The 56,055-nt window shown below is 67.6% G+C and carries 54 protein-coding genes and 6 pseudogenes (1 of these 60 only partly in view); 35 read left to right on the top strand and 25 right to left on the bottom strand.

The genetic code is table 11. The features are described from left to right. Both ACWCP6_RS32590 and ACWCP6_RS32585 read left to right on the top strand, forming a co-directional pair. A protein-coding gene (locus tag ACWCP6_RS32590) for an AraC-like ligand-binding domain-containing protein (RefSeq protein WP_450936218.1) crosses the window boundary here: on the top strand, positions 1–884 show its 3' portion. The gene continues 91 nt to the left of window position 1, outside the view; 884 of the gene's 975 nt are visible here — the last part of the coding sequence; the start codon falls outside the window, past its left edge; it ends in the stop codon at positions 882–884. 284 nt (positions 885–1,168) lie between these two features. Next, a complete protein-coding gene (locus ACWCP6_RS32585; RefSeq protein ID WP_450936214.1) occupies positions 1,169–2,080 on the top strand; it encodes an ISL3 family transposase in 912 nt (303 codons plus the stop codon). Between the two features lie 521 nt (positions 2,081–2,601). On the opposite strand, the gene ACWCP6_RS32580 is transcribed toward ACWCP6_RS32585, so the two are convergent. Together ACWCP6_RS32580 and ACWCP6_RS32575 are read right to left on the bottom strand one after the other, a co-directional pair. Beyond that, positions 2,602–3,015, bottom strand: a complete 414-nt coding sequence (locus tag ACWCP6_RS32580) for a DUF6086 family protein (RefSeq protein WP_450936213.1) — start codon at positions 3,013–3,015, stop codon at positions 2,602–2,604. A gap of 183 nt (positions 3,016–3,198) precedes the next feature. Further along, positions 3,199–4,074, bottom strand: coding sequence for an alpha/beta fold hydrolase (locus tag ACWCP6_RS32575; RefSeq protein ID WP_450936212.1), 876 nt, complete (start codon positions 4,072–4,074; stop codon positions 3,199–3,201). A 59-nt stretch (positions 4,075–4,133) separates the two neighbouring features. Here ACWCP6_RS32575 and ACWCP6_RS32570 point away from each other — a divergent pair. Both ACWCP6_RS32570 and ACWCP6_RS32565 read left to right on the top strand, forming a co-directional pair. Further along, a pseudogene (locus tag ACWCP6_RS32570) lies at positions 4,134–4,762 on the top strand (5-oxoprolinase subunit C family protein); the annotation flags it as partial. Positions 4,763–5,307: 545 nt separating this feature from the next. Continuing rightward, entirely contained in the window at positions 5,308–6,606 is a 1,299-nt protein-coding gene (locus ACWCP6_RS32565) for a vanadium-dependent haloperoxidase (protein WP_450936211.1), read from the top strand. A 499-nt stretch (positions 6,607–7,105) separates the two neighbouring features. Here ACWCP6_RS32565 and ACWCP6_RS32560 read toward each other — a convergent pair. The 3 genes and pseudogenes from ACWCP6_RS32560 to ACWCP6_RS32550 form a co-directional block, all read right to left on the bottom strand. Then, positions 7,106–7,225, bottom strand: a pseudogene (locus ACWCP6_RS32560) (nuclear transport factor 2 family protein); the annotation flags it as partial. Positions 7,226–7,339: 114 nt separating this feature from the next. Next, positions 7,340–7,810, bottom strand: a complete 471-nt coding sequence (locus tag ACWCP6_RS32555) for an NUDIX hydrolase (RefSeq protein ID WP_450936210.1) — start codon at positions 7,808–7,810, stop codon at positions 7,340–7,342. Positions 7,811–7,917: 107 nt separating this feature from the next. Further along, the gene (locus ACWCP6_RS32550) at positions 7,918–8,415 is read right to left on the bottom strand and encodes a DUF1877 family protein (RefSeq protein ID WP_450936209.1); all 498 of its coding nucleotides are present in this window, start codon (positions 8,413–8,415) and stop codon (positions 7,918–7,920) included. A gap of 312 nt (positions 8,416–8,727) precedes the next feature. On the opposite strand from ACWCP6_RS32550, the gene ACWCP6_RS32545 reads away from it, so the two are divergent. Further along, positions 8,728–9,243, top strand: coding sequence for a hypothetical protein (locus ACWCP6_RS32545; RefSeq protein WP_450936208.1), 516 nt, complete (start codon positions 8,728–8,730; stop codon positions 9,241–9,243). 139 nt (positions 9,244–9,382) lie between these two features. Continuing rightward, positions 9,383–9,586: pseudogene (locus tag ACWCP6_RS32540) on the top strand (transposase); the annotation flags it as partial. Between the two features lie 192 nt (positions 9,587–9,778). On the opposite strand, the gene ACWCP6_RS32535 reads toward ACWCP6_RS32540, so the two are convergent. Further along, positions 9,779–10,669 carry an NAD(P)H-binding protein gene (locus ACWCP6_RS32535; RefSeq protein WP_450936207.1) on the bottom strand — a complete coding sequence of 297 codons (891 nt, stop codon included), beginning with the start codon at positions 10,667–10,669 and terminating at the stop codon, positions 9,779–9,781. Positions 10,670–10,798: 129 nt separating this feature from the next. Here ACWCP6_RS32535 and ACWCP6_RS32530 point away from each other — a divergent pair, with 129 nt between their 5' ends. From ACWCP6_RS32530 to ACWCP6_RS32495, 8 genes are all read left to right on the top strand, one after another. After that, positions 10,799–11,635: a LysR family transcriptional regulator gene (locus ACWCP6_RS32530; RefSeq protein WP_450936206.1), complete on the top strand. Its 837-nt coding sequence runs from the start codon at positions 10,799–10,801 to the stop codon at positions 11,633–11,635. A gap of 586 nt (positions 11,636–12,221) precedes the next feature. Further along, positions 12,222–12,749, top strand: a complete 528-nt coding sequence (locus ACWCP6_RS32525) for a DinB family protein (RefSeq protein WP_450936205.1) — start codon at positions 12,222–12,224, stop codon at positions 12,747–12,749. A gap of 267 nt (positions 12,750–13,016) precedes the next feature. Beyond that, positions 13,017–13,400 (top strand): ISL3 family transposase, encoded by a 384-nt coding sequence (locus tag ACWCP6_RS32520; RefSeq protein WP_450936204.1) that lies wholly within the window; start codon positions 13,017–13,019, stop codon positions 13,398–13,400. 78 nt (positions 13,401–13,478) lie between these two features. Beyond that, on the top strand, positions 13,479–13,895 hold the full coding sequence (locus ACWCP6_RS32515; RefSeq protein ID WP_450936203.1) for a transposase: 417 nt from the start codon (positions 13,479–13,481) through the stop codon (positions 13,893–13,895). Between the two features lie 93 nt (positions 13,896–13,988). Beyond that, complete coding sequence (locus ACWCP6_RS32510; RefSeq protein ID WP_450936202.1) at positions 13,989–14,780, top strand: class I SAM-dependent methyltransferase; 792 nt, start codon at positions 13,989–13,991, stop codon at positions 14,778–14,780. A gap of 562 nt (positions 14,781–15,342) precedes the next feature. Beyond that, complete coding sequence (locus ACWCP6_RS32505; RefSeq protein ID WP_450936201.1) at positions 15,343–16,176, top strand: PIG-L family deacetylase; 834 nt, start codon at positions 15,343–15,345, stop codon at positions 16,174–16,176. A 196-nt stretch (positions 16,177–16,372) separates the two neighbouring features. Further along, positions 16,373–16,663 (top strand): hypothetical protein, encoded by a 291-nt coding sequence (locus ACWCP6_RS32500; protein ID WP_450936200.1) that lies wholly within the window; start codon positions 16,373–16,375, stop codon positions 16,661–16,663. Between the two features lie 269 nt (positions 16,664–16,932). Next, a complete protein-coding gene (locus ACWCP6_RS32495; protein ID WP_450936199.1) occupies positions 16,933–17,871 on the top strand; it encodes a hypothetical protein in 939 nt (312 codons plus the stop codon). 93 nt (positions 17,872–17,964) lie between these two features. On the opposite strand, the gene ACWCP6_RS32490 is transcribed toward ACWCP6_RS32495, so the two are convergent. Further along, the gene (locus ACWCP6_RS32490) at positions 17,965–18,252 is read right to left on the bottom strand and encodes a transposase (RefSeq protein WP_450936198.1); all 288 of its coding nucleotides are present in this window, start codon (positions 18,250–18,252) and stop codon (positions 17,965–17,967) included. 199 nt (positions 18,253–18,451) lie between these two features. Here ACWCP6_RS32490 and ACWCP6_RS32485 point away from each other — a divergent pair, with 199 nt between their 5' ends. Further along, positions 18,452–19,585, top strand: a complete 1,134-nt coding sequence (locus ACWCP6_RS32485; RefSeq protein WP_450936197.1) for a serine hydrolase domain-containing protein — start codon at positions 18,452–18,454, stop codon at positions 19,583–19,585. 406 nt (positions 19,586–19,991) lie between these two features. On the opposite strand, the gene ACWCP6_RS32480 is transcribed toward ACWCP6_RS32485, so the two are convergent. Continuing rightward, complete coding sequence (locus ACWCP6_RS32480; protein WP_450936196.1) at positions 19,992–21,380, bottom strand: serine hydrolase domain-containing protein; 1,389 nt, start codon at positions 21,378–21,380, stop codon at positions 19,992–19,994. A 101-nt stretch (positions 21,381–21,481) separates the two neighbouring features. Here ACWCP6_RS32480 and ACWCP6_RS32475 point away from each other — a divergent pair, with 101 nt between their 5' ends. Continuing rightward, positions 21,482–22,177, top strand: coding sequence for a TetR/AcrR family transcriptional regulator (locus tag ACWCP6_RS32475; protein WP_450936195.1), 696 nt, complete (start codon positions 21,482–21,484; stop codon positions 22,175–22,177). Positions 22,178–22,782: 605 nt separating this feature from the next. Here the strand turns inward: ACWCP6_RS32475 and ACWCP6_RS32470 are convergent. From ACWCP6_RS32470 to ACWCP6_RS32445, 6 genes and pseudogenes are all read right to left on the bottom strand, one after another. Continuing rightward, positions 22,783–23,379, bottom strand: coding sequence for a hypothetical protein (locus ACWCP6_RS32470; RefSeq protein ID WP_450936194.1), 597 nt, complete (start codon positions 23,377–23,379; stop codon positions 22,783–22,785). A 505-nt stretch (positions 23,380–23,884) separates the two neighbouring features. Beyond that, on the bottom strand, positions 23,885–24,094 hold the full coding sequence (locus ACWCP6_RS32465) for a hypothetical protein (protein WP_450936193.1): 210 nt from the start codon (positions 24,092–24,094) through the stop codon (positions 23,885–23,887). 130 nt (positions 24,095–24,224) lie between these two features. After that, positions 24,225–24,890, bottom strand: coding sequence for a LuxR C-terminal-related transcriptional regulator (locus ACWCP6_RS32460; protein ID WP_450936192.1), 666 nt, complete (start codon positions 24,888–24,890; stop codon positions 24,225–24,227). After that, the gene (locus ACWCP6_RS32455; RefSeq protein WP_450936191.1) at positions 24,887–26,695 is read right to left on the bottom strand and encodes an ATP-binding protein; all 1,809 of its coding nucleotides are present in this window, start codon (positions 26,693–26,695) and stop codon (positions 24,887–24,889) included. Before ACWCP6_RS32455 ends, ACWCP6_RS32460 begins: the two co-directional genes overlap by 4 nt. An 87-nt stretch (positions 26,696–26,782) precedes the next feature. Further along, a complete protein-coding gene (locus tag ACWCP6_RS32450; RefSeq protein WP_450936190.1) occupies positions 26,783–27,625 on the bottom strand; it encodes a Tn3 family transposase in 843 nt (280 codons plus the stop codon). 37 nt (positions 27,626–27,662) lie between these two features. Beyond that, positions 27,663–27,842: pseudogene (locus tag ACWCP6_RS32445) on the bottom strand (DUF4158 domain-containing protein); the annotation flags it as partial. A gap of 431 nt (positions 27,843–28,273) precedes the next feature. Between ACWCP6_RS32445 and ACWCP6_RS32440 the strand changes: the two are divergent. The 8 genes from ACWCP6_RS32440 to ACWCP6_RS32405 all read left to right on the top strand — a co-directional run bounded on the left by ACWCP6_RS32440 (position 28,274) and on the right by ACWCP6_RS32405 (position 36,835). Beyond that, positions 28,274–29,623 carry a S28 family serine protease gene (locus ACWCP6_RS32440; protein ID WP_450936189.1) on the top strand — a complete coding sequence of 450 codons (1,350 nt, stop codon included), beginning with the start codon at positions 28,274–28,276 and terminating at the stop codon, positions 29,621–29,623. Between the two features lie 141 nt (positions 29,624–29,764). Beyond that, a complete protein-coding gene (locus tag ACWCP6_RS32435) occupies positions 29,765–29,896 on the top strand; it encodes a hypothetical protein (protein ID WP_450936188.1) in 132 nt (43 codons plus the stop codon). Positions 29,897–30,390: 494 nt separating this feature from the next. Beyond that, a complete protein-coding gene (locus tag ACWCP6_RS32430) occupies positions 30,391–30,978 on the top strand; it encodes a hypothetical protein (RefSeq protein WP_450936187.1) in 588 nt (195 codons plus the stop codon). 129 nt (positions 30,979–31,107) lie between these two features. Next, positions 31,108–31,389: a hypothetical protein gene (locus ACWCP6_RS32425; protein WP_450936186.1), complete on the top strand. Its 282-nt coding sequence runs from the start codon at positions 31,108–31,110 to the stop codon at positions 31,387–31,389. Between the two features lie 410 nt (positions 31,390–31,799). Beyond that, positions 31,800–33,620: a glycoside hydrolase family 15 protein gene (locus ACWCP6_RS32420; protein WP_450936185.1), complete on the top strand. Its 1,821-nt coding sequence runs from the start codon at positions 31,800–31,802 to the stop codon at positions 33,618–33,620. Positions 33,621–33,623: 3 nt separating this feature from the next. Then, positions 33,624–34,568 (top strand): cyclase family protein, encoded by a 945-nt coding sequence (locus ACWCP6_RS32415; RefSeq protein ID WP_450936184.1) that lies wholly within the window; start codon positions 33,624–33,626, stop codon positions 34,566–34,568. Between the two features lie 26 nt (positions 34,569–34,594). Then, positions 34,595–35,080, top strand: coding sequence for a gluconokinase (locus ACWCP6_RS32410; protein WP_450936217.1), 486 nt, complete (start codon positions 34,595–34,597; stop codon positions 35,078–35,080). A 174-nt stretch (positions 35,081–35,254) separates the two neighbouring features. Beyond that, complete coding sequence (locus ACWCP6_RS32405) at positions 35,255–36,835, top strand: GMC oxidoreductase (RefSeq protein ID WP_450936183.1); 1,581 nt, start codon at positions 35,255–35,257, stop codon at positions 36,833–36,835. A 36-nt stretch (positions 36,836–36,871) separates the two neighbouring features. Here ACWCP6_RS32405 and ACWCP6_RS32400 read toward each other — a convergent pair whose 3' ends face one another. The 4 genes from ACWCP6_RS32400 to ACWCP6_RS32385 form a co-directional block, all read right to left on the bottom strand. Beyond that, a complete protein-coding gene (locus ACWCP6_RS32400) occupies positions 36,872–37,912 on the bottom strand; it encodes a cytochrome d ubiquinol oxidase subunit II (protein WP_450936182.1) in 1,041 nt (346 codons plus the stop codon). Further along, on the bottom strand, positions 37,912–39,399 hold the full coding sequence (locus ACWCP6_RS32395; RefSeq protein WP_450936181.1) for a cytochrome ubiquinol oxidase subunit I: 1,488 nt from the start codon (positions 39,397–39,399) through the stop codon (positions 37,912–37,914). The genes ACWCP6_RS32400 and ACWCP6_RS32395 overlap by 1 nt, the downstream gene beginning before the upstream one ends. A 90-nt stretch (positions 39,400–39,489) precedes the next feature. Next, complete coding sequence (locus ACWCP6_RS32390) at positions 39,490–40,830, bottom strand: NAD(P)/FAD-dependent oxidoreductase (RefSeq protein WP_450936180.1); 1,341 nt, start codon at positions 40,828–40,830, stop codon at positions 39,490–39,492. Positions 40,831–40,836: 6 nt separating this feature from the next. Continuing rightward, positions 40,837–41,643, bottom strand: coding sequence for an SDR family oxidoreductase (locus ACWCP6_RS32385; protein WP_450936216.1), 807 nt, complete (start codon positions 41,641–41,643; stop codon positions 40,837–40,839). Between the two features lie 568 nt (positions 41,644–42,211). On the opposite strand from ACWCP6_RS32385, the pseudogene ACWCP6_RS32380 reads away from it, so the two are divergent. Together ACWCP6_RS32380 and ACWCP6_RS32375 are read left to right on the top strand one after the other, a co-directional pair. After that, positions 42,212–42,772: pseudogene (locus ACWCP6_RS32380) on the top strand (IS701 family transposase); the annotation flags it as partial. Between the two features lie 5 nt (positions 42,773–42,777). Continuing rightward, a complete protein-coding gene (locus tag ACWCP6_RS32375; protein WP_450936179.1) occupies positions 42,778–43,257 on the top strand; it encodes a hypothetical protein in 480 nt (159 codons plus the stop codon). Between the two features lie 64 nt (positions 43,258–43,321). On the opposite strand, the gene ACWCP6_RS32370 is transcribed toward ACWCP6_RS32375, so the two are convergent. The 3 genes from ACWCP6_RS32370 to ACWCP6_RS32360 all read right to left on the bottom strand — a co-directional run bounded on the left by ACWCP6_RS32370 (position 43,322) and on the right by ACWCP6_RS32360 (position 44,705). Next, a complete protein-coding gene (locus ACWCP6_RS32370) occupies positions 43,322–43,582 on the bottom strand; it encodes a hypothetical protein (protein WP_450936178.1) in 261 nt (86 codons plus the stop codon). After that, entirely contained in the window at positions 43,579–43,842 is a 264-nt protein-coding gene (locus ACWCP6_RS32365; protein ID WP_450936177.1) for a hypothetical protein, read from the bottom strand. Before ACWCP6_RS32365 ends, ACWCP6_RS32370 begins: the two co-directional genes overlap by 4 nt. A gap of 311 nt (positions 43,843–44,153) precedes the next feature. Then, complete coding sequence (locus ACWCP6_RS32360; protein ID WP_450936176.1) at positions 44,154–44,705, bottom strand: hypothetical protein; 552 nt, start codon at positions 44,703–44,705, stop codon at positions 44,154–44,156. 78 nt (positions 44,706–44,783) lie between these two features. On the opposite strand from ACWCP6_RS32360, the pseudogene ACWCP6_RS32355 reads away from it, so the two are divergent. The 4 genes and pseudogenes from ACWCP6_RS32355 to ACWCP6_RS32340 all read left to right on the top strand — a co-directional run. After that, a pseudogene (locus tag ACWCP6_RS32355) lies at positions 44,784–45,188 on the top strand (transposase); the annotation flags it as partial. A 186-nt stretch (positions 45,189–45,374) separates the two neighbouring features. Continuing rightward, a complete protein-coding gene (locus ACWCP6_RS32350) occupies positions 45,375–45,962 on the top strand; it encodes a hypothetical protein (protein ID WP_450936175.1) in 588 nt (195 codons plus the stop codon). 65 nt (positions 45,963–46,027) lie between these two features. Then, on the top strand, positions 46,028–46,639 hold the full coding sequence (locus ACWCP6_RS32345; protein ID WP_450936174.1) for a hypothetical protein: 612 nt from the start codon (positions 46,028–46,030) through the stop codon (positions 46,637–46,639). Positions 46,640–47,138: 499 nt separating this feature from the next. After that, positions 47,139–47,354: a hypothetical protein gene (locus ACWCP6_RS32340; protein ID WP_450936173.1), complete on the top strand. Its 216-nt coding sequence runs from the start codon at positions 47,139–47,141 to the stop codon at positions 47,352–47,354. Positions 47,355–47,603: 249 nt separating this feature from the next. Here the strand turns inward: ACWCP6_RS32340 and ACWCP6_RS32335 are convergent, their stop codons facing one another. Next, positions 47,604–47,921, bottom strand: coding sequence for a transposase domain-containing protein (locus tag ACWCP6_RS32335; protein ID WP_450936172.1), 318 nt, complete (start codon positions 47,919–47,921; stop codon positions 47,604–47,606). 504 nt (positions 47,922–48,425) lie between these two features. On the opposite strand from ACWCP6_RS32335, the gene ACWCP6_RS32330 reads away from it, so the two are divergent. Then, positions 48,426–49,295 carry a hypothetical protein gene (locus ACWCP6_RS32330; protein ID WP_450936171.1) on the top strand — a complete coding sequence of 290 codons (870 nt, stop codon included), beginning with the start codon at positions 48,426–48,428 and terminating at the stop codon, positions 49,293–49,295. Next, complete coding sequence (locus ACWCP6_RS32325) at positions 49,288–50,775, top strand: serine/threonine protein kinase (protein WP_450936170.1); 1,488 nt, start codon at positions 49,288–49,290, stop codon at positions 50,773–50,775. The genes ACWCP6_RS32330 and ACWCP6_RS32325 overlap by 8 nt, the downstream gene beginning before the upstream one ends. On the opposite strand, the gene ACWCP6_RS32320 is transcribed toward ACWCP6_RS32325, so the two are convergent. Further along, positions 50,751–52,370, bottom strand: coding sequence for a PucR family transcriptional regulator (locus tag ACWCP6_RS32320; RefSeq protein ID WP_450936169.1), 1,620 nt, complete (start codon positions 52,368–52,370; stop codon positions 50,751–50,753). The two genes, ACWCP6_RS32325 and ACWCP6_RS32320, sit on opposite strands and share 25 nt — an antisense overlap. 539 nt (positions 52,371–52,909) lie before the next feature. Beyond that, entirely contained in the window at positions 52,910–53,386 is a 477-nt protein-coding gene (locus ACWCP6_RS32315) for a hypothetical protein (protein WP_450936168.1), read from the bottom strand. A 442-nt stretch (positions 53,387–53,828) separates the two neighbouring features. On the opposite strand from ACWCP6_RS32315, the gene ACWCP6_RS32310 reads away from it, so the two are divergent. From ACWCP6_RS32310 to ACWCP6_RS32300, 3 genes are all read left to right on the top strand, one after another. Further along, positions 53,829–54,407 carry an rRNA adenine N-6-methyltransferase family protein gene (locus ACWCP6_RS32310; protein ID WP_450936167.1) on the top strand — a complete coding sequence of 193 codons (579 nt, stop codon included), beginning with the start codon at positions 53,829–53,831 and terminating at the stop codon, positions 54,405–54,407. Between the two features lie 244 nt (positions 54,408–54,651). Continuing rightward, entirely contained in the window at positions 54,652–54,999 is a 348-nt protein-coding gene (locus ACWCP6_RS32305; RefSeq protein ID WP_450936166.1) for a hypothetical protein, read from the top strand. 275 nt (positions 55,000–55,274) lie between these two features. Further along, positions 55,275–55,499 carry a hypothetical protein gene (locus ACWCP6_RS32300; protein WP_450936165.1) on the top strand — a complete coding sequence of 75 codons (225 nt, stop codon included), beginning with the start codon at positions 55,275–55,277 and terminating at the stop codon, positions 55,497–55,499. A gap of 42 nt (positions 55,500–55,541) precedes the next feature. Here the strand turns inward: ACWCP6_RS32300 and ACWCP6_RS32295 are convergent, their stop codons facing one another. Next, on the bottom strand, positions 55,542–55,919 hold the full coding sequence (locus tag ACWCP6_RS32295) for an HIT domain-containing protein (protein WP_450936164.1): 378 nt from the start codon (positions 55,917–55,919) through the stop codon (positions 55,542–55,544). Between the last annotated feature and the right edge of the window lie 136 nt (positions 55,920–56,055).

The following is a 56,055-nucleotide window of genomic DNA, read 5'->3' as shown; positions in this document are numbered from 1 at the left end:
CCATGGAGCTGCTCAGCGACCACGCCGACGATTTCCGGGCCTCCCAGCGCGTGCTGGACCTCGGTGCCGTCACCGTGTGGTCTGTCACGTTCCAGCCACTGGTGTTCCGGCGTACGCCGAAGCTGATCCGGCAGTCCGACCCCGAGGCATACCACCTGTCACTCGTTGTCAGCAGGACTGGGGCGGGCGTGTGGCGGGACCGGGAGACCGCGTACAAGCCGCACGACCTGTTCATCAACTCCTCCTCGCTGCCGAACGACGTCTACAGCACCGGGGACCCGGTTCAGACGGTGGCGCTGGAGGTGCCCAAGGCCCTGCTACCGCTGCCTCGCGACATGGCCGGCCGGATTGTCGGGGCGCCGGTGTCGGCCCGGGACGGCATGGGCGCCCTGCTGGCGCAGTTCCTCACCCAGTTGGTCGCGGACCCGGCCGCGTACCAGCCCGCCGACCGGCCACGGCTGGCCTCCATCGCGACCCCTCTGGTCGCCGCGCTCTTCGCCCATTTACTCGACGCCGGGGACTGCCTGCCCCCGGAGACCCACCAGCGAGCCCTCACCTTGCGCATCCAGGCGTTCATCCGAGAGCACCTGCACGACCGGCACCTGACCCCGAGCACCATCGCCGCCGCGCACCACATCTCCACCAGCTACCTGCACCGCCTCTTCCAGCACGAAGACGCCACAGTCGCCGAATGGATACGCCGCCTGCGCCTGGAGGCGGCCCGCCGCGACCTCGCCGACCCGGCGCTCCGACGCATCCCCATCCACGCCATCGCCGCCCGCTGGGGATTCCCCCGCGCAGCCGACTTCAGCCGCGCCCACCGCGCCGCCTACGGCACCACGCCCAAGGACCACCGGCACCAAGCTCTCCACCACCGCGAGTGAAGTCCCGACCCACCCTGGGTCTGTTCATGAGAATGGGTTCTGGCTCACTTTCCGTGAGGCGTGCACGGTGAGTGATTGCTGACGCTCGGATGACCCGCTGGGACGTTGCCCGAAAATAATCACTGGTGACCTTGGTGTGGCTGACAGTTCGGCATCATGGAGCAAACGACGCTCCGGCTGAAGGAACTGCTGTTCCCGTCGATCACGGACGTGGCAGTGCTGTCGGTAGACGTGAACAACGAGGCGATACGCATCGAGGTCCGCGTGCCGACGATCGGCTCGGAATGTCCGGACTGCGGGAGCTGGTCGAGCAGGTGCACAGCTCCTACCTGCGGTTCCCAGCCGATGTTCCTACTGCGGGGCGGCGGGTGGTCGTCTGTCTGCACGTCCGCCGGTTCTTCTGCCCGAATGCTTCGTGCGGACGGCTGACGTTCGTCGAGCAGGTGCTGGGGCTGACCCGACGACACAGTCGGCGGAGCGAGCGCCTGCGCCAGGTGCTGGCCGCGGTCGGCCTCGCGCTCGCAGGCCGGGCCGGTGCACGGATGGCTCGGGTCTTCGGAGTGCCCGTCAGCCGCAGCACCGTGCTGCGGCTGGTCGCCACATTGCCCGAGCCGCAACCTCCGGCCCCGCGGGTGGTTGGCGTCGACGAGAACGCCACGCGAAAGGGCCGCGTCTATGGCACGGTTCTGGTCGACGTCGAGACCCGACGATCCGTGGGCCTTCTGCCTGATCGTGAAGCATCCAGCCTGGCCAGGTGGCTCGCCGAGCGGCCCGGCATCGAGGTCGTCTGCCGAGATCGAGCTCCCTTCTTCGCGGAGGGCGCCACGGCCGGGGCGCCCCAAGCGGTCCAGGTCGCCGACAGGTGGCATCTGTGGAACAACCTCGGTGAGGCCGCCGAGCGAGCCGTCGCCCGCCACCGCCAGTGCCTACGCGTCCTGGTCCCCGAGCCTGTCGGTCAGAGGACCGAGGAGTCCCCCGAGGAGACACCGGACTCGCCGTGGCAGAGCCAGCGGTTCGCACCGCATCCGGGCCGGGCACGCCACCGTCCACGCGATGCTGGAAGCCGGCCACCGCCGCCGCGCGATCGGCCGCCAGCTCCACATGACCCACCGCCCCGTCAAGAGCCTTGCCGACGCCGCGAGACCCGAAGACCTTTTCCGCGGCCAGTGGCAGTACAACCGGACCTCCGCCCTTGACGAGTACAAGCCCTACCTCGACGAGCGTTGGGACGAAGGCTGCACCAACGGCTGGAAGCTCTGGGAGGAGATAGTCCCACTCGGCTACCAGGGCAGCTATGGCATCGTCGTCAGCGCCTACATCAGGAAGAAGCGCACCTCACCCCGTCCGGTCACCGCACGGCCGCCAGCACCCCGGGTGGTGACCCGATGGATTCTCAGCCGTCCGGAAACCCTCACCGAGCTCGAACAGGTCCGGCTCAAGGCCGTGTTGGCCGAGTGTCCCGAGCTCGACGCCGTCCGCCAGGACGACCTGCCCAGTCTCCGCAGCCTCGCCGCAGGCATCGACCGAGACAGCGACGCCGTCATCGCTGGCCTCACCCCTCCTGGAGTTCCGGTGTTGTTGAAGGACACGTCAACCGAATCAAGATGCTCAAGCGCTAGATGTTCGGCCGAGCCGGCTTCGGTCTCCTCCGCAAGCGTGTCCTGCTCTACGCGTAGGGCCACGTTCCCGAGTCGCCAGAGGTGCTGGCAGATGAGGCTCAGGGCGCCATGTGTCGGACGAGCTCCCGTGACTTCTGCTGCAGTGCGGCTGTCCACTCCTTTGCATGGGGATCCGAAGCCGTCTTGAGATAGTGGCTCTCGTCGCGCTTGGCCGCCTGCCAGCTCACCTCGATGTTCGCTATCTCAGCCAAGGCCAGCGCCGTGGCAACGAACCCTTCGGACAGGGTGGCCATGACGGCGTGCCTGGTTTCGCTATGCCAGGCGAGCAAGGCGTCGACGAACGCTGCGAATGCGATGGGGTCGATCTGACACTCATCAGCTTCCATGGGGCCGATGCCGGATGGCAGCCCCACTTCGGCTTGATAGACGGTGACCTGGCTCATGAAGAGCCGCGACGCCCCGTTGGACGGGTTCCACAGGGTTCGGTCGCCCAAGTCGTAGTACTGGCTCACGTCAGCCTCTCACTGCTGGTCATAGGAGGTCGACATTACGGTCAGTCAGTCCTCCACGGAAAGTGAGCCAGAACCTGAGAATGAGCAGCAGATGCACACACTTTGGGAGGCGCCGGCGCGGAGCACCATTCAATTCCCCCTCCAGCCAGCCGGTCGCAGAGGGACTGCTCGCTTCCATCATCGTCACCGGACGTGGCCCAGCAAGGTGCGTAGGACGGCCCCGGCGTGCGTCCAGAGCAAGGACCCCGCGGCGGTGGGAAGCAGGTGCCGGGTCGCCGTCGGGATCATCCGGGTGAGCGATTCACCCAGATCCGGAGAGTGGGCCAGGCTGGTGTCCTGCTCTCCGTACCAGAGGTCGACAGGGACGGCGATGTTGGCAGGGTCGAATGGCCAGCGGCCCATCGCCAGGACGGTGTCGCGGGCATAGCCTGCCGGGCCCTGGCTGAATCCCTCGTCCATCGCGCGTCGGAAGGCGTGCTGGAAGAACGGGGCGGTATAGACCGCGCGATCGGCCTCGGGGCTCGTCGTGATGATCAGATCCCACAGTGTGTCGGCGCTGCCGAAGCCAGCAAAGGAGACCGCAGCGCCATCGGGATCGGCCGCGACGGCGTCCACCATGTCCCTCACCTGCGGGGCCAGCGAGTGGGCAAAGCGAGGATGGGCGAGTTCGTCGCTGCCGGAGACCACAGCCACCGCCTTCACCAGACCGTTTGCCGCCAGTACGAGGGCGAACGGTGCCCCCTGCGAAAACCCCACCGCCGACGGCGCGTGTAGAGCCCGCTCGTGGACGAGCTGTCGGATGTCGGTGGCCCAGCTGGTCAGGGTCCGGCCGGGGGCCGGGTCAGAGGCGCCGAGGCCGGGCCGGTCCACGCTGATGAGCCGAATCCCAGCCGAGTCGACGACGCCGCCGCCGAAACCAAGCCACCTGCTGGTGGCCGCCCCCGGGCACACCAGCACCGGGGTGCCGTCTGCCGGCCCCCATTCCGCCCAGCCCAGGAGCCGACCGTCCGGCATCTGAGTCTGCCCGAGCCGCGCTGGTTCCCTCACGCCGTAGTCCATGATCCCTATTCTCCCATCCCGGCTGCCGTCCCCCGCTGGCCGCGGCAGAGAGGCACGCGCCGGTGCGCGTCAACGGCCGTCCCTCGGCTTGGGCAAGCGTTGTGTATGTGCCGGACGGCGCCGTACTCGACGTAGGCGCCGTCACCGGCGGCCTCCGCAGCTATGTCGCCATCGGCGGAGGCGTGGCGGTCGATCCCGTCCTCGGTAGCCGCTCCACCGACCTCCTTTCCGGCCTCGGACCCGCCCCGCTCAAGGACGGAGACACCCTGCCTCTCGGCGAGGCAAGCGGCCAGCCGATCTACACCGACATCGTGCGGTGGGAAGGACTGTCACGGGAATTGGTGCTGCCCGTGCTGCTCGGCCCACGTGCCGATTGGTTCACCGGATCTGCACTGCGGACTCTTGCAACAAGCCGCTTCTCCGTCTCCCCAAGAGCAACCGCATCGCCATGCGGACGGACGGGCCCACCCTGCAACGGGTTAGGGAGGGGGAACTGCCCAGCGAGGGGATGGTGGTGGGGGCAATCCAGGTCCCGCCCGACGGAAGACCGGTGGTCTTCCTTGCCGACTCCCCCACCACGGGTGGGTACCCCGTGATCGGTGTCGTCCCGGACAGTCATCTGTCCGCGGTCGCCCAAGCGGCGCCGGGGCTTCCGGTGCGCTTCGTGCCCAGGCACCGGTACCCTTGACATTCCAGTTCAAATTCGTCGTTCCCGCTGGTCAGAGGCATAGTTTTGAGCCCAGCGGGCTGATGGCAGGTCAGGAGCGGGTGCGGCGAGGTTCCTTCGTGCGGGAGTGAAATCAGGCACGGTCGAAGCATGATGGCGGACATCGTCACGGGACGCTGGACGGCCGAGCCGGAGCCCGGATCCACCACCGTCGATCTGCCAGGCGATCCACGTCACGGGCTGCCATTGCCGCACCGTGCCGAGCCCTCGGCGGTGCCCCGCATTCCCCGGTCTCGTCCGCATGGCCGTTGCCGCAGCTGGTCTCCTCGGCATGGACGAGATTGGTCTGCCACGCGGCCTGGTCCGTTGGACCTTTAGGTCGCACAGTCACTCCGATGTCGCCATCAGCTTGCATCCCTTCATAACAGCGGTTGGTCTTGAGTCCATCGTGACCGGTGTAGTTCCGGTCTGTTCGAGCCGACAGCAAGGGATACGTGGTGGGGCTGAGACGCTCATACATTTGTTCACTCCGTGGCTCGCGCGTCCGGGCTGCGGCTGGGGCCGTTGTGACGATCGCCCTCGTTGGCTTCACGACGACGGCCGGGCCGGCCGCTGCGGCTCGCCCTGCGTCCGCATTGGATCAGGCAGCTGTGGTCCGCGACTGGAACGCCATCGCCACCGAAACGATCAGTGCCGGTCTGGGCCCTCGGCCTTCTTCGCAGGTCACGATCTGGCATGCGTTCGTCTCCCTCGCTGTCTACAACGCAGTCGTCGGGATCACGGGGGGCTACGACCCGTACATGTGGGGGGAACGTGGGCCCTCCACCGCATCCCCCGAAGCAGCTGCCGCAACGGCGGCGCATGACGTCCTCCTCGCCTACTTCCCCGCATCGAAGCCCCGGCTCGACAGCGCCTACGCCAACTCCCTGGCCGCGATTCCCGCTGGCCCGCCGAAAGACCAGGGCGTGACCTTCGGCAAGCATGCCGCGGTGCGCATCGTCGAACTCCGCGAAGGGGACGGCAGGTTCGCCGACGTACCGTTCACAAAGCCACCGGCTCCCGGTGTCTGGCGCCCCACCCCACCGACATTCCAGCCCTTCATCGACACATGGTTGGCCAAACTTCGCCCGCTGACGCTCAACTCCCCTAGCCAGTTCCGTCCAGGCAAACCGCCCACTCTCACCTCAGCTCGGTACGCCCAGGACGTCAACGAGGTGAAGAGCATGGGAGCCAAGACTGCCCCCAGCAGGACTCCGGAACAGACCCAGACCGCCCTCTTCTTCAGCGGCAATCTGGCGGCGCAGCTCCAGTTCGCCTTCCGGGACTACGCCGCACGTCACGAACTTGGCATCGCACAGACAGCGCGACTGTTCGCTGCAGTGAACGCATCGGCCTCCGATGCTGCCGTCACCGCGTGGAACACGAAGCTGCACTACGCCAGCTGGCGGCCGATCAGCGCTATCCGCCTGGCCGATACCGACGGCAACCCCGCCACAACAGCAGATCCTGCCTGGGAGCCACTGCTCCTCACGCCACCGCACCCCGACTATGTAGCCGGCCACACGACCGTCGCCGCGGCCGCGATGAGCGCGGCCGTAAACACCCTCGGCACCACGCGCATCGAACTCCGCGTGCCCTCTGAGATCACGGGCACCACGAAGTTCTACGAGTCCGCCGGCCAACTCAACAAGGACGTCATCAACGCCCGCGTATGGGGTGGCGTCCACACCCGCACGGCCGACGTCACCGGCTGCCGGGTCGGCGACCGGATCGGAACCTGGGCACTGGCCCATTTCTTCCGTCCGACACGGGCCGTCACCTCGCGCACCCTGCAGTCGCCCCCTCCATCCAGCCCATGTGACTGAGGGCTAGTGTCAGCCAACCCACCGAAGCAGCCCACCTTGGTGAACCCCACCGAGATCGCCACCGGAGACGCCCCGAAGTGATCTTTGAGAGCGAGAGCAAGGGAAGGCCACCAGGTCGGCGGGCACTGCTGGGCAGTTGGAGGAGATGCCCTGCTGGTGTGGAGTACGCAACGGCGAGGCCCGCCGCAAACCGACAAGCCAGGCCGCCCACCAGCGCAGCTCTCACCATCTGGTTCCGCGGTCGTGGCGGACACTTCTCTGCGCTCCTCGAAGTCCTGATCGCTCAGGCTCCGGCCCGATCAGGCGCGGGGCCCTGGAGGAGTGGACCGGTTTGCCTACGTCCCCGCCGGCACCGCCTCCAACGTCACCGCCGCCCGGGCGTCTTCGCAGGCTCGGGGCCGCAAGGTGCGATGAGGCGGCGACCTCCCGCGGTGCAGCGGCCTGACGCCCTGCAGGGGATGTTGGGCAGGGCCGTATCGGTCCTGTTCTGGGCGAAGACTCATGCCTCAGGGAGCCGGGCGAGGAAGCCGAGGACCGAGGTGATCCGGCCGTCCTCGGCCAAAGCGGCCACGTCCGAGCTGGCGACCGGCGCCGAGCCGTCGGCAGTGGACACCAGCTCCGTAGGATCGGGCAGCCTGTTGGGACATCACTTCGCTGCCCTCCGGGCTGATCGCTGGAGGTCGTGATCGTCAGTCTCTGTGTGCCGTTGTCGGCGTCAACGCGATTCACGAGGTCAGCCGAGATAGGGACGATCACGGTGCTCCAGGAAGTGACGGATCCGGAGCCTCTGCGTGTGGTGCATCGGCAGTTGATCGATCTCCTCCGGCATGACGAACCGCAGCTCCGTGGACTTCTCCGGGATCGCGACTCGGCCGCCGACCACGCGGGCGGTGAAACAGACGTTGAACTGTCGACGCACCTCACCGTCCGTATGGGCGATGACGTGGCGCGGGTCGGTGTATGTCCCGACGAGTCCGGTGATCTCCACGTCCAGGCCCGTCTCCTCCTTCACTTCGCGGACGGCGCTTGCGGGTAGCGAGTCGGTCATCTCCATGCCGCCGCCGGGCAGTGCCCAGAGATCGTTGTCTCGTCGGCGCTGGAGAAGAATGCGTCCTTCCTCGTCGGTGACCACCGCGGACGCCGCGACAACCAGGCTGTTGGGCTTGGGAGCGTCTGGATCGTCGTAGTACTCGGTCCGTGCCATGATCACCCTTCTCGGGCGGGCGTCGCGGTCGCCCACACTGCAGCAAAGCTGTCAGCGTATGTGTCGCCGCCATCAACGAATGGCTGTGCCCAGAGCGCGACCAGGTCTCAAGCCCACACCGCCCTGACCACGGCGTGGCCTGCTGTAGCCGCTCGCTCGTAGAACCCCTGGAGGCGCCTGTGATAGTTGAAGAACTCTTGCCTGACCTCCGCCTCGTCCCAGCCGGACCAGACGAGCTTGGCACTGGCGACGTTCCACAGCTTGTCGAAAGAAACACTCGCGCAGAAGTCTGCGGCCTGTGACACCTCAGGCGGTTCCAGAATCCCCAGGGGCGGGTTGGAGGGGTCGGCATCGGCGCTGTGTGCCACGGGACGCCCGCCGTAAATCGGCAGCTCCCAGAGCTTGCCGGCATCCGCATCGAGGACTTCGGCCGCGGCGTAGAGGTCATTGACGGCATCCCAGACCTTGTCGATCGAGACGGCGATGCCTGCTGCGTACTCGGCGGGTAGGTTCTCCCAGGCCTCCCACATGAACGCTGCAAGCCAGGTGTGGTCGTCCCGGATCTCGGATTCCGCGACGGCGCGTATGTGCATGTGGATGCTCACAGCGACGAGTCCTCGAGTTCGGCGGCCCGCCGGTCGGGCCGAACGGACAGAACTTACTCGACGGCACTGACGGCGAGATGCCCGTCTCTTGACGCCGGGATGCCCGGCGCTGCCAGGACGCCTTCCGACACCCGAGCGCCGGTGTCGTCGAGATCGACCACCCCGGACAGGTACACATCCGTACGGAACTTTCGCAACAGGCCCTAACACCCGAGGACGGTAGTAGGCCGTGTTTCAAAAGCCCTTCGGCCCTGATCGCGGCGTGCTGGGCTCGGTATGGTTCCGGGTGTTCATCGGGCGATCGGGAGTGGCATGCACAGCTTTTTCATGTTCGAGGGTGCGTTCTGGCAAGGCGGTGGTGGCTGGGAGCACATCGAGGTGTGCCGCAGCGTGTCCGAGCTGGATGCCGCTGTCGCCTACTACGTTCGCACTGGATCGTGGGCGGCTGGTGCATCGGATTGGTGCGTCGCCAGGGTCTACCGTCACGGGGAGCTCATTGTTGAAAGAGATCTGTATCCCTTCCTGACGGTGAAGGTACCGGGGCTGACGGCGATTCGTTTCACCGCAGACGTCCAAGACGTCGGTGGCCTGCCGGAGACTGGGGGGCGGTACGACGGCATGGATGAGGGCGCCATTTGGGAAGACCTGGCCGCGGATGTGTACGAGACCGCGCTGGAGGCACCCCAGGCCGTTAAAGCGTGGGTTGACTGGGCAGGTGTGGCTCTGCCAGAGCTGGTCCCTCCGGTGCTGCCGGAAGGATGCGGTGTCGTGGTCGACAAGCGTGAATTGCACTACGGCCGCAACTCCAGCCTCGACGGGTGCCGATGAAACAACACCCGTCTTGTGCAGCCATGTTGCGGCGTGTCGTTGATCCATAAACAGTGAGGTCTCCGGTAAACGGTTCTTCGACCAAGAACCGATATCCCGGAGACCTCGTGGCCACCATGCGGTGACGGGGCGGTTCGACATGAGTGACGCGCAGTGGGCGGTGCTGGAGCCGTTGCTGCCGTTGGGCAAAAGGCCAGGTCGTCCGCCCAAGGGGAGCAAACGCCAGCTCATTGACGGGATCCGGTGGCGGGTGCGGGTCGGTTCGCCGTGGCGGGACGTGCCGGCCCAGTCTGGGCCCTGGCAGACGGTCTATGGGCTATTTCGGCGGTGGCAGCGCGATGGCACCTGGCAGCGCACCCTGACCGGACTGCAGGCCTGCACGGACGTCGCCAGGTTGATCACCTGGGATGTGAGTGTGGACTCGACCATCGCGCGGGCCCGCCGTAGGGGGGCCGCCTTGATCAGTAGAGCGACTCTGAACAGCTCGGCTGTGCTGGGCACTTGGCCGGTCGTACGGCTACGCCAGGAGCCCGCCTCAGCCCAGAACCAAGACCCTGAGGGCCTCTTCGCACCACTCGCGAAAGCCGGTGGGCGCAGTCTCGGGAGTGCTCGGCTCGGCGGCACCGTAGATGCCCTGGTCGTTCAAGGCGTCCACCATGTCGGCCAGTCCTTGCGCCCAGGCCTCGCTCGCGCCACGACGCAGAGCCGTCGCCTTGTAGTCGGCGCTGCTGGTCAACTCCACGCGTATGCGACGGCCCAGTACCTCGGAGACGACCCGTGCCATGCCCCGCGGGGTCAGGTCGTCGGGTCCGACCAGCGGGACATCGTGCTGCCCGGTCCAAGAGCCCTCGAGCAGCAGCCGGGCCGCTGTGGCGGCGATGTCGCGGGTGGCGCAGGTCCGCAGCACACGGTCCTCCGTCATCGCCAGGAAGAACACCCCGGTGTCACGGATCGATGCAGCCTGGCCCAGCAGGTTCTCCATCAGGAACGGCGGGCACAAGGCCCGGTAGTGCACACCCGTGGCCATGATCGACTCGTCCATGGCGAGCGAGGCGGAGATCTGCCCAGCGTGCTTCGCCACCGCGCGGCCCAGGGTCGAGACGCTGACGACACGCTCGATTCCCTGGCTCCTGATCACTGCGCGCAGTGACTCGGTGAAGCCCTGGAAGTGTCCCTCGACGCTGTCGGTCTGGGGAGCCGGGGGCACCAGCCAGAACAGCCGATCGGCGCCCGCACACGCCTCCTCCAGGACGGCGGGATCGGCGTGCGATCCCCGTACGACCTCTACACGCTCGTGTACACGGGAGGTGAGCCGGGCCGGGTCACGGGCGATCACCCGGACACCCGCCGTGCCGCCCTGGGCGTTCAGGAGGTGGTCGAGGAGCTTCCGGCCGATCTGACCGGTGGGAGTGGTGACGACGATCATCAATGACTCCAAGAGTGGTGCCTTACTGGATGTCACCGAGCCTGCTGCGTCGCGCGTCCGAGCTGAAGGACCGATCCGCTCGCGGTTGTTACCCTGAGGGTAATTCCGAACGGAACGGAGGCGGCACCCGTGGAATCCCGCCCGCTGCGCTACTTCGTCGCCGTCGCCGAGGAACTCAACTTCACCCGCGCCGCCGAGCGGCTGGGTATCTCTGCACCTCCCTTGTCCCGCGCGATCCGCCAGTTGGAAAAGGAGATGGGCGTCTCCCTCTTCCAGCGAAACACTCACGCAGTGTCGCTCACCCCGGCGGGCGCGGTACTGCTCGCGGAGGCGAAGATCGCCCTCGACGCCCTCAAGGCCGCTGAGCGTCGGGCCCAGCGTGCCGCGACACCCGTACCCAAGCTCATCCTGGCCGTCAAGGCAGACGGGGACGCCGGCCTGTTGGAGCCCATCCTCGCGCGCTTCGCGTCCGAGCCCGCGGCCGTACCGGTCGCCGTCCGGCTTTGCGGATGGCACGAACAGCCCCAGCTGCTGCGCCAGGGGGAAGCCGACGCGGCCCTGGTCCATGAGCCCTTCGACCGCACCGGCCTCGACTCGGAGACGCTGATCGCCGAACCACGCGTCGCCGCACTCGCCGCCACCCACACGCTCGCCAAGCGCGACCGTCTCGCCCTGGCCGACCTCGGGCTGCGCCCCGACGACGTGCACCGGCACATCGAGCAGAACCGCATCGAGGGCCGCGACCTCGCCCAACTGCTCACGCTCGTCGCACTCGGCGGCCCCACCGCGCTGCTGCCCGTCTCCGTCGCCGGTCGTTATCCGCGCCCCGGCGTCGTCTACCGGCCGGTCCCGGACGCACCACCGTCGGCACTGGCCATCGCCTGGCCACAGCAGTCACGCTCCACCGCCACGGCAGCACTCGTCCGTGCCTCGGCGTTTGTGGCCGAGACCCTCCGGAAGCCGTAAGCAGCCCAGGGCTTGTCCGCAGTTGCGATCCCCTGGCGGGGAAATAGGTTGTCGGGGTGACACCGCCCGACGAGGTGAGAGGCTCCACTCACGAGCGGCAGAGGCAAGTGCCGGCAGTGGCAGGCCGCCTCCGGTAGCCGTTACAGCGAAGGTCGGCACCCATCGACCCGGTGCGAGCGGCCACGGCCCCCAGCCCCCTGGGGCTTGTGCGAGAGCTGCGGGGCGGTACCCAGCGCGAGCAGGGCGCCGCTACTGCCAGGGCATCAGGACGCAGTGCCCAACCTCAACAGTCGGCGGGCCACATCGTGTTACATGAGGGCCACAGCCGTGCCTTGCAGACCCTTGGGGCCTTGGGTTACCTGGTACTGGACGCGCTGGTTCTCTTCCAGGCTCCCCGCGCCCGCGCCAGCTCTGACATCCCTAGTCCTGGACCGACCGGCAAGAGGCGCCCGGGAGGTGGCGGAGGGTATCAGAACGACCACGGGTCCACGTGATCACGGGGTTCTCTACGCCCAGTGATCACAAAGGGCGGCCTGGCCACGCTGCCATTTTGCCTGCTTGAACCCTGGCGGTGCAGGGTGGATCCATGACTTGGACAGCACCACCGGTCGAGCGCACCAAGCAGCTGGGCGGCCTGGGTACCGTAACTGAGCGTCAGATGTTGGAGGGTTGGCTGAGCTGGCACCGGGAAACGCTGCTGGCCAAGTGCGCCGGGCTTGAGCCGGCCCAATTGGCGCGGGCGACCGTGGAGCCGTCGAACCTCACCCTCCTCGGCTTGGTCCGGCACATGACGGAGGTAGAGCGATGGTGGTTTCGGCGAAGCTTCGCAGGTGAGGCTATCGGCGATGTCTTCACCGGCCAGTCAGACAGCAATGAGGGACTTGACGGAGTTCACGCAGCCGATGCGGAGAGAGACTTCGGATTGTTCCTGACCGAGGTCAAAGCCTGCGACGCGGCAGCGGCCGGGCACGACCTCGACGAGACCTTCATGTCCTCTCGCGGAGTTTCCCTCAGCCTGCGCTGGGTCTACGTGTTGATGATCCAGGAGTACGCCCGCCACAACGGTCACGCAGACTTCCTGCGGGAGCGGACCGACGGGGCAACAGGTGACTGAGCCTCATTTCCAGACCGGACCGACGGCAGGTCCCCGAGATCACAGAGTTCTCCACACTCAGTGATCACACAGCCCTGCCCGCACTGCCTTCTCACCTGCTCGAACCCCTGTCCCGCCAGTACCGCCACGTAAGCGGCTAACCACACGATTACGGACTGCGGCCGGGGCGGCGGTGGCTGATTAGGGCCGCACGGCGTCCAGGCGGCCCGCGACTATGCGCTCTCCTGGCAGGTCGTTGCTGCGGCGTTCACCAGTCACGCCCGGGCGGTGCTGCCGGCCCAGCCCGAGCCGGTGCAGGCGCTCGGTATCGACGAGATCCGCCGAGGCCGGCCGAGATGGATCCCCGACGAGGCCACCGGGATCTGGCAGACCGCCGTGGACCGTTGGCACGTCGGCTTCGTCGACCTGTCCGGCAAGCAGGGCCTGCTCGGGCAGGTCGAAGGCCGCACCGCCCAGGCGGTCATCGACTGGCTGGCCGACCGCGACCAAGCCTGGCGCGACGCGGTCCAGTACGTCGCGATCGACATGTGCACGATCTTCAAGTCGGCGATCCGCCGGGTCCTGCCGCAGGCCACCCTGGTCGTGAACCACTTCCACCTGGTGCAGCTGGCGCACCAGACCCTCACCGAGGTCTGCCGAGGGTCACCGTGACCCACCGCGGCCGGCGCGGCCGGCAAGGGCAACCGCGCGTGGGAACTGCCCAACCGGCTCACCCGCTCCGCCGCCCGGATGCGCTGCGAGCACGTCGACGCTCTCCTCGACGAGCTGTCCAACCTGCCCAGGGTGATCGGTGCGCCGATCACCGTTGCGTGGAACGCCAAGGATGACCTCCTGGACCTGCTTGCCACCGCCCGGACCCGCCCGGACCGGGAACAGGTCCGCGATCTGCTGTACCGGTTCTCCCGCCGATGCGCCGACGCCGACCTTCCCGAACTGCAGCGCCTGGCCACAACGGTCGAGACATGGTGGCCAGAGATCCTTGCGTTCCTGCACACTGGGATCACCAACGCTGGCTCCGGAGGCACCAACCGGGTCATCAAGACCATCGCCCGCGACGCCTACGGCTTCCGCAACCCCGGCAACCAGCGCTTACGCACCCGCTGCGCGACCACCCGTCGAGCCCGTGGACACCTCGATGCCCGCTAATTTCGTTGAGCCCGCACGATGCAATCGTGTTGGCTAGCGGCACCGAACTGTCAGTACCGCAGGTGTCCGCTTGGCTGTAGCTGGGAGTTAAACGTGCAGGACATTGATGTCGACCCCGTTGCTCACAATCGGGCAGCCTGGGACAAGTGTGTCCAAGAGGGCAACGAGTGGTCGAGGCCGGTGAGTGCTGAGGAGGTCGAGCGCGCCCGCATGGGCGACTGGTCGATTGTTCTCATCGGGCGTGAGCCAGTCGACCGCTCCTGGCTGCCGACGGACCTGACCGGCAAGGACGTGTTGTGCCTGGCCTCCGGCGGTGGCCAGCAGGGTCCTATCCTCGCCGCCGCAGGGGCGCGGGTCACCGTATTCGACAACTCACCCCGCCAGCTCGGCCAGGACCAGATGGTGGCGGCGCGCGACGGACTCGAGCTGCGCACCGTCCTAGGCGACATGCGCGACCTCAGCGCCTTCGGCGACGCAACATTCGACGTCGTATTCCATCCGGTCTCTAACCTATTCGTACCAGACTTGGCACCGGTGTGGCGTGAGTGCTTCCGCGTCCTGCGACCTGGCGGAACTCTGCTCGTGGGCTTCCTCAACCCTGATGCGTACTTGTTCGACCACGAGGCGCTCGACGAGCGCGGCGAGCTGATCGTCGTGCACAAGCTGCCCTACAGCGATGTCACGCAGTACTCCGCCGAGGAACGCGCCACGAAGTTCGGCGCGGATGCCCCTCTTGAATACAGCCACACCCTCACCGACCAGATCGGCGGGCAACTCGCCGCGGGGTTCGTCCTCACCGGCTTCGCGGAAGCACCGCACCAATCCAACGCATCCGCTCAATACATGTCGAACTATTTTGCGACGCTGGCGGTCAAGCCGGGCTGACCCAGCCGTGGGGCCGGCCGAGACGGCCGTGTCTCCGAATGGCCAAGTGGAGCGCTGTGCCAGCCCGACCCCCACCAACTTCGCTGAGCCTCCATTTGCCGGTCCGTCTCAGTGCGACGGACCCGGCCTTGATCGACCCATTTCTCGTTGGCCGGCGCTCCGACCGGGGCACAGACCCGGCGGACGCGGTCGTAGTCCACAGCAGGGCCGAGGCAGGAGAACTGACACGGTTCAACTTTCCGTCAAGATCAAGCGACGGCCGTCTCCCCCAGACCGGGGACCGGCCTCGCGTCGTCCCCTCGGCCCATCCACGGGAGGCCGCGGACCTTCTGTCGGGAGTCGCGATCCGCGCATCGGCCTGCCGCGACCGGGCCGGTGCAGCAAGCCGGCGCTCTCGCGAGCGCCACGACCCAGGGGTGTTCCAGGGTGCGGCGGGAACAGCCGGTCCGGCCGACACTGTTACACCAGCCAAGAGACCGGCGCCACGCGGGCGGGGAACACAGTGACCATCATGCCGTCCCGACGTGATCCGGGGCCTTTTCACACAGGAGGACTGTTTTTCATGAATGACTGGCCCTTGACGCTCATGGCGGTACACGCCCACCCCGACGATGAGGCCAGTGGAACAGGAGGTGTCCTCGCGCGGTATGCGGCGGAGGGCATTCGCACGGTCCTCGTGACGTGCACCGACGGCGGTTGCGGTGACGGACCGGGTGGTGTCAAGCCGGGCGATCCCGGGCACGATCCGGCGGCCGTCGCCTTGATACGGCGTCAAGAACTCGAGGCAAGCTGCGCAGTCCTGAAGGTGAGTCATCTGGAGATGATGGACTACGCCGACTCCGGGATGATGGGCTGGCCGACCAATGACGCCCCCGGCTCCTTCTGGCAGACACCCGTGGAGGAGGGCGCTGCCCGACTCGCGGAACTCTTGCGGCACTACCGGCCCGATGTGGTCGTCACCTACGACGAGAACGGCTTCTATGGCCACCCCGACCACATCCAGGCCAACCGCATCACGATGGCGGCGCTGGCGATGACCGCGCTGACACCGAAGGTGTACTGGACGACAGCACCTCGCTCGATGATGCAGCGGTTCGGGGAGACCATGCGCGAGTTCGGTGCGGACGGGCAGGAGCCGGATCCTGCTGAGGCCTCCGCGATGGCCGAGATCGGACTCCCCGACGAGGAGATCACCACCTGGGTGGACACCACCGCGTTCGGAAGCCAGAAGTTCGATGCGCTGGCCGCACACGCCAGCCAGGGCGAGAACATCTTCTTCCTGGGGATGGGCCAGGAGAGGTTCACCGAGTTGATGGGCGTCGAGACTTTCGTACGTGTCCAGGACACCACCGGAGCGGCCGTGCCCGAGAACGACCTGTTCGCCGGACTGCGCTGATCCGCCTGCACGGCGTCCCCGTCCGCCGCGAAGTCGGCTCCGCGGCGGACGGGGACGGTGAGCACGCTCGGCGTGAGGCTCCTGAGCGGCACCTCGTCCATCGCTGACGTCGCTCCGTCCCGATTGCGATCCCTATACGCGCCGTGAACGCATTCGGCAGAATCGTGATCTCCGCCGGCACGCCGCCTTCCGCACGATGCAGACCACTGGCGCGCGCATCGTGCACGAGTGGCTGCCCATCAAGGACTGGTCGACCGGCGCGGTCAAGGAGTGCCACACCAGCGCACCGGTGCCGCGCTGCTGGACATACGACTCCGTGCCCGGCGCGGGCGACTCGGCCGGCATCTCACGCTGTTCCTGGTCGCTGTGGGTATTCGCCTCCCGCTCCCGCCGTGGCCTGTTGCTCTCCGTTGACTCGCGGACGCGGCCGGCCGCCCTGTACGCAGAGGTCGAGCAGGTTACCGGCGACAGCTTTCGCGCCGGCTAGCGTATCCCTGAACTGGTCCGGCTCGCCGATACGTGCGGAGCGCCCGATCCCGGCGTTGTCTGCCCGGACGACGGCCCGAAGTTCACCGCCCTGCAGGGGCAAGTCCGGGCCGCCCTGAAGAAGGAGCCGCGCAAGGAACCCGACCGCACGCCGCGCCCGTCGGTCGCTGTGCGAAGTTGACGCTCTTTGGTCTTGGCTCTGACCGCGCTTGCGTGATCGCCCGGAGAAAGCAGTCGATCATGGAGTGGTGGTGTCGATATTCTGCGCGCATGGATCAGGGACAGCAGTCGGTTCATGCCCGCGAGCTCTTCGGGGACTTGCGCGACCATGCGGGCTCTGATGCGTACGGTGCTGTGGTGACTCCCTGGCTCAGTCGGGCCGGGGACGGCTATCGCGCCCAGCTGGCGGGAGCCGCGGATCGGCTGTGCCGTGAGACCTTTGATCAGCCTGCCACCGTGGGCCACGACCTCAGCTGGGAATTGTATGCCCTGAGCCGGGTCAGCGAGGTGTTGCTGCTGGCCTTCCAGCCACCCGGCGAGACAACAGATGATGCGCCTTGGGCCCACAGGCTTCACCCGCTCGATCAATGGCCGGCTGTCGAGATGGAGGACTACCTGCGGCTGTTCACCTGCCTGGGCTTGGTGCCTTTCGAGGAGACGAGCACGTTCGACCCGTTCCTCCACGAGATCGTGCAGGTCGAGCAGGCCGAGGACCCGGAGGAGCCCATCCGCATCACGGAAGTCGTCTGGCCGGGGCTGTGGCTGGGGCAGCTGCTGTTCAGCCGCGCGGGAGTGCGGATCCGAGCCGGGGCTCACCACGCCGAGCGCGGCGTGGCCGACCGCTCCCCGCTCTACTGGAGCTTCGTGCGCCGCTACCGGCCGACGGTCGACCTGTCACTCGGTTGGGGCCACAACTCGCAGTGGCGCACGGACTTCCGCCTGGACTACCGCACACAGGCAGGCGAGCACATCAACGCGGGCGGTGACGAGGACATCGACGCATATGGGGACCTCGATCCCCTCAGCGCACTACTGACGCCCACAGAGCGTCGTCAACTCGTGCGCAATCGCTGCCTGCTACGCACCCCCTCGAACGCGGCTGCATTGGCTTCAACCTCTTCCTGGGAGACGGAGCTCTTCCCGTTCGACTGGCGGCTGCCCACCCCGAAGATTGCCCGATCCCACCTTCCGAACCCGACCGCCCCCTGAGTCCTCGCCAGGTCACGAGCAAGTGAGCACGCGGATGCGCAGAAGGATCCCTCCGGAAGGAGGCACGGCCACACATCGCCCTCTTGATCGTTTTTACGCGTTGACGTGGCCTTCGACCTTGCCTGAGCTCCATTCATACGTCAGTCCGGCGGTGACGGCGTCGAGGTCCTGACGGAGGAACACAGCGGACCTCGAGATCGGGGCGAGGCCGGACCGTTCGGCCTGGCGGATCCAGGCGGCCAGCAGCTGGCCTCGGCGGTTGCGGGCCGGGTCCGTGAAGGCTCGGGCGAGGTCGTGGGCTCGCGCGTTGTCCGGGCAGGCGAGGCGAACCTGGTCGAGTTGCTCGATCTCTTCGACGCTGAGGCGATCGCGGCTTCGCATGACCCATGCGGCGATCCAGCGCGGGCTCGGGCTCTCTGCTGGTGCGGACGGGGCCGTGCCGGCACTGGCGTGTGCGCGGGCGGCCTGGGGGGGTACGCCTCCTTGTGGTCGCCGTCCGCGGAGGGTTGCCGGGGAATAGCGGCCCGGGGCCTACGGGTTGCCAGAAGCGCAAGATCGATACGGCAGTTCGGGAGGGTGTATGACAGTCCACGGCACTGTGGCCGCCGGTTTCGAGGGTGTGCGGGAGGAGTTCGCCGCCTTCGTCGCGGGCGAGGAGCACGCGCCGGGGGCGCAGCTGGTGGTGCACAAGGGCGGCGAGCGGGTGGTGGACCTGTGGTCGGACGGGGTGACCGGGGAGTCGCTGCTCGGTGTCTTCTCCTCCACCAAGGGCGCGGCGTACCTGGTGGCCGCGCTCCTGGTCCAGGACGGCGTCCTGGACCTGGACCGCACCGTGGCCTCGTACTGGCCGGACTTCGCCGCCGAGGGCAAGGGTGGGATCACCCTGCGCGAACTGCTCGCGCACCGGGCCGGGGTGATCGGCCTGGATGCCGGCTTCACCCCGGAGGAGCTGGCCGACGACCGGTCGATCGCGGCCCGCCTGGCCGGGCAGCGCCCGTTCTGGCAGCCGGGGCGGTTCTTCGGCTACCACGCGTTCGTGATCGGCGCGCTGATCGGCGAGGTGGTATTCCGGGCCACCGGGCGCACCCTGCAGGAGTGGTACGAGGAGCGGATCCGCGCCCCGTACGACCTCGACCTGTGGCTGAGCCTCCCGGAGTCCGAGGAGCCGCGCTTCCTCACCACCCTCCCGATGCTGCCGACGCCGGAGCAAGCGGCCGAGATCGAGGCCGCCGCGCATAGCCCGCACAGCCTGGGCGGCATCGCCTTCAACGAGCACGCGCCGGACAACGGCGAGCTCTACGACTTCCCGAACTCCCGCACCGTCCGCGCGAACGGCCAGGCGTCGGCGGGCGGCATCGGCTCCGCGCGGGGCCTGGCCGGCATGTATGCGGCGGCCGCGTTCGGCCTGGACGGCCGGAGTCCGCTCCTGAAGCCGGACACGGCAGCCGAGTTCGCCCGGATCCACTCCGAGGGCAAGGACCTGGTGAGTGGTCAGCCACAGGCGTTCGGCCTGGGCTTTCACACCTACGGCCCTCACTTCCCCTCCATCGGTGCCAGCGCCTTCGGCCACAGCGGCGCCGCGGGCTCCCTCGCCCTCGCCGACCCCCGGCAGGGCTACTCCTACGCCTACACCCGCCGCCGGTACGCCTTCCCGGGCGGCGCGGCCCCGGAGAACATGCGCCTGCTGTGGTCGGTGGTCCGGGCGCACGGATGACGAAAGTGGGGCGCGGCCCGGAGAACCGGACCGCGCCCCACCCGTTCAGGCACGTCTATGTAGCCCGCCGCACCGTCAGCCCCCTGGAGCAGCACGAAGACCAGGAGCAGGACGCCGGTGACGATCCTTGTCCGCTAGGAGTTCAGGGTGCCCTCGAAGGTGACAATGGTCTGCATGACGAGGACGTAGCCCGAACCGTCGACCGCCTCACTCGCTCCCGCTGCCACGCCGTGATCATCGGCTCGACCAACGCCCACTGCCCGTCCGACAAGTTGCTCGGCTACGGATGTTCCACGCCGCATTCGGCTGCTGCCCCACCCGGAGACGAGTCGTTCCTGTGAGCCGACTGGCGCCGGTTCAGAGTGTCCGGCGGGGGCCGCTCGGGTCCGCCCCTGTCGGCGTTGGATCAGGATGCTTCCGCGACCCGGTTGAAGAGCCGGCCGGCGAGGTCGACGCCTGTGACCACGCCGTTGGCGTCGCGGGAGAAGTAGCCGCGCTGCCCTTCCAGGCCGCCTTCGGTGACGATGTACTCGTCGCCGTCGCCTTCGCTGTCGCCGGGGAGGAAGCCGATGTCTGCGGCTGGGTAGTCCGGGGGCATTTCCTCGTCCGATGCCTCACGGATCTCGGGCTTGATCCCGACCGCCAGGGTCAGACGGGTGCCGTCGGTGGCGATGTCGAGATTCATGGCGTCGATCTCATAGCGGCCGACGACCTGCCGGGCTCGTCCCTCGTCGTACGGGACCGGCTCAGCCGACTTCTCTATAACGCCGAGGTAGTGCTCGAGCGTCCACCGCACGACGGACTGGTTGAAGGGGTAGCCGTCCGGGCCGACGTTGGCCAGGGAGACCACCGCGAAGTTGCGCTCGGGCACGATGAGCAGCTCGGCGAACTGCCCATTACCCGAGCCGCCGTGGCCGATCCCGTGCAGGCCGTCCAGGTCGTGCAGGAACCAGCAGATGCCAAAGCCGTCGCCGAGCGTGCTGGCGCGCAGCCCGACCGTCTGCTCCCGCATGCGGTGCAGCTCCGCGGCGGGCAGCACGCCCTCGCCGTCGCCGAGTTGGAACCGTGCCCAGCGCAGCAGATCGCTCACCGAGGAGGCGAGGCCGCCGCCGGGGTTGTCGCGGCGCGCGCCCTCCTTGAAGGCTGCCCAGGGCCGGGCGGGGCGCAGTTCGCCGTCGTCGCCGCGGTTGTAGCCCACGGCGAACTTGCGGACCATCACTTCGGACAGGCCGTACACGGTGTCCGCAAGACCCACGGGCTCCAGGACGAGCGAGGCCATGGCCTGCTCGAAGGGCAAGGCCGTGACCTTCTCGATGATCCGCCCGGCCAGGTTGTAACCGGCCTGGCTGTACGAGGCGCGGGCCCCAGGCGGTGCGATCAGGGGCAGTTGGGGGAGCTTGGCCACGAGCCCGGCCAGGGAGCGGTCACCCTCGCCGTCGTCGATCAGGTTCCAGTCCAGGCCCGCGGTGTGGTTGAGCAGGTTCAGGACGGTGATCTGCGCCGCGGCCTGCTCGTCGACGAGCTTCAGTTCGGGCACGTAGCGCCGTACCGGGGTGTCCAGTTCCACCTTCCCCTCGGCGACCAGGCGCATCAGCGCGGTCGCCGTGAAGGTCTTGGATACCGATGCCAGAGGGAACAGCGTCTTCTCGTCGACCGGCAGCGGGTTGCTGAGGCTCGTCACGCCGTGCGAGGCGTGGATCTCCTGGCCGTCCATGAGAACCCCGACGGCGACACCAGGAACGCCGAGCTCCGTGGCCTGCGCCTTGACGAATTCCGACAGCTTGTCCTGCAGCATTGCTCCCCCTTCGGCACTTGAACTAAGTACGAGAGGCAGCGTAGGGGCGACTTGAACAAAGTGCAAGACTTCATGAACTAAGTTCAAGTAAGGTGGTGGCCATGCCGCGAGACACCCTGACCGCAGACCTGATCGTCCGTGCGGCCATCGAGCTGCTCGACAACGATGGACTGGACGGCCTCAATATGCGGAGCCTGGCGAAACGGCTCGGCTCGGCTGCCACGGCCATCTACTGGCATATCAAGACCAAGGACGACCTGGTCCGACTCGCCAGCGACGCGATCTGGCACGAGGTCGAGCCGCCCGATCTCGGCACCACCGACTGGCGCACGGCCGCCACCGCCCATGCCAGCGGCATGCACGCGATGCTCACCCGGCATCCCTGGCTCGTCCAGGCGTTCGGCAGCCACCTCCTGCACGGACCCGGCCAGGCCCGGTACAACGACCTCAGCCTGGCCATTTACGAAAAGGCGGGCTTCGCCGCCGACGGCGCGGACCGGGCCGCCGCCGCCGTGTTCACCTTCGTGCTCGGCAGCGCGCTCGGACCTGCCGCACAGGTCTCGCTGAACCGCCGGCTGAGCAAGAACGGCGCAGACGCCGAGCAACTGATGGCCGACGCCATGACACGCGCCACCGAGACCGCCATGCAATTCCCGCGTCTGCGCGAACGCCTCGACACCACGGCCGCCGTAGAGTACGCCGCAGCGCCCGACAGCACCTTCGCGTTCGGCCTTCAGTCCCTCCTCGACGGCTTCGAGGCCCGCCTCGCTGCCGAAGGCGGCAGTCGGCGACAGTGACCCGCGCCCGGCACTGGGGCAAAGGACTCATCGCGCTTCTCCGGGGATGATCGGCATGCCCAGGGTGACCGGGGTGCGGTTGCGGGTGAGTCGGTCGAGGGAGGCAAGTTTGTTGCATGCGGCTTCAAGGTTGATCCGGAGGCCTTGGACTTCGCCGAGCCAACCGTTGGCGCGGGCCTCCTCATGGCGGTCGCCGAGGTTGTGGTGGCGGCGTTGGCGCCCCAGTCTCCGGCGGCGGCTCGCTGCCATGTGACGGCGACGCTGATGTCGATGCCGAGGGTGCGGCCGAAGACCACGGCGGGCAACTCGGTGGCGAGCTAGAACAACGCGGTTGAGCGGGCGTCCGCGAGCCGGATGCCGAGTTTGCCGAGCCGCTCTCCCATGGCCCAGGCGCTGATCGGGCGGCCGCACTGACCGCCGCGGAAGAGCCAACCACCGATGCGCTCTCAGAGAAGGGCAAGCCCCGGCGGTGGACGCGCCAGAAGATCCTCAAACAGGCCGCCCCGCGCAGACGGTAGAACCGGCTACCGACGGTTCCTTGACCTGCGAAAACCTGGCTCGCCTTGCGTGCATTTGCCGCGTTGAGGCGTGAAGGTTCCTTCCCCTCAGAACTTGCCCATGTGCTCCACAGTGCGATGCCCCAGCTGCTGGCTGAACGTCGCGCAGAAGCCGGCGGAGAGTGGCGGCCAGCCCCACAACTCGAAGGCGAGGGCACCCACCGCGAAATTGGACTCCCATTGCCACTCCGTGACCGAGACCGAGGCACCGCAGGCGGAGCAGGTGGCACTCCCCTCACCCGTCTCCTTCCAGGCGGCGATGCCGTCCTTGAACGGCTGCCAGACCTCCTCGTCCGCCTCGAACTCCTCGGGATAGTTGATGATCACGGTCTTGGTTTCGCATCGCGGGCAGACGGCGTACTCCGCATCGTCCGCCCCCTGACCGCCCACGTGGTAGTCGCGCCCGACGACGACGGCCACCGGACCCGGCAGCCAGTCCGGATCGGATGAGTCGGCAACGGCCCGCGCCCACTCGGGACCTGGCACATAGCCCTCCTCGACGGTCAGGCTGTACACCCCGTCCCTGGACACCTCACGCGTGATCAGGCCCTCAGTGACCATCCAGGCGACCATCCACTCCGCAAGCGGCCCCGCCTCCTCGCCGGTCACCTCGACGTCGACGATCCGCTCAAAGAAGTCACCCATCGCCTCCCCCTCCTGTCGATCAGTCCCCATACTGTGTCACCACGCTCTGACACCAGCCCCGGCATCGGTGAGGGAATCAGGGGCGGGATGTGCTCGCACCTCCTCACCCCGCGACCATCATTCCGTCACCTCACAAGCCGCATTTCGTCGGTAGCCCGGCTACGGCCGCCGTCGCGTCGGGCGACGTCAACGGAACTGCCAGCGATCGTTGAAAACGGCCGACGGGGCTGCAGCACATCGGCTGCAGCCCCGTCGCTCATTGGGTTGTGATGACCGGGTCTTGTGGCCCGGGCGTCAGTGCTCGAAGACGTCAGGGAATGTCATCGGCTCCGGCTGCGGCGGAGCGGGCGGCTCCGGCTGCGGCAACTGGGGGGCCGGCTCCGGCGGTGGCTGGTACGGAGGGATCGGGATTACCGGGGTAATCGGCTGCACAGGGTCGGTCATCTGTTCTCCTCGAATGCCATGGAGCTCTTCTGTCGAGTTGACGGCGTCGGATAGACGCCGCTTACAGGTCGATTTCTTCCAGCGCCTCGGCCGCCCAGGCGGCTACGACAGAGCCGACGGCAGCGCCGACCAGCGCTCCCGCGGGTCCGCCGGCAGCGAAGCCCAAGAAGGTCATGCCGCGCCTCACCAGCAGTCCGGCGCCGCCGGCCGCCACGCCTGCGGCGGCCCTCTTGACGTACCGTTCGGTCTTGTCTTCGTGGCTCTCTGCCATGCGTGCTCATCCTCCCCTTCTAGCCCTGCACGATGAAAGCGGGCTGATTCAATGGTCACTCAAGGGGCTTTCGCAGGGGTATTGAGGGAACCCTGATGAATGGCGATCCGAGAAGGGGGATCCCCCTGTTTCAGGACTCATCGTGATCGTTGTGGCGTGTGATGTCGTTGAGGTATGCGAGCACGATCAGGACGCGGATGTTGACCTCTGGGGCATCCTCGGGTGAGGGAATCTCATAAGCCCTCCTGATGGCGCCGATATGCCTCTCTACCGTCCCATTGGACATGTTAAGTTGACCGCCGATTGCTTTGTTCGCGAGACCTCGCGCGATTAACTCGACGACCTTTCGTTGCATCGCAGTCAGCATCCCGCCCCGGCCGGTAAACCCGTGTAGTTCCGCGTCGATGCAGATGCCTCCACCTTGCACGGTATGTGCGTAGGCGAGCAATTCAGAGACATTGTCCAGCTTGTCTTTGAGGATGTACCCGACACGGCCGCCCTTCTGTCCGATGGTCATGACTTCTCGCGCGATGCGCAGTTCATTGTGCTGCGACCAGACGAGCAAGGCGATGGTGGGGAAGTTCTTTCGGATATGGTTGGCAGCCCCCAGCCCTGCGAACGCTCCTTCACCAGAACGCGAGAAATCGACGTCCAGCAGGATCACGTCGGGACGTGACTCTTCCTTAAGTTTCCTTTTCGTCTCCGCAATGGACTTGGCCTGAGTAACTTGATGCCCCCGCCTTTGCAATTCAGGCACGAGAAGGTCGTGGTAGAAGAGTCCGTCGTCGGAGATCATGATGTGCATGGAAGTTCCACCCTCACATGTGTACCTTCGCCAACTGGGCTGTGCATGCTGAAGGTCCCCCTGAGTACCCCCGTCACGAGCTGGGCCGCTCGATGAAGTCCGACTCCGGAGGAATCGGACAACTCGGCGCCTCCCGCACCGTCGTCATCAATCTGCACGACGAGACGGTCGTGTTGCAGAGTGACGGCGACACGGATACTGGTGGCATCCGCATGGGTTACGGCATTGCGCACTGCCTCGCTGATGACCCTGTAAGCGGCGTGCTCTAGACGCTCCGGCCAGCGAGTTTCGGGAATGATCACATGCTCTATAGGGAGCCCCAGTCGGTTATAGAGCGATTCGACTCCGGCTTGTAGGCCATATTTCTCGAGCGACGGCGGGAAGAGCAGGAATGACACGTTCCTGATCTGATCTTGCAATTCGCCGAGCCCATACAGCGCCTTCTGTATCAACTCGACCGCCCTCGCGCTTCCCCGCGCTCCCGGTTCGCTCTTGAGCTCATTGAGAAGGAAACGAATACCCATGATTCCTTCCTGTCCGCCGTCATGAAGCGCACTTTGAAGTTCCTTGCGCTGCTGTATCTCTGAGTCGAACAGCATCATGCTGGCTTGAGCTGACTCTGCTTGAAGAGCTTCCTTCTCCAGGATGATTCTCGTGACGGTTGCTACTGACCGCAGCTGCCGAGCGCCAGTGAGAGATGCATCGTGAATAAGTACGCCAAGCGGCTGACCGTGCCATTTTAGGTAGGTCTTTGTGCGACTCGGATCTGTCGGGAATTTGACAGTCTCTCCGACCGGAGTGGCGTATCGCCCCTCGTTGGGAAGCCATGGGTAAATCTTGATTTCCGGGTCCCCGAGCCATTTGGCGAGGAGCTCCCGATAGCCCTCACTGGCCGCCTGCTCGAAATCAGCAAGCCGCTCGAAAGCGCTGGCCCGGCCAACCCATTCCCGCAGGGCACCAACCTGACTGGCGATAGGAACAAGCAATACGGCCGTGGCATAGCCGAAAAGCAGGATTTGGTTCAGTCTGGCCGATGCGTGCGTCAGGGCGACAACCAGGAAGCCGCTCACAATCGAAGCCGCCAGAGCGGCGGAGACCCAAACCGGAGCAACGCTCCTGCGCGTCGGCGGTCTCTCGGAACGCCAGCGGCGTATCAGTAGCGCTAAAACGGCGGCACAGAGGACCATCCCAGCTACTGTTCCGGCGGTGGCCCACGGCGAGTAAGTACCCGCTTGCGGGTCGCCCCAGACCTGCGGTGGAGGCGACTCTTCCACGAAATATCGAGCGGTCTGAGTGATCAGAATGACACCATAAAGGCTCATGACAACCGTGGATGTGATGGGATCCCGCAGCCGGCCGGAAGGAAAGCTCAAGACAATGTGAGCCATCAGCGCAGCATTGAAGAAGAAGAGGCAGAAGCCGATGGCATATAATAAGCGGTTTTCACTGAATTGCAGATCACCGATATACCAGGTCAATCCGTATGCAACCAGCAGAGTTCCGGTACGGCTCAGGCGAGGGCGCCACACGAGCATGACGAGCCCGGCTGCCAGCGCAGCGATGCCCGCGCTTTGGATGGAAATTTGCATCCACCATGGCCACGGGGCTCTTCCTATGGACAGTGAAGCGGCATACGTCGCAAAGGCCCCGCAGGCCAGCGCTACCGCGATGACAGCCGCTGCTCGAGAGGGGCTGAGTGCGGCTGAGTCACCGGCCATCTCATCCCTGTTACCGGTAAGGCTCGGGCGATCGGTGTCCGGCATTCCTCCATGCTCGGCATTCAGCGATTCCGGCACCAGGCAGGTATCCCCCGCTCTTGTCCTCGGCTCTGAGGGGTTCCCCCTGCGGACAGGGCGAGCGGGTGGCTTCACCTCCACCGCGTCTCAGGGCCGATGTTCCCCGGTTCCACCCAGCTCATGTCTCAGCGCCTTCATCCTCGTCAGGTTCGGCCGCGTCCGGGTCGCGCGGCGGTCGCAAGTTTTCGCCGGACGGGGTTGAGGACAGGAAGCTGTCGCGGCCAGGCCGTTGAGGTTCGCATGCCTGAGCGGAGAGAGCCGGCCCACGTCCTCGTCCAGGACGCCGTGCTCGCGCTGGTCGGCGGGCAGCGCCCTCAGCTGCTCGACGGCGGCGTCCAGATAGCGGGTCGTCCACAGCACGGCGGCGTTCAGGACCAGGCCGAGCGCGCCGAGCTGGTCCTCCTGGCCTTCGCGGTACGCCTGCATGATCTGCCCGCGCTTGCCGTGACAGATCTCTCCGGCAGGCTTGTGCCGGGACTCCTGGACGGTGAGCTGCCCGTTCATCTGTCGCCGGTAGCTGTCGTCGACCGAGTTGACCACGCACAGCAGATGCAGGGTATGGCGATCCGCCCGTACTCGGCGAACGCCAGCCCCAGCGGCGTCGGCCTCCCCTCGGCCGAATCTCCGCAGCCGGTCGTAGGCACGGACCTGCCCGGTGACCAGCGAGCTGGCCACCCGCAGCATGTCCGGCCAATGCGTGACCACCTTGTTCATGTTGACCCGGTTCCGGGCCATGAGCTCCAGCGGCCCGTAGCCGCCGGTGGCCACACCCGGCACATCCGCCCGCCAGAACCGTTGGTCGGCCAGGTCGCGGAAGCGGGGCCGGGATCCCGCTACGTAATGCTCGTACGCCGTCATCTGCCGCTCGGTGTACCACTTCACACACGAGGTGTCCTCCATGTTCAGGTGCTCCGCCAGGAACTCGATCACCGGCCACGGCACGTCCTCCAGCGCCCTCAAGGAACAGTGCCAGGTACCGGTCCGTACGCATCTGAAGCGCGAAGCCCAGCCGGTGGTGATCCCCGCGACGCTTACGGATCAGCTCCCGGTCGACGTCATCGAAGTAGAAGAACAGCTCCAGCTCCGGCCGCGTCGGCTCCTCCAGCCGGCCGTACGCCGCCGCCTGCTCATCAGTCAGAAACTCCACCGGCACGCGGCGGACGGTAGCCACAGGCCGAACCGCTCATGCGTCCTTTTGACGAACACCCACGAAGTGCGGACCGCTGTGCTAGAAGGCCAAGATCAAGTGCTTAGTGCTATCGGGTCCGTTGTACCCCAACGCCGGATCTCCAACGTCACGACGGAGCAGGATGGAAAAGCAGGGACCGCAATCCGGTTTCGGTTCCAGTTGCGAAGACTCCGTCGCGCGGGCCTGAACTGCCTCCTGAGTTCTGTCCGGAGAGGTGATCGCGGGGGGGGGACTGTCTCCCCCTTCCGGGGGAGGCAGTCCCCCCGGGCGCGGGATCTTGCTGCGGCGCCCGGGGGCTGTACTGGAACGGTCAGCAAGTCAGTGAAGTGACCGCTGCGCCGCTCCGGGTCCGGTGCGGGCGCGGCGGCCGTGGCTCAGGAGGAATCACGATGCATGAGTGGACGAGAAGGCGTCTGCTGACCTCGGCGGCGATGACGGCGGGCCTCGCCGTCACGGCGGCCGCACCCGCGACTGCCGCGGTGGGGCACCGGACATGTCTCGGCGACGACGACATCCTGACAGCACTGCGGCGCCTGCCGGGGCTCCGGGTGATCGAGGAACGCCAGGGCGCCGAGCCCGGGTACCGCTTCTTCGTCCTCGGCCTGCGCCAACCGGCCGACCACACGAATCCCGCTGCCGGGACCTTCGAGCAGCGCCTGACCCTGCTGCACACCTCCGTCGACCGCCCCACCGTCCTGTTCAGCACGGGCTACGAGGCGCTCCTCACGCCCCGGCGGGCCGAACCGACCGTGCTGCTGGGCGGCAACCAGCTCCAGGTCGAGCACCGATTCTTCGGCACCTCGCGCCCGGCGAAGGCCGACCACTCACTGCTGACCATCCGCCAGGCCGCCGACGACCACCACCGTGTCGTTCGCCTCTTCCGCCGGCTCTACCGCGGCGCGTGGATCTCCACCGGTAGCAGCAAGGGCGGTATGACGAGCGTCTACCACCGCCGCTTCCACCCCCATGACGTGGACGGCACGGTGGCCTACTCCGCCCCGAACAACGTCGACGACCGTGACAACACTGCGTACCTGCGGTTCCTGGAGAGCGTGGGCACCGCAGACTGCCGCGAGGCTCTGCGGACCGTACAGCGGCAGGCCCTGCAGCGCCGCACCGAACTCGTCGCCCGCTACGAGGCCTGGGCCGCCGCCGGAAACACCGCGTTCCGCATCGTCGGCAGCGCCGACAAGGCCCTCGAAATCGCCGTCCTGCGCGCCCCGTTCATGTTCTGGCAGCGCAACACCGCCGCGGACCGCGCCTCCATCCCCGGCCCGGACGCCGACACCGACGAACTGTACGCGTGGCTGGACGACATCACGGGCCTGCCCCTCTACGCCGACGCGGCCGTGCAGCACTACGTCCCGTACTTCTACCAACTCGGCACCCAGCTCGGGTACCTCGCCTTCCCCACCCGCCATCTGTCCGACCTCCTGCGGTATCCGAACGCCGTCGAGCCCCGTACGTTCGTCCCGCGCGACATCGCGATGCGCTTCGATCGCGACGCCATGCCGGACATCGACCGCTGGGTCAGGCGTCACGGCAGCCGTCTGCTCTTCGTCAACGGCGCCCAGGACCCCTCCGTCGCCGAGCCCTTCCGACCCGGCACGCGCGACTCCCGCATTCTGTGGGCCCCCGACGCCAACCACAGCACCGCGATCGCCGAGCTGTCCCCCGCCGACCGTGCGGAGGCCGTCGGCATGCTCACCCGCTGGGCGGGGAGCCCGTCTCTCCGCTGAGGCCGCGGGGACCGTGTGCGGCGGCGATGCCTGTGCGGGTCCGGCTCGGAGCCGCCGTACTCGAAGACATCGAGCAACACGGCCCCGCCCAGCTCCCTATGCGAGCCAGCCGAGATTTTGCTGGCACCCGACGACGCCACCGTGATCTATGACGACGTGCACTCGACCTTCTGGGGTGACGACGCCAGCCGAGGCCGCAACTGCACCGGCCGTCTCCTCGAACTTCTCCGCTCCGAACTGCAGATGCGATCAACCAGGATTTCCGAGCTGTAGGCGGACCGAGGTCGACCCCATCGAGGCCAGTCGAATTTCGGTGAGTGCCTGGTGCGATCCTGCATGTACGAACCATCTCGGCGACGCGAACCTGCACACCTGGACGCTGCGATGGAGGGCCCTCCTCGCAGCCGACACCCAGGATCAGCTTGCCTGGCTGGGCGAGCGTGAACTGGAGACGGAGTCCGTCGTTGAAGAGGTGGAGCTCCTTTGCCGCATCTCCGAAGGACTCGCGGAGCGCGGAGCCTTGTCTCGTTGCGCTTCGTTGCCGTGGTCGGTCCGCACGATGTGCAGGCACAGATGGATCCCGGCCGCGGTGCCGGCCGCGGTGAGCACGTCGCTGTCGTCGACGATCAGCTTGCGGGAGCCGGTGGGTCACGTTCCGAAGACCAAGGCCCACGGGATGAGGCTCTCGTGACGGCGGGCTAGAGTCGTCGCCGATCACGTGTATGTACGAGGGGCGGGCGAGAGTGGCGACGGCGGATCCCGGCGCGGTGAGTGACCTGCCTGTGCCGACCCGGAGCCGCCTGATCATCGGGTGGCTCCTGGTCTTGCTACTGGCCGCCCTGACCACCTCGTTGCTGGGCGCCCTCGACGCCGGCCTGGGCGGGGTCCTCGGAGCCCTCGCTCTCACCCTGAGCTACCACCTGATCGTCCGGCGCCTGATCCTGCGCCAGAACGCGGTGCCCAAGCGGATCAAGGTCTGCTACACGCTGGCGTCGATCGCGCTCGCCGTAGGCGCCGTGTACACATCACCCGCCAGTCTGGTTGCCTTCGGCAAGGAGGGTGTGGGCTTCATCGACTACCAGGACCGGCAGAAGGGCGGCCACGGCACGTACGTGCAGTGCTACGTCCAGGACCCCGATGGCAGTGTCGATCCACTGCCCTCTGGTGGCGCCTGCCCGTACCCTGATGGAACGCCCGTCACCATGGTCTACTCCCCCGACGGGATCGGGGGCCCGTTGCTGGGCGCCAAGTCCTCCTACACGTATGCGGTCGTCGTCTGCGCGGTGGGACAGCTGACCGGCTATTGCCTGATGGTCGCTGCCGCCGTCATCACGGGCCGCCGGTTCGCAACCTGACGGTGCGACAAGCCGACCGGATCTCTTGAGTGCAGGCCCCTCACTTCAGGTAGGGGTTGGCTCATCCTCGGCGTGGAGCCGCGTAGCGGCGGAGTTCGTGCGTTGTCAGTGGCCTTCACTCTGCTTGCGTTGCTCCTGCTCGATCCAGCGGTCGACCTGGACGAGCTGGTTGTCGGGCTACGGGTCGACCCGAAGGCCTATCGGCGGCTACTCAAGGTCGGACACGGTGAGAAGCTCCCGGACGACCGCGCCCTCGGCACGCTCCACACCAACGAGAAACCCTGGCGGCTCCTGGGAGGCTGGCGTGAGCGCCCCATCCTCCAGGGAGACCAGGTGCATCCCAGCGTGAGGTACCGCATCCACGCCACCGCAGACAGCGTCCGTCCATACCGGCCAAGACTGCCCTCATGAGTGGTAGGCGCTGATGTCCACGACCGCCTGTGGATTGGAACCTGCGCGGTTTGAAGGACGAGGCCTTTGTCGGCCGACGGACCCGCCGAGGCCTCAGGGTGCCCGAGCCCGCCGGGCTCTCCTCCTGTGGCCGACCGACTCCAGCCAGTAACGCCCGACGGGTGGCTCGGCAAGCGGGGTGCGATGCCCGACTCCAGCCCCACGGTCGCTTCGGTCGCCCAGCCAACGATCACGGCTGTGGCGGGCCTGCGGCAGATCACCGTTGCGCCGACAGAGTGCTGGTGCCGGCCCGCGGACTGTCGCCACCGGCTGCCGTGGGCGAGCGGTGGACAGCCGCTTCCGGCGCGCAAGGACCACCCGAGTGGCCGATAGTGGACGTGGGGGGCTCTTTCCGCGATTTCGGAGCAGTCATGGACCGCTACCCACCCATCGCCGAACACGGCCTGGTGGGCGACCTACAGACCGCCGCCCTCGTCTCGTCGCAGGGTGTCGTGGACTGGTTCGCCGCTCCCCGGTTCGACTCGCCCAGCGTCTTCGCCGCTCTGCTCGACCACGACGGCGGCGGGTACCTGCGGCTGGCCCCCGAGCATCCCGACTCGACCTGCAAGCAGCTCTACTACCCCGACACGGCCATTCTGGTGACCCGGTTCATGTCACCGGACGGGGTGGGTGAGGTGGTCGACTTCATGCCCCCGGACCGGACCCGCACCGCCACGGACCGTCACACCCTGATGCGCCTCGTGCGTGCCGTGCGAGGGGCCGTCGACTTCACGCTCGAGTGCCGGCCGCGCTTCGACTACGGCCGGGCCGAGCACCAGCTGGAGCTCGGCGAGAACACCGGCGTATTCCGGTCCCCGGGGATGGACGCGCACCTGCAGACCACCTTCCCACTGGAGCGGGACGGTCAAGACGTACGCGGCAAGGTGACCCTGAGCGCCGGCGAGTCGGGCGGCGCCGTGTTCACCGTCTGCGCACCCGGCGGCGAGGCACCCGCACCCCTCACGGTCGACGGACTCACCGCACAGGTCGATGACACCAACCTCTTCTGGCAGTACTGGCTGCGCCAGTCCCAGTACCGGGGCCGCTGGCCCGAGCTGGTGCACCGTTCCGTCATCACCCTCAAGCTCCTCACCTACGCCCCCACCGGAGCCCTCATCGCGGCTGCCACCATGGGCCTGCCCGAGCAGGTCGGCGGGGAGCGGAACTGGGACTACCGGTTCACCTGGGTACGCGACGGCTCGCTGTCCGTGCGGGCCATGCTTGACCTCGGCTTCGTCGAGGAGGCCACCGCCTTCGTCCACTGGGTGGTGGACAGGCTGCGGGAGCGCGAGGACAAGGAGGAGGAGCCGCTCCAGACGATGTACCGGGTCGACGGCAGTCCCGACCTCCCGGAGGAGACACTCGATCACTTCGAGGGCTATCGCGGCTCCGCGCCCGTCCGCATCGGCAACGGCGCCGCCGACCAGCTCCAGCTGGACATCTACGGCGAGGCCATATACGCGGTGTCCCAGGGGGCGGAAATCGCGCAGCAGGCCAGTTCCGCGGGTTGGCATGCGGTTGCCAGGGCACTGGACTGGTTCGCCGACGCCTGGGACCGGCCGGACGAGGGCATCTGGGAGACCCGCGGCGGCCGCCAGGACTTCACCTACAGCCGGGTGATGTCGTGGGTTGCCTTCGACCACGGGATGCGCCTGGCCGAGTCGTTCCGCTGGCCCGCCGACATGGAACGATGGCGCACGGCGAGAGACGCCGTATTCGAGCAGATCACGGAACGAGGCTGGAGCGAGAAGGAGCGCGCCTTCGTCCAGCACTACGGCGGCGACGTCCTGGACGCATCCCTCCTGCTCATGCCGAGGGTCGGCTTCATCGCTCCGAAGGATCCGGCCTGGCTCTCCACCCTCGACGCCATGGACCGCAAGCTCGTCTCCGACAGCCTCGTCTACCGCTACGACCCGGCGGCATCACCGGACGGGCTCCGCGGCTCGGAGGGCACCTTCAGTCTGTGCACCTTCCTCTACGTCGACGCGTTGGCCAGGGCGGGGCGACTGCCTCAGGCCCGCTACACCTTCGAGAAGATGCAGACCTACGCCAACCACGTCGGGCTCTTCGCCGAGGAGGTCGGCCCGACCGGGGAGCAACTGGGCAACTTCCCCCAGGCGTTCACCCATCTGTCGCTCATCATGGCGGCCACCACCCTCGACCGGGCGCTCGACGCGGAGCAAGGGCGCTGACCCATGGTCACCCATGCCCGTCCCGCAGGACCGCCACGGCTGACCAAGGACGAGTTCGCCGTGCTGTACCGGCGCCTGCTTTCGCGCGCAGCCTGGGCTTCGGGGGACCGGGGCGCTCTGGACGCGCTCACTCCTGACCGGGTGGTGGCCGCCACCCGGGAGGTGCGGACCGGCCGGACGGTGACGCTCGCCGCGCCGGTGGAGACGCTGCCCTGCCCGGACAATCCGGAGCCCGCGAGGCATCGGATGAGCGGGCAGCCGGCGGAAGACGCCTCGGGCGGGCTCCACTTCGCGAGGGACAGCTTCGCGATGAACGTGCACGGCGACGCCGACAGCCACATCGACGCCCTCTGCCACGTGATCTACGACGGCACACTGCACGGCGGCGTGTCCGCGAGCAGCGTCACGGCAGGCGGGGCCACCGCGCTCTCCATCGAGGCGGCGCGCGACGGGATCGTGGGACGCGGCGTGCTGCTGGACATCCCCCGGCTGCGCGGCGTGCCCTGGCTCGAACCGGGTGATCACGTGAGCGCCGACGACCTCACCGCGGCCGAGACGGCCCAGCGTGTCCGCGTGACCGAGGGCGACCTCCTGTTCGTCCGGGTCGGCCACCGCCGACGCCGCGCCGAACTGGGCGCGTGGCACGCGGCGGACGCGCGCGCGGGGCTCCATCCGTGCGCGCTGGAGTTCCTGGCGGACCGGCGGGTCGCCGTGCTCGGCGGCGACGGGAACAACGACACAGCCCCGAGTTCCACCGAGGGCGTCGACTTCCCTGTGCATGTGCTGGCGGTCCACGCCATGGGCCTTCACCTGCTGGACTACCTGCAGTTCGAGGACCTGGCACCGGTCTGCGCGGCGGAGGGACGCTGGTCTTTCCTCTGCGTGATCGCCCCGCTGAGGCTGCCGGACGCCACCGGCTCGCCGGTCAACCCGGTAGCCGTCCTGTGACCCGGGTGCCCACGGTCGTGGTGGTCATGGGTGTCTCGGGTTCCGGCAAGTCCACCGTGGGACTGCTGCTCGCGCAGCGCCTCGGGGTGCCCTTCCTGGAGGCGGACGACGTCCACCCGGCCGCGAACCGCGCCAAGATGGCCGCGGGTCGGCCACTCGACGACGAGGATCGCCGGCCGTGGCTGCTGTCCATCGCCGAATGGATCCGCGAGACGACCGACGCCGGCCGGGGCGGGGTGGTGGCGTGCTCGGCCCTCAAGCACGCGTACCGGAACATCTTCCGCAGGGCAGGTGCAGGCGTGTGGTTCCTGTATCTGGCGCTCGACCGAACGACCGCCGACCGGCGGGTCACCGGACGCGTGGGCCATTTCATGCCCGCCCGGCTGGTGGACTCCCAGTACGCCACCCTCGAACCGCTGCGGCCTGACGAGCCCGGCCTGACCGTCGCCGCGGTGGCCGACCCGCAGACGATTGTCGACCAGGCGGTGCGCGCCGTCCGGTCAGTGAAGTGAGTGCACGCCTGTTCGACTCCGTCGGGTCGCCGCCGCCTGACCCACCCGATAGTTTGGGATTTGGTGCCAAATATCCCGATTGCGCGAGTGTTCGTCCGGACCAACACAGCCCACAGGCCCCCGGACGGGCGCTACGGCCAGGACAGCCGACGACTCCTAGAACGGGACCCTCTCATGGCCGACGATCAGCACTACGACGTCATCATCATCGGTACGGGAGCGGGCGGCGGCACGCTCGCCCATCGGCTGGCCCCCACCGGCAAGCGGGTCCTGATCCTGGAGCGCGGCGACTACCTGCCACGGGAGCGGGACAACTGGGACTCCACGGCCGTCTTCGTCAAGGGCAAGTACCGTGCCCCCGAGTTCTGGTACGACAAGCACGGCAACCAGTTCCCCCCGGAGGTCAATTACTATGTCGGGGGCAACACCAAGTTCTACGGTGCCGCGCTCTTCCGGCTCCGGCCCGAGGACTTCGGCGAACTGCGCCACCACGACGGCATCTCACCGGCCTGGCCGATCCGCTACGAGGACCTGGAGCCGTACTACACCCAGGCTGAGCACCTCTACCTGGTGCACGGCCGGCACGGCGAGGACCCCACCGAAGGGCCGACCAGCGCGCAGTACGCCTACCCGCCGGTCGAGCACGAGGCGCGCATCCAGCAGCTCAGCGACGATCTGGGCAAGGCCGGCCTGCACCCCTTCCACCTGCCCATCGGCGTGAACCTCACCCAGGACGAGAACGGCCGGGCCACCCATGACAGCGTCTGCATCCGCTGCGACCGCGTCGACGGCTTCCCCTGCCTGATGGGCGCGAAGTCCGACGCGCAGGTGATCTGCGTCGACCCGGCGCTGAAGTACGACAACGTCACGTTGGTGACCAACGCCAACGTGCGCCGCCTGGAGACCGACCCGACCGGACACACCGTCACCAAGGTCGTCGCCGAGCTCAAGAACGGAACGACGGAGGAATTCAGCGCCGACATCGTGGTGGTCGCGGCCGGTGCGGTCAACTCCGCCGTTCTGCTGCTGCGTTCGGCCAACGATAAGCACCCCGGTGGCCTGGCCAACAGCTCGGACGTGGTGGGACGCCACTACATGCGGCACAACAACCTCGCGCTCATGGCAGTGTCGAAGGAACCGAACCTCACCAGATTCCAGAAGACCCTGGCGCTGAACGACTGGTATCTGGGCGCGGACGACTGGGATTATCCGCTCGGCGGCATCCAGATGCTCGGCAAGTCGGACGCCGACCAGATCCACGGCGAGGCGCCGCGCTGGGCCGGTGCCGTCATGCCCGACATGCCCTTCGAGGTACTCGCCCACCACGCCGTCGACTTCTGGCTGTGCGGGGAAGACCTTCCGCTGCCCGAGAGCCGGGTCACCCTCGACAAGGACGACGCCATCCACCTGGCTCTCGACGAGAAGAACAACATCGCCGGGTTGAAGCGCCTCCAGCACAAGCTGCGGGGAATGCTCGGACACCTGGGCATGCACGAGCACCACCTGCTGGATCACAGCATCTACCTGCACAAGGGCATGCCGATCGGCGCCACCGCGCACCAGGCCGGCACCGTGCGGTTCGGCGACGACCCGCGGAGTTCGGCCCTCGACGTCAACTGCAAGGCCCACGACCTCGACAATCTCTACATCGTGGACACCAGCTTCTTCCCCAGCATCGGCGCGGTGAACCCGTCCCTGACCGCCATCGCCAACGCCCTGCGGGTGGGTGACCACATCGCCGCCCGGCTGAGCTGACGGGGGCCCGTCGCTCTGCGAACCGGCCGAATGCAGCTACAGGTTGTCGCCGGGTGCTCTGGCGGCCCGGGTGTCGGCGTCGGTGAGCTCCTCCAGCTCACCCATCGTGTCGAGCCGGTAGAGCATGACCAGCGCAGGACCGACCAGCACGATCGCGATGGCCGTGACGATCATCAGCCAGCGCAGGGTGTGCGTGGCCCCGGCCGCCTCGGCCACCGTCAGCGAGGTGGGCAGCAGGTAGGGCCGCTGCGCGAAGCCCCAGGCGCCGACGACCAGGGCGACGCTCGCCACCGAGGTGTAGCGGGACCAGCCGTGGGACCGGCGCAGCAGAAGCAGCACCGTGGCCAGACCGCAGACCGCGGCCAGAATGATCAGCACCAGCCCCCAGCCCCCGGTGAGGCCCTCCCAGACGTACCGGGCGTCGTTGTGGGTGACGGGCAGGCCGATGAGCGCGAGGACCACGACGGCGCCGAAGGCGATCAGCGCCCGCAGGCGGAAGTAGTCGACGAGATCGGGCGCGCCGAACCGCAGGGCATCGGAGCAGAGGAACACCGCCCCGAGAAACGCGGTGGCCGCGATGGCCAGCAGACCCGTGAGGACGGAGGTTCCATTGGCCCATGCGTCCGCGGAGGCGGTCGTACCGACCTTGACCCGGCCGGAGGCGATGCCGCCGAGCACCGCCCCGAGGAAGAACGGCGTGAGCAGCGACGAGACGGCGAACACCGCGCCGTAGACCCGTTGTCGGGCCAGGCGGCGGGTCGGCTTGCGCAGGGCGAACCCCGCGCCGCGGAGCACCAGGCCGACGGCGGCGAGGGCGAGCGGCAGCCACATCGCGGAGAACACGGCCTGGAACATCGTCGGGAAGCCGGTCCACATGATGACCAGAACGAAGATCAACCAGACGTTGTTGGCCTCCCAGACCGGTGCCATGGCGTGGTCGATGAGCCAGCGGGGCCTCTTGCCGCGCTCCGCGCCGCCGGCCAGCAGGTCCCAGAAGCCCGCGCCATAGTCGGTGCCTCCGGCGCAGGCGTAGGCGGCGATCGCGATCACCAGCACCCATGCGATGAATTCGGCCATTACGACGCACCGCCGGAGGTGTTGCCGGACCCGCCACCGGGCGCGGCCCCGGCGGTTGTGGGCTCGGGCTCGCTTCTGGGCCCGTACGGGGTGTCGGTCTCCGGCGGTAGTTCGGCGCGCGCGGCGGCCGAGCCCTCGTCGGCGATGCGCCAGCGGGTACGCATCTTCAGGACAACCGCGAGGAATGAGCCGAAGACGGCCACGTACACGACCATGACGATGCCGAGCATCGCCCACAGCGATCCGGCGCGAGTACCGGTCACCGCCTCCGAGACCCTCATGTGGTTGTAGACGATCCAGGGCTGACGGCCGACCTCCGTGGTGATCCAGCCGCACTCCACGGTGACCAGGCACGCGACTCCGGCGAGCGCGGCGCAGCGGTAGAACCAGCGACTGCGCGGGTTGTCCCGATGTCTCCACCAAGACCAGGCGTACCAGAGCGCCAGCAGGATCAGCACGCTGCCGACGGTGGCCATGATGTCGAAGGCCCAGTGGGCGATGGTGGCCTCGACAACGGTGGGGCGGTCGGCGGCCGACGTCGACGTCAGCCCTTTCACCTGGGTGCTGGCCTTGAAGCCGGCGAGGATCGAGTCCAGCTGGGGAATTTTGAGTCCGCCGGAGATTGTCCCGTCACTGTTCAGCCGTCCGAACATGTACTCGGGCACGTGGGTGTCGGTCTTCCAGACGATCTCCATGGCGGCGAACTTGATCGGCTGCTTGTGGAAGACGGCGCGAGCGGCGGAGTCGCCGAGCATGAACTGGATCGGAGTGAGGATCGCGGCAACCGTGAACGGCACGGTGAAGCCGAGGCGGTGGTAGCGGTCACGGCGCCCGCGCAGCCAACCGACCGCGTACACACCGGCGACCACATACCCGGCGGTCAGGAGCATCGCGACCACGAAGTGCCAGTACTCCGGACCGAACATCGGTGTGAAGACCGCCTGTTGCACGTTGACGTTGATCGGCTTGCCCTGGGCGTCGAGGCTGAATCCCTGGGGGGTGTTCATCCAGGAGTTGGCCGCGATGATGCCGAACGCCCCCATCAGGGCGGCCAGCGGCAGCGGGACGGCGAGCCAGAAGTGGGTCCAGGGCTTGAGCCGGCGCCACCCGTACAGGTAGATGGCGATCAGGACGGCCTCCAGGAAGAACGCCCATGCCTCGACGCCGAACCCGAGGCCGAAGACGTCGCCCCAGCGGCCCATCATGCCGGGCCACAGCAGGCCGAACTCGAAGGACAGCACGGTGCCGGTGATGATGCCGATGGCGAACTGGACGGCCATCACCGCCGACCAGCGCCGGGCGAGTTGCAGGGCGACAGGATCGTTGCGACGCAGCCCCCGGTGGTGCATCAGCAGCGTGATGAACGGCAGTGCCACACCAAACGGGACCAGCAGGATGTGCGAGGCCAGGGTGAAGGCCATCAGCTCTCGGGCCGGCAGGAGTTGGGCCGGGGTGCTGTTCGTCAGAAGGGCAACGGTGCTGAGCATGTGCGCCTCGATGGTCTGCCCTGCGGGGCGCGGGGCTGAGGAGGGACAGGATGCGGAGGGAGCGGCCGGGAAAGCCGCTGATGGCCGTCGTCAGGGAGGCGGCGAGGGCGCTTGCGGCTCTGGCGCGCGAGCGGCCGACGCGTCGGTGTCAGGCATGGTGAAGGCGCGTTCACGGCGCGAGCTGGTGGCGAAGGCGACGAACCAACTGAGCACGGCTCCCAGCCTGCTGCGGAAGCCGGTGAGGAAGGCCAGGTGAATGAAGAGCCAGGCCAGCCAGCCGGTGAAGCCCGACACATGCAGCGGGCCGACCTTGACCACGGCCCGGCCGCGGGCGATGTAGGCAGCGCTGCCGAGATCCAGGTACTTGAAGGGCTTCGGCTCCTTCGTCCTGCCTTCGACGGCGTGGCGCACACTCCGACCCGCGTACGCGCCCGACTGCATGGCGACCTCCGCCAGGCCCGGCAGCTTGTTGAGGCTCATCACGTCGCCCGTGACGCGGATCTCCGGATGGCCGTGGACAGTGAGGTCGGGTTCGACCAGGATGCGTCCGGCCCGGTCCTGCTTGGCACCGGTCGCCCGGGCCAGCGCGGCCGCGATGGGCGGCGCCTCGACACCCGCCGTCCACAGCACGGTGCGTGCGTCGAACCGGGTCGTCGCACCGTCGTGATCTCGTACCGTCAGGCCGTGCGCGTCGATATCGGTGACCATCGTGCCCAGGTGGAGCTCCACACCGAGACCCTGCAGGGTTCGGGCCGCACGGTGGGCCAGTGGGGGGCCGAACGCGCCCAGCACCGCGTCGGACCCCTCGAAGAGCAGCACCCGGGCCTTGGCCGAATCAATCTTCTGGAACTCCCGGTCGAGCGTGTGGCCGGCGATCTCGCGGATCTGTCCAGCGAGTTCGACACCGGTCGGCCCACCACCGACGAGGGCGAAGGTGAGCCATTGCTGCCGTTCCCGGTCGTCCGCGGCCGTTTCGGCCATCTCGAACGCCCGGTAGATCCGTCGGCGGATATCCAGCGCGTCGTCCAGGGTTTTCATTCCGGGGGCGTGCACGGCGAACTCGTTGTGCCCGAAGTAGGACTGTCGCATACCCACCGCGACGATCAGATCGTCATACGGCAGCGCGACGGCTCCCCCCTCGGGCCGCCGGGCGTGAACCAGCCGGGCACCGGCGTCCACGTCAGTGGCCTCGGCGAGCACGCAGCGCACGTTGTGGTGGCGCCGCAGGACCCCGCGGAGCGGTTGGGCGATCTGCCCCTCGGACAGAATCCCGGAGGCGCACTGGTACAGCAGCGGCTGGAAGAGGTGGTGGGCGCGGCGGTCGACAACAGTCACCGCGACCGGCGACTTCCGCAGGGCGCGAGCGGCGAACAGCCCAGCGAACCCCCCGCCGAGGATCACCACCCGGCGGGGCGTGATGTGATCCTGCATCGAAGATCAGCCTCCGGTGGCAAAGCCGGGAAAAAGCGTCATTCCGCCGTCGACGTAGAGGGTGGCGCCGACGACGTAGTCGAGCAGGTCGGACGCCATGGCGACGACGGCGTTGGCGATGTCGTCCGGGTCGCCCACGCGGCGGTACGGGATCAGGCGCAGCAGCTCGGCCTCGGCCTCGGGGGTGGACCAGGCGTCGCGGTTGATGGGCGTGCGGATGGCGCCGGGCGCGACCGCGTTGACCCTGATCCGCTTCGGGGCCAGCTCCTGGGCAAGGGTCTGCATCAGCATGCCCACACCGCCCTTGGAGGAGGCGTAGTTCACGTGGCCCGACCACGGGATGATCTGGTGGACCGAGCTCATGCAGATGATCTTTCCCGCCGAACGGGACACCTCCTCCACCACGCCGCGCCGGATGAACTCCTTGGCAGCCTCACGCGCGCACAGGAACTGACCGGTCAGGTTGACGTCGATGACCTTCTGCCACTGGGCGAGCGTCATCTCCGTGACGGCTGCGTCCCGCTGGAGGCCCGCGTTGGCCACCATGATGTCGATGGTGCCGAACTCCTCGACCATCCGCGCGACCATGGCGGTCACCTGGTCCTCGTCGGACACGTCGGCCTCATGTGCGTAGGCGCGGACCCCGAAGCCCTCGATCTCCTTCACGACGTTCTCCGCCTCGTGCGCACCGACGACGTAGTTCACCACGACGTCCGCTCCGGCCCGGCCCAGGGCAACGGCGGTCGCCAGGCCGATGCCCGAGTTGGCACCGGTCACCAACGCCTTCTGGCCCTTGAGCAGCTGCGCGGACATCGTCCCGCGGTTCTCGACTCTTGCTGCCACGATCTCTCCTTGGGCGTTTCGGACGGCACGCCCTCAGGAAACGGGCGACGCGCGTGAGTAAGGCCGGGACTCGGCCGGCCCGCCAGGACAGACACAGGAGCCGTCGCACACCCGGCCCCCAGACGAAAGCACCCTGCGGCGCGGGCGAACCCGACCGGCACGCGGTGCCGCCGATTTCGGCGGGGCATGTCACACGGTCAGGCTACGAGCCGCCCCGGGCCCTTCCCCGGCCGGCGTCATGCGGGCCCGCCGAGGGACATGGGATGACGCCAAGCCGGCTCGCGGATGGCAACAGGGGCCACTGGCGTTCCCGCCGCTGGTCCGGCGCCGTCGGCAACCGCGCTGTTGGTGGCGTCGGCATCTCGTCGGACGGCGAAATCCGCCCCCTCGAACAGCTGGCGGCGCAGCAGCGCGCTCTTGGGCATGGACGGCGTCCAGGCCGACACCACTCTGACGACCCCGAGGCGGGGGCCGCCGCTGTTCATGGAGGTCGACAACCGCACGAGGACCCGGCCCGGCTCGCGCCGGGAGGAACAGGATCGGACGACCTCGCGTACGAGCAAGTCGGCACAGCAGGTCGGAGCCGAGGGAGTCGGCACTTGCTTAAATGCGGGGCCTGATCGCGCCGCTGCAGCGCAAGAACGGCTGGACGCTGGCGGAGGAGGCCGGCCATGCAGGCCCGGACCGTATCCACCGGATGCTGAACCGGATCGAGTGGGATGCCGATGAGGTGCTCGACGACGTGCGTCAGTACGTGGTCGACAACCTCGGCGACCGGGACGCCGTCCTGGACGACACCGGCTTCCTGAAGAGGGGGATGCGCTCGGCCGGGGTTCAGCGGCAGCACTCCGGCACGGCAGGCCGGACGGGGAACAGCCAGGTGGGCATGTTCCTCGGATATGCGACTGCTCGCGGGAGAACGCTGATCGACCGGCGGTTGTATCTGCCGACGTCGTGGACGGACGACCGTGAGCAGTGCCGCCGGGCCGGCATCGGCGACGAGGTCGTCTTCGAGACGAAGGTCGCCATGGCGAAGACGATGGTCCGCCACGCGCGCCGCGTGGCGGACCATGCCCACCAGCACACCGAACCTTGGCGGGATCCATGCGCCGCACCGCCGCCATCATCACCGTCGCCCTCTCCGCCGGTCTGTTCCTCGCAGGTTGCACCACCAGCGGGGATACCAAGACCGACGCCAAGCCTTCCGCAAGCAAGGCCGGCCCGACACAGCCCGCCTACACCGCCGACGACTGCCGCGCCCTGCTCGAAGGGGACTGCAAGGACAGCAACCCTCGCAACCGGGCCGGCGACCCGGAATGCGATCACCTGACCCGGGACGAGTACACGGCCGCAGTGAAGGACGTCCTCTCCGGACACGTGGACGACATCATGGACAACGCGGCGAAGGAGACCGTGTGGGACGAGGCATGGAAGCAGATGAGCTCCGAGCAGCGGGCTTCAACCTGCGACCTGATGCGCACCGAGAGCGCCGACGCGGTGGGGCAGGCGATCGCGGATGAGGCGGCCAAGCCGTCGGGCGACGAGACGAAGATGGCGCAGTACTTCCTCGACGAGAAGTGCTGACAGCTGGATTCGAGTCGGCAAGATACGGCGGCCGCGTCGGGTGGGCGGGGCCTCCGCCGTGTAGTCACCCTCCCTGCGAGCAGGCGCGGGAGTGCTCCCAGTGCCTGCGGATCTCCTCACTCTCCTTGTCGTCGCCGTCCGGTGCGCCGCATGTGCACTGCCCCATTCGGGGGTCGATCAGGTTAGCGGCCTCGCGATGCCCTGCCTCCCGCAGTTGGACGGCGAGTTGGTGGGCGTAGTTCTCGACGAGGAGCGCAGCTGCCATGCCGGTGTGGCCTGGGCCGTCGCGGCGCAGTTCTTGGATGAGTTTGCTGCGGGCCATCATGTGGTCGGCTCCTCGTCCGGGCGCTCCGGGCCCACGTCGTAGAAGCCCTCCAGTTGCACGTTCAGCTCGGCGAGGTCCGGGTGCGACGCCAGCTCTCGCGCTTCCGCCTCAGTCAGGAGGTCAGCGAAGCGACGCATGGACCGCGTCGCCATAGCCAACTCGGCCGCCATGTCCAACTCGGCGGCACGCTTGCGGTGCAGACCCGCCAGGATGCGGAGCTGGCGTGCCCTGAGCTCGTACGGGTCGATGCTCGCGCTCATGCGCTCTACTCCTCGATTGGCGGGAGGCATTGCGACATTGTCGCAGCCGAACACCATGCCCAGAGAACTGTCGCTCGCGGCGGAGATCGCGGATATGGTCGTCGATGGCCCGACGGCGGTCGGTAATCCACTGTTCGTCGTCGGGCAGGTGCGCACCATCGCCCAGGCTCCCCATGCTCAAAGCATCGCAGTCTCCGGCATGCCCACGGCCTCAGGATGGTCTGCCGGTCCCGACGACCAACTGCACGCGGAGCTACATCCCGGCACGCATTGGTTGGCGGCCCTGTGCTGTCGGGCGGTATCGAACCCTCTCAGGCGGAGGCGCATGTCGTGCAGTGGCCATCGCCGTCGGGGTGGGCGCGCCGGGGTGTCGGTCCGGGGCAGGTGCGGCACAGCGGCCAGCCGAGGCAGGCCGGGCAGAGGTCTTCGCCCAGGGCGGTTCCGGGAGCACCGCAGCCGGCGCACTCGACGAGCGCGCGGTAGGTCAAAGCCTCAGTCACGGTGCGGGCCGCGGTCGCGGTGGACGACCGTATGGTCGCCGGCCATGCAGGTGCCTCGTCCTGCGGAGGCGCTCCGGGGCGATGGCCGACGAGGGTGGCGGGTGGCGGGTAGGTGCGCGCTGCTCGCAGGCGGGCGGCGATGGTCGCCCCGACCGAGGTTCGCCCCAGCTTCGGCAGGGGCCGGCCGGTGATGATGCGGCGCAGCTGCTCGGGGCTCCAGCCAGCCTCCATCATCACGGTGACCACGCGACCCTGGTCGGTCAGTACCTTCCCGGTCAGCAGTAGTTCCGGGCGGCGCGCCCCGATCTCGAGCAGCAGTTGGATCCCCGGATGAAGGTCGTCCGCCAGCAGGGCGGTGGTCAAGGACGCGGGTGCGTCCGGCTGCTCCGTCCCTCGAAGCGTCCGCGCAGCATCGCTGCGGCCGCACGGAGGGAGGGGCCTGGTCCGGGCCGCGTCCTGGCCAGCGCCAACCGCCACGACTCCCCACTGCTCGGCCCGACCCTGGACCGTCTCAACGACCTGGGCCCGCTGCCCGACGACGACCGTGCACCTGGACGCCGGCTTCGACTCGGACACCACCCGCACCTTGCTCAACGAACGCGGCCTCTGCGGCCGCATCGCGCACAAAGGCGAGAAGGCGCCCATCCAGGCCAGTCAGCGTTGGCACGTCGAATGCATCCATGCCTGGCAGAACGCCTTCCACCGGCTCGCCCGCTGCTACGAGCGGCGCGCCGCCGTCGTCGACGCATTCTTCGACCTCGCCGACACGATCATCACCGTGCGCAGTCAAATCCACGGGCATGGGCGACTCACCGCTGGGACGAACGCCCGATCCGCCGCCCATGACCACACGCCTATCCGTGCGACCTCTTAGGGATCGGCGACGAATCTGGCGCGGCTCTCTGAGAGCGGACGACAAAGACCGGAGCCCCCTGATCGTTGCAGGCTTCTCCCGGCCGCTCACCACCACGGTGAGCTGCACAGGGCGCTTCCTGCAACAGCAAGCGCACCCCAAAAGAAAAGAGTCTGCTCATGATTAGAAAACTCCTGCGGCCTGCCCTGGCCGCCGCGGCAGCCGCGGCCGCAGCGCTGGGCGGCCTGGCCGTCGCGCCGCCCGCCCTGGCGGATCAACCAGCCCCCGAACACTGCGTACTGGCACTCGATACGGGCCGCCAGACCTGCTACGACGGGTTCACAGCCGCGTTCGCCGCGGCATCGGGTGGCCGGATCACCGACGCCCCGGACAACCTGGAGGCGGCCTCCGGGGGCTCGGGGCTGCAGGAACTCCGTGCGGAAACGATACGACTGATGGCGGGCTCCGGCGCGAGCGGCGACGTCATCATCGGCACGGTCTTCGAAGACAAGGACTACGGCGGCGCCTCCCTGACCATCACAGGTTCCTCGCCGTGCCGGAACAACAATCGCGTGGACCACTGGGTGAACACCCTCCCAGAGGGCTGGAACGACACGATCACCTCGGTGCAGCCATGGGCGAACTGCTGGATCGAGCTCTATTCCGACGAGTACCTCAGCGGTGACCGCGACGGCCCGTTCAAGAGCAACACGCCGGACATCGGCTCGTATATGAACGACCGCACCAGCTCCATCAGCTTCCGGTGATCGAGTCCGAATCACACCTGAGTGCCCGGATCGGCCCCGGTCAACCCAAGAGGAGAACAGGCTTTATGCGTACGTCAATTCGCACCGCCATCCTCGCGACGGCTCTCGCCTCCATGTGCGGCATCGTGCTCGTGCCTTCCGCGCAGGCCGCAGACACCCCCTCCCCGCGTGAGCTGCTGGAGCAATGCGACGACGGCAGTGATTACTGCGGCTTCCACCCTGACGGCCCGCCGAAGGAAGTCCCGGGCGAAAGTCACCAGGTCGGAACGAGCGTCTTCAACTGCACTAACGATCCGCAGATGATGAACGTCAGCTGGTCGGACACCGACACCGAGAGCAACAGCGTCGGTGTCTCCATGAGCGTCGAAGGCGGCTTCGCCGACGTCTTCAAGGCCTCTCTCCAGGTGTCGTATTCGCACACCTGGTCACAGGCGCACACGGAGCAGCAGACCACCGCCATCAGCGTGCCTGCGGGCAGGGTCGGTTGGATCACCCGCCAGCCGACCATGCTGGAGACCTCGGGCCAGTTCGAGCTCCACTTCGGACACCGGTTCTACGACCACTACTACTGGTACCTGCCCTTCACGGAAACCGAGCCCAAGGGGGACGCCGGCAGCGTGACCCAGCGCACCCGGCCGATGACCCCTGACGAGGCCAAGGCGCACTGCGAGAGCTAAAAGCTGAGGCTGGGCCGGGCCGCACGCGGAAGCGTGAAGCCCGGCCCAGCCCCTGTGTCGCGGCCGTAGACTCGCCCGCGAATTATGGCTGCCCCGTGCATCCGCACGACCGCATGGGAGGAGAGGACGAGCCTTCCGGGTGCCTCCGCGCCGGACCGGATCAAAACGTCCAAGGGGTGCCATTGAACGGGGCCGGCACGCGTACCAGTCCCTGAAGCAGATGCTCGCCCTGTTCGGGCGCTTCGAAGCCGCCCTCCTCACCGCACCGCCCGATCCCGACATCCAGGTGCCGCCCTCGATCTTGCTGAGAGGGCCAGGCCCGCGTACAAGGGCGCCTTTTGTGATGGCCTGTCGGAATCTGCCCCGAGGACACCGCGTTGCTCGATGCACTGCCTGCCCTCGGCGAGGCAGGCGTCGCTGCGATCGCTCTGAAGACACGCGGTTCGCGTACTGGACAGCTGATTGAAGCCGCCACCGCGGCAGGAATCGCTGTGGTCGAGTGAGGAACGGCGCGCCGGGCTTCTGCTCGGCGGACGCGGTCGGCGACCTCGCTCTGGCCAACACTGTGGCGGCAATGATGGGCGGTGCGATCACGATCGAGGATCCGCGGCAACGGATCCTCGCCCACTCCAACCTGCCCGGCCAGCCGATCGACGACGTGCGCGGCGAAGCCAGACCTGCTCGGCTCAATCTGGGCAGTGGGATCCTCCGATGAGACGCTCAGTCCCGAAGCGGAACGAGCCGTTACCGAGGCCGCCACGAGTGCCGCGCTTCACCTGCGCAGGGTCCACCGTGCCGCAGACCTGGAACGCCGCGCCGACAGCGAACTGTTGCGCTCCCTGCAGGCCGGTGAGCCCGTTTCCCCGACAGCCGGGCTGGGCGTCGAGCGCGGCAGGATGACCGTGCTCGCCTTCGAACGGCCCTCCTTGCCCGGGATCTCAGCCGAAGTCGACATCACCGGGCTTCAAGTCGCCGCTCTGGCAGCAGTCTGTGCCTCGTCCAGCCCGACCAGTTCGGCGGTCAGCGTCTGCCAGAGCAGCGGGTAGCCGACCTCCGGGAACAGGTCCACCGCTAGTAGGGAGTGGACCCCGGCCCGTGCGGGCAGGTCGCGCAGTCGGCGCTGTACGGTCAAGGTCTCTTCCAGCACCGCGTCGACGAGATCGAACGGCACGACCCAGGTCAGCTCCCCCCAGATGGCCGGGAGCGAACCGGCTCCGGCCGCGATGAACTCGCGGAAGGCAGTCGCCAGGTCAGGCGGCGGGGCGCAATGACGTGCAGGCAACGGAGCTTCATAACGGCAGACGGTCTTGGCGGACTACTTCCTCCAACGGGGCTCCGTTGCTCATGTTCCGCCTCTGCGCCGAACCCCCCATCAACTCGCCTGGCACCAGCACGAATGCGTTAACTACCCGGGCCTTGGGTCAAGGCCCTACTGCGACAGGAAGATCGTCAGGGAAAGCACCACGCGCAGGCCCTCCTCTGCCTCGCGAGCCGACGAGCCGACGTGCTCTTCGTGCTCTTCGCGATGCTCCGCGGCGGCACCTTTACGGCCCCCAACCCGCCCCTATGGGTTGACGAAACCCATTAGGGCCCCAGGGGCCGGTGCAGCACGCGTCACGTCGCCGGCTACGGACCGGTACAGCCGCACCTGGGAAACGTGCAGAAACGGTGCCACCTGCCCGTTCAGAGCCTCTCAGGTGAGCGGCATTCGGCTCTCCGACAACGACAGGCCAAGGCGACCTTTGGGCTAAGCTTGGCGCACTGTTGTGCGAGAGGGAACAGGTCCATGACTGAGCCGTTCTTGACAGTCACTTACACAGGTGAACCCGACATCTTATTCGAGTTCGCCCAAGAGGGCGATTCCCGTTTATTCGGCAGGGACGACACCTCATGTGACATAGTGATCTGGTCAGCGCTCAATGGCCGCGAGCTCTCCCGGGTCGCCGGAAGAATCTGGCGGATGGAGGGCGAGTTGTGGTTGCGAAACCTGTCCACGACTCACGAGCTCCACCTGCGGATACCTCATATGCCGCCGGAACAGCCGCTGCGTCGCCGCCGTGACGAGCAGGCACGCGGAGACGCCCGCAGCATTCCCAGGCCTGCGTGCACCGTACTGGGTCCGGACGGTTGCGAACTTCAGGTACGCCAGGTGAACCAGCCCGCACCCGAGATGCTCACTTACGGCCTGGACAATCCCACCCTCTCCAGGGTCCCCGAAGTCCCCCGTCATCTGCGGCGCATAGCCGCAGCTCTGTGCGAGCCGCTCGTTGCCGGCGGGTATTTGCCGGCTTCATACCGCGAGGTGATGTCACGCATCGGTGAACCGAGCCTCAAAAAGGTACGCATGCTGGTCGGCGAGCTGTGCACGCACTACACCGACGCCTGCCCCGAGTTGAAGGACCGTCTGCTGCTGCGACTGGTTCGGGAACAGGAACAACTTGGCGCACCTGCGGATCCGCAGTTGCGCCGCGGACTGTGGACGTTCGGACAGGCCCGGGCTCGAACCACCGAAGATCGGGGCGCGGAGGAGGGCAACCGGCGGCGGGCACTTGCTCTGCCTGACTACTACGAGGTCGCGCAGATACTCGTCTCACACTTCCGGATCACGGCCGCCGATGTGGAACGGCTCTCCGCGGAGGAGTTCGGGGATGACTGAGCGTGCCATACCAGGGCAGGACCGTCATGTGCCGCTGGGGCCCGCCAATTTCGTGAGTCTGGGCGTTTTGGGCAGGGGCACTTCCTCGGTCGTCCACCGGGCGAGAAGCACCACATTCGACGATGTCGTCGCGCTCAAGGTCTGGCAGCGGTCGCTCACCGAGGACGAGCACGTCAGATTTCGGCAAGAATGCTCCCTGCACCGTCGACTGTCAGGCCATCCGAACATCGTTCGCTTTCTGTGGGCCGATGCACCGGCTGATGGTTCGGCGTGGATCGCAACAGAATTGTGCGACGAGTCGCTCGACGATCGATTACACCGCAGCCCTCCCCTGTCGGGCGAGGACGCGTTCGAACTCGCCGAGGACGTGCTGTCGGGCCTGGCCGAGATCCACCGGCAGGGTCACATCCACCGCGACGTCAAGCCCGGCAACATTCTCCTGCGGCAAGGAAGGGCCGTCCTGTGCGACATGGGAATTGCCAAACCTGTCGACCGGCACACGCTCAACGCGCCGGCGGGATCACCGGGCTACCTCGCCCCGGAATTGGGCCGGGGTCGGCAACCCGACACCCGAAGTGACGTCTACTCAGCGGCGGTCACTCTCTACGGGGTCTTCGGCGAGAATCCACCGGATGGCGTCGAACGTCTGCTGACGCGTGCCACGTCCAGCGAACCTGCGGACCGGCCCCCGGACGCCAGTGTCTTCCTGGATCGCCTCCAGGCAGCGCGCGCCAAGTACGCCGCCTCCGCCGCGGCGGACACCGCCCCTCGGCCCGCAGAGCACGGCGACCGCAGGGCGAAACAGACCGAGGTCGCCCCATACGCCACCGCGCCACTCACCAAGCCATGGGAGCGCCGCCCAGGCGACAGCTCCGCCTCACGTTCGGGCCGTCGCGCACTCATGATGCTCGCGTTGATCGCGGCCGCGGCCGGATCCACGGCCTTTCTGGAATCCAGGCTGGGCAACCAGAACGCCAGCGGGGAAGTCAGCAGCAAGTCCCCGACGATTCAGGCCAGTTCGGCCGCACACTCCGGCTCCCCGGTTCCATCGACGACAAGAACGGCCACCACACCGGCTTCGGCAGCGACCGCCACGGTCACGTCTCAACTACAAAGTCTCTATGCGAGCAAGTGCATGACCGTCCTCGGTCCGTCTTCCGACAACGGGACGGGGGTCCAGCTATGGGATTGCATCAACGTCCCCGAAGAACGATGGGTGTTGACCGGCGATGGGCACATCAAGGGATTCGCCGACAAGTGTCTCGAGGTGCGCGGCCCGCGCGCGGAAGACGGCTCCCCGGTGCAGCTCTGGTCCTGCGCGGACACTCCGGCCCAGCAATGGAGTCTCACGTCCAACAGCAGACTCGTCGGGTACAAGGGCATGTGCCTGGACGTGAGAGGTCCTGCGACGGAGAACGGAACACCGATCCAGATGCGGACGTGCAGCGGAGTTCCTCAGCAGGCATGGCGCTTCTTCTGATGCCGGGCTCGGCACAGGTGCCGCAGTTGCAGCCAGAGCACGAGGCGTTCGTCGGCGTCGGAGAGATTCACGCCGAACAGTTCGGTGATCCGACGCAGGCGATAACGGAGGGTGTTCTGGTGCACATGGAGCCGGTCCGCGGCGACGGCGATGTCACCGAACGCCTCGAGGTACGTCAGCAGGGACTTGGCGTACTCTGCCTGCTTCTCCGAGTCGTGGCGCAGAATCGCGGCCACCGAGCCCAGCCGCAGCCGCGGGTCGTGGACGGCTGTGTCGCCGAGCTCCAGCAGGATCGCCTGGCAGCGTACGTCCTCGATGGACGCGATCCGGCGGTCGTGATGCCCGGTTGCGAGCACGGTCAGCACCCGGTCGGCATCCTGACGTGAGCGCGGTACCTCCGTGAGGTGGGCTACGACCGAGCCGATGCCCGCGCGCAACCGGATGCGCAAGGACGCCTCCGCCCGGTCCAGGACGGTCCTGGCCAGCGCGACCGCTCCGTGCGTCTCGGGCAGCTCGTCCGGCAGCGGAAGCAGGGCGTAGACGACGTGGCCCTCCACCACACAGGAGGAGCGGCGTGCCATCGTCTCGGCGCAGGCGGCAACCAGGTCGGCCGCCTGAAGGCCGACGACATCCGCGGGTGTCTCCGGCGAGGACGGCAGCCGGAAGGCGAGTACGGTCATGCGGCCGCGCTCGATGCCGAGCCTGGCCGTCGGCGAGGAGTCGAGCTCACCGGCCATCAGGGTGCGCAGGAGTTCACCGCGTGCCTGGCGTTCCCGGTGCCTGGCACGGCGCAGCCTGAGTAGCTGCAGTGCCGCACTCTGGGCGGCCTCGCACAGAACTCGCTTTGTCTCGGGACTGAACCGTGAACCCGCGGACTGGAGCACCCAGATGGAACCGAGCAAATCCCTTCCCGCCCGCACGGCCACCGCGAGGCGGGGCAGGGGGAAGAGGTCGTCGATCCGAATCACGCCCTGGGTGACCTGGACTCGTCGCCACGCCTGCAGAAAATCATCGGAAGCCTGGCGCCTGAGGATGGCTTCGCGGCGCAGGTCGTCAATCGGCTGGCCGGGGAGATTGGAGTAGGCGAGCACCCGCATCTGCGGGTCCTCGATCGTGACGGCACCGCCCACCCTCGCCGCCACGGCATCGGCCAGCGCCGCGAGGTTCCCGACCGCGTCCGCCGGGGAGGAGCCGGGTGTGCCATGCCGGACCTCGCCCATGGCGGCGCCCAGCAGCGCGTCGACATGCCGCCAGGGGATCTCCTCGGCGATGTCCACCACGGCGACTCCCGCCGCTGTGGCGGTCTCGACCAGCGGCTCGGCCCGTGAACCACGTGTTTTCAGCGCGATCGCCGCAACACCCGCGTCGGCGAGAGCGGGCAGTGCGTCGAGCAGTGCAGTGTCGGCGGGAGAGATTCCGACCGCGGTCAAAAGAGCGCCCCGGTGCAGGGGCCCGGCTTGCTCCGTTAGATCCAGGACCGCGTGTGCGGTCACCTGGACGTCGGTCTGCGGCTCAGGGGTGAGGGGTCTGGCTTCGTAGGGCCCGAACAGAGCGAGAATGCCCTTCAGGGACAACTGAGCGTACTGCCCCGCCATCTGACACCTCTTCTCTTCCGACGCACCGCACGTGAGCGGAGTCCCGCCCCTGCTGGGATTCCGGATCGAAGAGGATGCTGCGTCCGGCAGGGGCGGGAGTTCACATGTGGCAGGTGGCTGCCAGAACGATGAACACGGCGGATCCGGCCACAACCGTGAAGACGAACGCGCCCCCAGGCCCAGCCGCCCAAAATGCGTCCCCACCGCTGCACTGTCCCATTCAGCGGCGCAGGCACTGCGACCGCCGGCCTTCGGCGCTGTTCTCGTCCGGGGCCCTCTAACGGGCTGTACTGCTCCCAGGTGTATTTCGATTCGATCGTCATGGAAACCGTCCCGAGGCCTGAAGGATCTTTTCCTTCGGTCGCCATCCCCTCGATCGCCATCATTGAGCGGTTTCCGTCATCGAGCCACGGCAGGGCTGTCCTGGCCGCCGCCGCGGACATTGTGAGTCGGGGGTGTGGTGGCTGGGTTGGGTGTCATCGGGGGTGGTGGGTTGTCGGCCTGGTACGACGCGGCTCCTAGTAGTGCTTGGTCAGGGGTCACCTCCGCTCGCGCGGAGAGCAGCACTGGCTCCGGGGCACGCCGTCGGTGATCAGCGGTTCACCTCCGCTCGAGCGGAGGTGAACCGGCAAGATGACCCAGGCGACCGTCTGGGAGAGACTGGCCGCCAGCTTGTGCAGACGCACTCCCAGGGGGCGGGAGTAGCGCTGTTCGTCGATCAGGTCGGTGACCCGGGCCAGGTGCGCGTCGTAGAGGGGTGCGATGTGCTGGCGCTGCTCGGTGGCCAGCGCGTTGAGGCGGCTGCCGGTCTCTTCCAGCAGGGCCACTACGTCCTCGCCCACCAGGGCACCGGGTGGGGACTGTCCGTCGGCGAAGCTGGCGGGTTCGCTTTCGGCCCAGCTGCCGGCCAGGACAACGAGCGCAGATCCGGGGATGGCGCTGAGGAGGGTTCGGCGGTCCATGGTGTGCAGGGCCTCTCGCAGAGCGGGCACGATGTTGGCGTGGCCGAGGGGCACGACACCACGGTCAACGGGCGGGAGCCAGCCCGGCCAGGCGGCAGGGTCGACGTCACCAGCTGGAACGCCAAGGACCTCCGCGATGTATGACTGGGAGACGGCGTTGGGCCTTACCCCGTTGACCTCCCACTTGCGTACCCGGGGCCTATCCGCGCCGGATCGCAGTCCGCGCCGCCGGGCGGCGGCATGCAGGGCGTCGGCGAACTGGCCCCGGTTGAGCCCGAGAGCTGCCCGGGCTGCGACCAGTGGGGGGGGTGTGCGTCCATCCTCGTCCACGACGAAATCCAATCAGGCAGGCACAGCCTGAGCGTACTGCCGAAGCGAGGGGGACTCCGCCGGGACTCCGCTCAAACCCTGTGGCAGCTCGCTTTGTTGGCCGACACTCGATCACCCCAGCGAATTCTCAAGCGCTGTAGCGGTTCACTCCGGCTCTGTCTTCACGGTGCAACGGTGCGCACCCGTCGGCCTCTCTCGACGTCGATCAGGTGCCTCGCGAAAGGACTTCCTCAGTGATCAAGCAACCCATGACAGTGGAAGGAGCGGGCGGCGCTGCCGTCCGCTATGCGGCTCTCGGCTTCCAGACCCGTGGGGACCTTGGGGGCAGCACTTCCTGCGGACGCTGGACTCGGCTCACGCCTTGCTGGAGCGGGCAGGGATCCCGGCGGGCGCGCACGTTCTTGAAGTCGGAGCCGGACTGGGCACGCTCTCGTCCGCGATCGCGACCGCCGGACATCGTATCTGGGCCGTGGAGAAGGACGAGCGTCTGCGGAGCCAACTGACGGACCAGCTCGCCCCGTTCGGCTCCCGTGCCCGCATCACCTTCGGCGACGTGCGCCACTTGAACTTGGCGGCTGGCCTGGACCTCGGCAGTGCACTGGTGTCGATCATGCCATTTGATCCTGAGCTGTCCACCGAGCTGATCCGGCAAGGGCGGTGCAGCGGATCCGTTGGGGCTCAAGCCCCGGGACCCGCTGGGGTCCTGCGCCGTGGTTCCGGTGCACAACGCGCCAGAGCGCCCTGAGCAGCGTACAGTCGAAAGCATAAGCCTATAGGCGGGACTGGGGAGCTCCAGCCTGTCGCCGTTCGATGTCAGAATCGCGCCGTCCGCCGCTGACCATCAGAGCGTGCCTCGGTGGCGTTTGGCGGACGGAATTCGATTTCCTGAGACGCCAGTTAAGCCGCGAACGGGGAAACCGATGCGAAGAATCCTTGCGTCAATTTGCGCGGGGGCGGCGCTTTGTCTACCCACGGCCGCGTTTCCGGCGGTGACCGCGAACGCCAATGCTAGTGCAGCTCCCACACATCGCAGCACCGCCACCCCCCTGCCGCCGTCGCCCATCCATCGCTTCGTGCAGACGGATCGCTGGAACGACTGCGGGTGGTTTAAGATCCAGCCTGGTTACAAAATGCGGATCCAAATGGCGAACGGCTCGACGGTGCATGAGCCTCACATTTGGGTCACCCTCTATTCATCGACTGGACGAAAGCTGATCGGACTGAGCAAAACAATGGTCGGCTCCTGGGTGGATTTCGACACCACCGGAGCAAGTTTCGCCCATATCTGGGTGTGGGCGCCTGCGTATGGCTGGTTCTACGCCACAGTCAGCCAGTGACGGGAGCACGGAGAGGCGTGTGCTTTCATTTAGCCGGTGAGCGACGACCGTCGTAGCCGCTCCGCCCCGGCCCCGGCCAACGCAGTCGCCCCGGCTGCGGGGCGGCCAACGCCTCGACCAGCTCCTGACGCGCGATCGCTCGCCGGTCCCGCGATCTCCGCGCTTCCCAACGCCCCGACCAATCGTGCGGCCGCTCCGCACCCGCACATTGCGCAGGCCCGTCCGGAGGCAGGGTCCGGCACGGACGCGGGGCGCGGCGGGGCCCGGCCAGCGAGGTGAAGCGACGGATAGTGCCGCTGCCCGCCTCCGTCAGCCGAGGGGACCAACTCGACAACGCGCGGGCCTATGGCGCTCAGCACCCGGAGCGCAGCCGCGTCCTCGCCGACGAGCAGCTGACCGACCCCGGCGAACTCGTCCAGGCCTGCGCAGCCCTGTCAGCCGTCCCCCGCGAGGACAGGGCGCCCGTCCCGGCCGAAAGCCGCAGCCGAGCGCGTCGCTGATCTCGTCCTCCAGGCGGGGCGACCGTCGCAGGTAGGCCCGCGTCAGTCGTGGTTACCGTACATACCGCGGATCTCCGCCTCACGCTCGCCCCGGTAGGTGACATGCCAATGCTGGTGCTTCGACTCCTGGTGCAGGCCCAGATTCGTCGTCACCGAGCACGACCCGTACTCCTTCTCCACATCGACGGCCACCTCCCGCACCACCGCGACAACTTCGTGCAGCAGGCCCTCGTCGCAGTTGCCCGGGTCGGTCAGCAAGGGGACGTGCTCCTTGGGGATCACCACGATGTGCACTGGGTACGAAGGGTTGGTGCGGTGGAAGGCCAGAACCCGTTCGGTCTCCTTCACCCTCTCGATGGGAACCGCGCCGGCCAGCGCCTGGTGGCAGTAGAAGTCGGAGACGGCCGCGGTACCGGTCACAGGTGCACACCTTCGCTGGGCAGCAATGTCGGAAGGGCGCCTGCCCGGCGGCCACCGCGGGCCGGGGCCGCCCCCCCCCCCCCGCCCACCCCACCCCCAGCCCAAATAAAAAAAATCAGAAAAGCGGGCGGGAGGG

It is taken from the genome of Streptomyces sp. NPDC002004, assembly GCF_053593975.1.
Note: the sequence above shows the minus strand (reverse complement) of the source record. Positions and strands in the feature narration are given on the sequence as shown.

What these genes read in the sequence shown, in the direction of transcription:
- ACWCP6_RS32585 (WP_450936214.1), top strand. Translation starts at nt 1,169, where the DNA reads ATGTCCGGACTGCGGGAGCTGGTCGAGCAGGTGCACAGCTCCTACCTG.
- ACWCP6_RS32575 (WP_450936212.1), bottom strand. Translation starts at nt 4,074, where the DNA reads ATGGACTACGGCGTGAGGGAACCAGCGCGGCTCGGGCAGACTCAGATG.
- ACWCP6_RS32555 (WP_450936210.1), bottom strand. Translation starts at nt 7,810, where the DNA reads ATGGCACGGACCGAGTACTACGACGATCCAGACGCTCCCAAGCCCAAC.
- ACWCP6_RS32545 (WP_450936208.1), top strand. Translation starts at nt 8,728, where the DNA reads ATGCACAGCTTTTTCATGTTCGAGGGTGCGTTCTGGCAAGGCGGTGGT.
- ACWCP6_RS32535 (WP_450936207.1), bottom strand. Translation starts at nt 10,669, where the DNA reads ATGATCGTCGTCACCACTCCCACCGGTCAGATCGGCCGGAAGCTCCTC.
- ACWCP6_RS32525 (WP_450936205.1), top strand. Translation starts at nt 12,222, where the DNA reads ATGACTTGGACAGCACCACCGGTCGAGCGCACCAAGCAGCTGGGCGGC.
- ACWCP6_RS32515 (WP_450936203.1), top strand. Translation starts at nt 13,479, where the DNA reads ATGCGCTGCGAGCACGTCGACGCTCTCCTCGACGAGCTGTCCAACCTG.
- ACWCP6_RS32505 (WP_450936201.1), top strand. Translation starts at nt 15,343, where the DNA reads ATGAATGACTGGCCCTTGACGCTCATGGCGGTACACGCCCACCCCGAC.
- ACWCP6_RS32500 (WP_450936200.1), top strand. Translation starts at nt 16,373, where the DNA reads ATGCAGACCACTGGCGCGCGCATCGTGCACGAGTGGCTGCCCATCAAG.
- ACWCP6_RS32495 (WP_450936199.1), top strand. Translation starts at nt 16,933, where the DNA reads ATGGATCAGGGACAGCAGTCGGTTCATGCCCGCGAGCTCTTCGGGGAC.
- ACWCP6_RS32490 (WP_450936198.1), bottom strand. Translation starts at nt 18,252, where the DNA reads ATGCGAAGCCGCGATCGCCTCAGCGTCGAAGAGATCGAGCAACTCGAC.
- ACWCP6_RS32485 (WP_450936197.1), top strand. Translation starts at nt 18,452, where the DNA reads ATGACAGTCCACGGCACTGTGGCCGCCGGTTTCGAGGGTGTGCGGGAG.
- ACWCP6_RS32480 (WP_450936196.1), bottom strand. Translation starts at nt 21,380, where the DNA reads ATGCTGCAGGACAAGCTGTCGGAATTCGTCAAGGCGCAGGCCACGGAG.
- ACWCP6_RS32475 (WP_450936195.1), top strand. Translation starts at nt 21,482, where the DNA reads ATGCCGCGAGACACCCTGACCGCAGACCTGATCGTCCGTGCGGCCATC.
- ACWCP6_RS32470 (WP_450936194.1), bottom strand. Translation starts at nt 23,379, where the DNA reads ATGGGTGACTTCTTTGAGCGGATCGTCGACGTCGAGGTGACCGGCGAG.
- ACWCP6_RS32465 (WP_450936193.1), bottom strand. Translation starts at nt 24,094, where the DNA reads ATGGCAGAGAGCCACGAAGACAAGACCGAACGGTACGTCAAGAGGGCC.
- ACWCP6_RS32460 (WP_450936192.1), bottom strand. Translation starts at nt 24,890, where the DNA reads ATGATCTCCGACGACGGACTCTTCTACCACGACCTTCTCGTGCCTGAA.
- ACWCP6_RS32440 (WP_450936189.1), top strand. Translation starts at nt 28,274, where the DNA reads ATGCATGAGTGGACGAGAAGGCGTCTGCTGACCTCGGCGGCGATGACG.
- ACWCP6_RS32420 (WP_450936185.1), top strand. Translation starts at nt 31,800, where the DNA reads ATGGACCGCTACCCACCCATCGCCGAACACGGCCTGGTGGGCGACCTA.
- ACWCP6_RS32415 (WP_450936184.1), top strand. Translation starts at nt 33,624, where the DNA reads ATGGTCACCCATGCCCGTCCCGCAGGACCGCCACGGCTGACCAAGGAC.
- ACWCP6_RS32410 (WP_450936217.1), top strand. Translation starts at nt 34,595, where the DNA reads ATGGGTGTCTCGGGTTCCGGCAAGTCCACCGTGGGACTGCTGCTCGCG.
- ACWCP6_RS32405 (WP_450936183.1), top strand. Translation starts at nt 35,255, where the DNA reads ATGGCCGACGATCAGCACTACGACGTCATCATCATCGGTACGGGAGCG.
- ACWCP6_RS32400 (WP_450936182.1), bottom strand. Translation starts at nt 37,912, where the DNA reads ATGGCCGAATTCATCGCATGGGTGCTGGTGATCGCGATCGCCGCCTAC.
- ACWCP6_RS32395 (WP_450936181.1), bottom strand. Translation starts at nt 39,399, where the DNA reads ATGCTCAGCACCGTTGCCCTTCTGACGAACAGCACCCCGGCCCAACTC.
- ACWCP6_RS32390 (WP_450936180.1), bottom strand. Translation starts at nt 40,830, where the DNA reads ATGCAGGATCACATCACGCCCCGCCGGGTGGTGATCCTCGGCGGGGGG.
- ACWCP6_RS32385 (WP_450936216.1), bottom strand. Translation starts at nt 41,643, where the DNA reads ATGTCCGCGCAGCTGCTCAAGGGCCAGAAGGCGTTGGTGACCGGTGCC.
- ACWCP6_RS32375 (WP_450936179.1), top strand. Translation starts at nt 42,778, where the DNA reads ATGCGCCGCACCGCCGCCATCATCACCGTCGCCCTCTCCGCCGGTCTG.
- ACWCP6_RS32370 (WP_450936178.1), bottom strand. Translation starts at nt 43,582, where the DNA reads ATGATGGCCCGCAGCAAACTCATCCAAGAACTGCGCCGCGACGGCCCA.
- ACWCP6_RS32365 (WP_450936177.1), bottom strand. Translation starts at nt 43,842, where the DNA reads ATGAGCGCGAGCATCGACCCGTACGAGCTCAGGGCACGCCAGCTCCGC.
- ACWCP6_RS32350 (WP_450936175.1), top strand. Translation starts at nt 45,375, where the DNA reads ATGATTAGAAAACTCCTGCGGCCTGCCCTGGCCGCCGCGGCAGCCGCG.
- ACWCP6_RS32345 (WP_450936174.1), top strand. Translation starts at nt 46,028, where the DNA reads ATGCGTACGTCAATTCGCACCGCCATCCTCGCGACGGCTCTCGCCTCC.
- ACWCP6_RS32330 (WP_450936171.1), top strand. Translation starts at nt 48,426, where the DNA reads ATGACTGAGCCGTTCTTGACAGTCACTTACACAGGTGAACCCGACATC.
- ACWCP6_RS32325 (WP_450936170.1), top strand. Translation starts at nt 49,288, where the DNA reads ATGACTGAGCGTGCCATACCAGGGCAGGACCGTCATGTGCCGCTGGGG.
- ACWCP6_RS32320 (WP_450936169.1), bottom strand. Translation starts at nt 52,370, where the DNA reads ATGGCGGGGCAGTACGCTCAGTTGTCCCTGAAGGGCATTCTCGCTCTG.